Genomic DNA, 52,986 nt, shown 5'->3' with positions numbered 1-52,986 from the left:
GGGGCGCCCCGTGCCGCGATGAGTTCCCGCCGGGTCGCGAGTCTGTTCTGGTGACCGTCGTAGGACGTCGTACGACGCTGCCCCGGCACGAGACACCACGGAGGACACCATGACCACCACGCCGGACGACCCGACCACTGCGCTGCCCGGCCGCCCGCCCGTCGTTGACCTCGCCACCTGGCAGAACGCCCGTGCCGGGCTTTTGGTCCGCGAGAAGGCCCACACCCGCGAGGGCGACGCGCTCGCCGCGGCCCGCCGCCGGCTACCGATGGTGGAGTTCGACGGGGCGGTCGAGGTCGTCGGACCCGACGGCCCGGTCCCGTTCCTGGACCTGTTCCAGGGCCGCGACGAGCTCGCGGTGTACAAGCACATGTGGTACGACGGCGCGCCGCACCAGGGGCAGTGCGAGGGCTGCACCACCACGGCCTGGCACCTGAAGGACGCCGTCTACCTCAACGCCCGCGGCGTCTCGTTCGCCATCCTGACCACGGGCCGTTGGGACGAGGTGGCCTCCTACGTCGAGTTCATGGGCTACACCCAGCCGTGGTATTCGGTGCGCGACGTGGACGCGCCGGTCGGCGGCAGCATGGGTTACCTCACCTGCTTCCTGCGCGACGGCGACCGCGTGTTCCTCACCTACTCCACGACCGGCCGTGGCAACGAGCCGATCAACGGGTCCCCTGGCCTGCTCGACATGACGCCCTACGGCCGCGGCGAGGCATGGGAGGACAACCCCGAGGGCTGGCCCGAGGGGCGAAACTCGTGCTGGTTCTGGCGCTCGGACGCGGACGGGAACGCCACCTGGGGCCCGACCAGCCGCCCCGTGCCACAGTGGACCCGCCCCGGCGCAACCCCGGTGGAGACCCTCGGCCGGCACGGCCACCACCGCTGACGGGCCTTCAACGACACCCGAGTCGTAGCCGGTCAGTAGGTTGGGATCCACGAGTGACCGCACAGTCCAAATTGTCTGCGGCCAATCGTTCTGGGGAGGTGGCCAGTGAATGAGAACATGAGCGACTTCCGCGCCCTGGACCCGTTCTTTCGGATCATCGAGCAGGGCCTTGCGGGATTCGTTGATGGTGATCACTTCTTCGACCTGCTGGCCGAGGACGTGGTCTTCGACTTCATCATCACGGTTCCGAACTACCCGCGCCACATCGTCGGCCGCGCCAACCTCATCGAACTCTACCGAGGCTACGGCTCCACGTTCTTCCTCGACCGCTGCTACGACCTGCGTGTCCACCATTCGCCGTCAACGTCGTCGGTGGTGCTCGAATACTCCTCGGAGGGAAAGGTTGTGGCCACGGGGCAGCCCTACGCAAACCGATACATCTCCGTGGTCGCCATCACGGACCGCAAAGTGAGCGCGTGGCGCGACTACCTCGACCCACTGCGCGTCTTCGCCGCCCTCGAGGGACGCGTCTTCGAACCGGACCCTAGAGCCCGGTCAGCCTTCAGGCCGGCAGACCAATCGCCGTGACCAGTATCAGCACCAGCGCCGCGGCGCCGACGAGATGCACCGGAAGGCGCGCAGTGATTCGGGTTGGGAGTGGCCGGTGCCCGAGCGTGCGTTGGCGTTGCAGAGCGATCACAGACATGCATAACGCGACGGCACCGGCTAGGCCGGGCAGCACCAGCCCGGACAGGCCCTTGTCGCCGTGAAAGTCCTTGAGCATCAACAGAACGCCGTTCGCCAAGAAGGCGAAAGACGTCCGATTCCAGGCCAGCACGGTGCGTTCCGCCTGCAGCCCGTTACCCCGCGGATCGCCCGAAGCCACTTCGCGGGTCAACCGGTGACCGCCTTGCTGATCAGCAACCCAAGAGTGAGCAAGCCGAGTGCCGTGAGACCGACGGCGAGGTAGGCGGGGGTGGGGTGACGGGGTAAGGGGTTGCCGATGCGGATGGCCCGATCCACCTGCCGCCACCGCAGCAGGCCCATGCCGGCGGTGACGCTTGCCAGCACCGCAAGCAGCACGGCCAGTGCATGCCGCGCGCCGGGGATTGACAACTCCGGGACGAGCTGAACGACTGCAACCGCTGCGGCAAGCAGCCCGAGCGCGGTGCGCTGCCACGCCAGAAACGTGCGCTCGTTCGCGAGGGTGAACCGGTAGTCGGGCTCGCACTCGACAACGGTGTCGGTTTCACCACGGCGTTTGACCCCTTGTCCGACGCGCCGATTGTCATCGCGGCGCCGGCGCATCATTCGGCCGATCGGTGTTGCCATTGAGCCTGAGCCCGGCCCCTTTGCACGAATAGGGAAGGGACCGGCGCGGCCGACCAGACACCCGGCGTACGCTCGCCCCGGCTGGCTACGGTCGACCGCATCCGCCGGGGCACGGCCATCCCGTTACGCCGACCCAGCCGATCAAGCCGATCCTCGCTAGCTGCGCGCACCGGCTGGGGTAACCACAAACCGGGCATTGTGTTGGCCCGGCACGAAGTCCACCGGAGCGCCGGTGGGGATGAGTGCTTCCTCTTCGACGCTGTCCTCGAATTGGCGGATCAGGCGCCGCGCATGCTGCATAACCCACCACCGAACATGGGTCTGGTTAACGGGTTCGCGCTCCTTCGGGTCCTCCAACAGGTTGATGATGCGGGCGAACCCGAGGGGCATCTCCGGATCGTGGAAGTGCTGTTGTCGTTTGAAGCTCACCTTGAATTGTGACCACTTGACGGCGTGCAGCTCCTCGTTGAGCCAGACCATGCAGCCCTCGCGCGCCGACGTGTCGCCGCCGGTGAAGAAGTCGTGCTGATCGATTCCGTCGATGATCCGGTCGGTTGGGGCGGCACAGCCGGCCCACCCCAGCAGCGTCGGAAACATGTCGGTCACGTGCACCATTTCGTTGCTCTCCCGAGCGGGTACCCTTCCCGGCCACCGGATCAGACACGGTGTCCGGATCCCGCCCTCGGCAGAGCTGAAGTACGAACCGTCGAAAAAGCCGGCGGTGCCGCGGCCGATCAGGTGGTCTTCGGGACCGTTGTCGCCGGCGAACACGACGATCGTGTTATCGGCCACGCCTAGCTGGTCGAGGCAGTCGAGGATGCTGCCGAAATCGTGGTCGAGCATCAACAGGCAGTCGCCCCACTCGCCGTTGGTGCTTTGCCCCCGGAACTCCTCGCGCGGAACCATGGGGAAATGCATCAGTGAATGATTGTGATAGAGATAGAACGGCTTTCCGGCCTCTACGCTGCGCTTCATGAACGCGCGGGCCCGCCGGTCGTACTCGGCGTCCATCTGCCCCTTGAGCGCGACGGTGAGCTGTTGGTCTGTGGCCCGCACTCCGTGCTCACGGGTGCCTTCATACATGTAGGAGTAGCCGTCGCGTTCTCCGTCATACCACGGGTCGTCGGGCCAAAGGCATTCGTCATATGTGCGCGCTGGGCCGTACCATTCGTCGAAACCGTGGTCGGTGGGCCAGCGACCGTCTTCGGCCCCAATGTGCCATTTGCCGAAACACGCTGTGGCATAGCCGGCCTCAGACAAGATATCGCCGATTGTGCGCTCCCATGCGACAAGACCGCCATCATTTCCGCCGAGCGCAATGGTGTGATTACCAGAGCGGATGGGGTAGCGGCCGGTCATCAGAGCCGACCGTGTCGGCGTGCACTGTGGCTCGACGACGTAGTGAGACAGTTTCAGGCCCTCGTCGGCAAACTGGTCGATCCGCTTGGTGTCGGCGCCGCGCAAGATTCCGCCGCCGAAACAACCAAGCTCACCCAGGCCGAGATTATCGACATGAAAATAGACGATATTTGGGCGGTCAGCCACGATGTACCTCGCAATCACTTTCGGTTTGATCTGTTCGGATGGTTGGCTGCATGCCTTGTCGGTAAAGCAGGCCTCGGTCAGCCGTCATCGCACTCCTGCCGGGGTCGCGGCATCGTCGTCACCAAACAGCACCGATCACCGCGGTAGCGAACCGATTCCAGGTCGAATGGAGTCCCGTCCTCCAGGTAGGTCAGGCGGTGCAGCAGCAGCAACGGCGCTCCCACGCGGATCTGAAGCAGCCTGGCGGTTTGGGGATCGGCGGCTACCGCCTCGGTGGTCACCTCTGCCCACCCCAGCCGGACGCCCAGCTCGCGTTCGATCAGCGAGAAGACGTCCGCGCTGTGCAGATCCGCGTCCAGCAGCACGGGGATCGCCTCTGGGCGAAGCGAACTGGTATCCAGAGACAGCGGAAGACCGCCCACCGAACGCAACCGCTCCACGAACGCGATCGGGCTGTCTTCCGGCACCGCCAGCTTGCGGGCCACAAACGGCGCTGCGACGGACTCGCTAACCGACAGCACCCGGTTGTCGACCGGCAGGTGGTAGCCCGCCATCGACTCCGCCAACCCCTCCAGCCGGTCGAGATGCTGGCGCAGCTTGGCTCCGGTTACAAATGTGCCGACGCCTTGCACCCGCGTGATCAGGCCTTCGGCTCGCAGCAGATCCAGCGCCTCCCGAATCGCGTTGCGACTGACGCCCAGCTCGGCAGCCAATGTCGTCTCTGGCGGTAGCGGCGGCCTGGCGGCGGCCAGGCCGCCGAACGCGCCCTCCATGATCTGGCTTCGCAAAATGTCGCGTACCCGGCGCGCGGCATCGGCGCGACTGCCCACGTACTCCTGGAAGTGCAGGCGCGGGAAGGTGGGCGGGCGAACCCGAGGCCGACTGGGCATGCGCCCACTGTGCCAGCTCCGCGCACGGACGGCCGTAAGCATCGTGTTACGCCACCACGGCAGCCACCAATTCGCAGGCCACGGCATATATTCCGGCGTTGCAGCGCTAGTTACGCCACACCGTTAAGAGCTCCCGGTGACTCGCCACCGCCGAAATCGTCGCGAACGGCTGTGGCATTTCTGCTGCCTGAAGCGCTGTCAGTGCAGTTGAGGCCGCTGCCCCGGAAGTCGTGGGTGGCGTAACAACGGTGTCACCGCCATTAGCACAGCTGTAATGCGCCGTGACGACCATCGGTGTCGTGGCGAAACGTTACAGCGCCGGGCGCGGCCGGTTCGGGGTTCCGCGTGGGCGGCGGCGCGGCTGCCGAGCGGAATCCGCGATGACCGAAAGGGGTCGGCTGATGCGCTGGACTGCAGCCGGCGTCGTTGCGGCCCTGGCCGTGACCGTGTTGGGAGCATGCTCGTCGGGTGGTGCGACGGTCGTCGTGAACATGGGCTACCAGTCGAAAACGATCAATACCGTCACGGCCGGCACCCTGCTGCGGGATCGCGGGACGTTCGAGGCGAAGCTCGCCGAGCTCGGCAAACGCACCGGCGTCCGATATCAGGTGAATTGGAACGACTTTGCGTCGGGACCACCGCTGACGGCCCAGATGATCGCGGGCAAGATCGACATCGGATCGATGGGCGACTACCCGTTGCTGGTCAATGGATCGAAGTCCGCAGGGTTTGATGACGTGCGGTCGCGGCTGGTGGCCGTGACCGGATACAACTTGCGCGGTTCACTGAATCAGGTTGTGGTGCCGATGGATTCGTCGGCCCAGACGCTGCGAGACCTGGCGGGCAAGACGGTGTCTGTCAGCGTCGGGTCGGCCGGACACGGCATGCTCGTGGATGGCTTGCGCGGCGTGGGCATGAACCCCGGCGACGTGCGGATCCTGAACCAAGAGCCGTCGGTGGGCGCCTCGGCGATCGAGGGCCGACAGGTCGACGCGTTGGCCCAGTTCGTTCCGTGGCCGCAGGTGCTGGCTTTCAACGGCAAGGCGCGGTTGCTCTTCGACGGCGGCCAAACCGGGGTGCCGACGTTTCACGGTGTGATAGTCCGCCAACGCTACGCCGAACAGCATCCCGACATCATGTCGACGTTCCTGGACGCGATGCGCGACACCACCGACTACCTCAACGCGCACCCGTTCGACGCAGCGCAGCGGGTCGCCTCGATCACTTCAATCAAGCCGGAGGTCGTTTACCTCTACAACGGCCCCAACGGGCTGGTGACCTTCGACATGACCATCAAGCCGCAACTGGTCGACGCACTCAAAAGCGACCTTCCGTTCCTGAAGGATCTCAATGCCGTCGGCGACCTCGATCTCAACAAATTCGTCGACGACCACTACGTGCGTCAGACGTTCGGCAGCGATTACGACCGGCTGGTTGCCAGCACCGCTAACACGGATCTGATCCGCGGCGCCGACCCGGGCTGCGGCGGCGCAGCCGTCGACCCGGCGCAATCGTCTGAGGTCTGGTTCGAGGGCGACCCCGGCACCGTTGTTGCTAAGAGTCCCACCTGCTTGCTGCGGCTAATCAAGACCAACGCAAAGACCGTGCGAGCGGCCTATGTGCCAGACGCCGGGCACGGCACGCGGATATTTGCGACCACGGCCACCTGGGTGATCGATCCCGCGTTGGGCTCAGACACCTCGTCGCTTCCGTTCGCGGTAGCCGCCGACGCCCAGCAGTACATCTCGACTCACCCGGGCAGCCGCCTCATCGACTATCCCACCGCCCTGTCGTCAGTCTAAGGAGAAGATGTTGCTCACTACGGACCTGCCCGGCCGCGCGATCATGCAGCCGAGCATCAATACTGTTGAACCAGTGCGTACAACTGAGGCGCGGGCCGCATGGCGGCAGCCTTGGTGGGGCGCGACCGCATGGCGCGCCGGCACAATCGCACTGGCCTCGCTGTCGTTGCTGGGGCTGGGGCTGTTGGCCTGGTACCTGCTGACGGTCAACCACGTGGTGCTCTGGCTGCGCTTCGACAAGGTGCCGACGCCGGGCCAGGTGTGGGCCACCTTGATCGGGCAGCTGACCAGCCGGACCTTCTACTTCGACCTGGGCGCCAGCATGCGCCGCATCCTGCTCGGGTTCGGACTCGCCGCGGTGCTGGGCACCGCGGTCGGGATCGCAGTGGGCCGCTCCACCAGGGTCTCAATGCTGGTGCGCCCGGTCATCGAGGTGTTCCGCCCCATCCCCGCGATCGCGCTGGTGCCCCTCGCCATCCTGCTTTTCCCCACCGGCGAGCAAGGCATCGTGTTCATCACCTTCTTCGCGGCCTTTTTTCCGGTGGCGGTCAGCACAATCCACGCCATGCACGCGCTGCCAACAGTCTGGGAGGAGGCGGCCCGCACCATGGGTGCCGGGCGACGTTCGATCCTGATTCACGTGGTGCTGCCCGGAGCGATGCCGGGCATCTTCGCCGGGCTTTCCGTGGCGATGGGCGTGGCCTGGATCTGCGTGATCAGCGCCGAGATGATCTCCGGTCAATTCGGGATCGGCTACTACACGTGGCAGTCATACGGTTTGCTGGACTACCCCGGCGTGATAGTGGGCATGTTCTCCATCGGAGTGCTCGGCCTCGGCACCGCGTGGCTGGTCGAGCGGGTCGGTCGCCGGATCAATCGGTGGCTGCCGAGGAGCGAACGATGACCACCGGCGCTCGAGTCAGACTGTCAGACCTGCAGCTCGGTTATCGCGGAGTGCCGACCGCGCGGATCGACCTGGAGGTGCAACCGGGCGAGATCGTCGTGCTGCTGGGCCCCTCCGGCTGCGGCAAATCCACGATTTTACGAGCACTGGCGGGCCTGCTCGCACCGACGGGTGGCACCGCCTTGATCGACGGTGAACCGCTGTCGACGTCAAAAGCCAAGTGCGGGATGGTGTTTCAGGAGGACGCCCTGTTGCCGTGGCGATCGGCGTGGCGCAACGTCGAGTATGCGCTGCGGTTGCGCGGTGTCGCCCGGGCGCAGCGCCGCAAGATCGCGCAGGACTGGCTCGAACAGGTTGGCCTGGCCGGGTTCGGCGACCATTTGCCGACCGCGCTTTCCGGCGGTATGAGGCAACGGGTGCAGTTGGCTCGGACGCTGGCCTGTGAGCCGCAGGTGATGCTCATGGACGAGCCCTTCGGAGCTCTCGACGCGCAGACCCGCGCCGAAATGTTGGCGCTGCTGGTCAGCGTTTGGCGCAGACATCAAACAACGATCTTATTCGTCACGCACGATGTGGACGAGGCCGTGCGGATAGCCGACCGGATAGTTCTGCTCAGCCGCCGTCCCGCGACCGTGTCGCAGATCTTCCGCGTCGCAGAACCCAGATGTACCGGCCCGCGGTTCGAACGGCAGCTCACAGACCTCCGTGGCGAGATCCTGGCAAAGCTCACCGAGAAGGGCGAGGTCGCAGACGTTGTGCTGGCCTAAGGTTCGTGAGCCAACCAATAGCCCGAAATTGTTTGGCTAACTACGGTCCGTTAACCGGCACAATGGGCTTGGGCGTCTCTGCGGTGCTGGGTGTGGCCGCCTTCGTCGGAGGGGCCTGTCCGATCGGCATCACGATCGGCGTTGCCTCGGAGTTGTCGCCGCCGGCGCTGCTATTGCCACCGCTTCCGCCGACGCCAACATTCATGGCGTCTTTCGGCGGCCAGTCCACATCTGTCGGTGGCCAGTTTGTCTTCTTGCCGGACGATCCGCCGCTCGCACCGCTGCCGTAATCACCGCCGATACTCGTCACGTCGTTGGTGTTTGTGTTGCTGTTGCTGTTGTCGGCGCTCGCGGTGCCGGCCGGGACACCCGCGACCACGGCCGCGACCACTGCGGCTACCGCCACGCGCCGGGGGCTGGTCATATGTTGAGAATATCTCCGTAGGCGTTGACGCTGTCATTGCCGTTGTCAGTGGTGATTTGCGCGTAGGCGAAGAATCGCACCGACACTGGACCGCCGCACCCGTCGACCTTCACATGGGCGTCATGAACGGTGACTTCGCCGGTGCGGCCCTTCAGCGACATTTTGCCCAACCCCAGCGTGTTGATGTTGCCGGGCAGCAGATTTATCGAAGCGTTCGGGCTGATGTCTGCGTACGGCGACGGGCCGAGCGCGCCGAGCCCGACGGCACCGGAACCGACGTTGAAGCCGATGCCCAGGGTGCCACTGATCCCAACATTGCCGCCTTGGCTCAAGTCGAGCTGACAGCCCAGCTGCACGCCTAACAACAAATTGCCGGAGTTGACCGGGTTTTTCCCGTTGCCATCGATTTTGGCCACCGCCTTCCCGCTCACGAACGCTTCCCTGGTCAATCCCGTGGCGGCCATGTTGGGGACGGAGTTGATGGCCATGTGCGTCAGCGCGGCGCTCAACTTCCACCCATCGTCGGTGTCCGCGGACTGCGTCACATCTGCGACAGGGACGGGATCTGCCGCGGCCACGCCGCAGCAGAACAAGAGCGGAGTAACGACGATGACCATGGTCCGAACGATTCTGCCCACAACACCGCCTCACAGGTGTCCAGTTAGTCGCGGTGATGATAGTGGGCGCCCCTGGGGATTGGCTGGCAGACAAGTTGTTGCTGACAGCGATCTGGTAGCCGGTTGCCAACGTCGCCGCACTCGGCTCGCGTGGTCGACCGCGCCCGATAAGTCACGGCGTGTGGACTCGCTGCGCGATCCATGGCAATGCGTCGGAAAACGCGCGGGCCCCGAACTGCCAGGTGTGATAGCCGGTGTACACGCGCAGGGTGCACGCGATGTTCACCGCCACCGCGGCCGCGCAGAGTTCCGGCAGCGCCCCCTTTTCTCGGAATTGATCCTCGTCACCGTGCCCGCCGAAGCCGACCGGTGCAACCCCGTCAGTTTGGTCGGTATCCCCGGTCAGGACCAGGGTCCATCCGCTCAGACCGGTGTCGGGGCGGCGGGGGAGAGGCGCCGGTCAAGGCGACGGGTTTGGAACTGGTGTCCGCGCTTGTCACAGGTGGTTTCGGCAGCGCTCAGGTTTAGGCGTCCGGCGGCTCGGCCTTCCGGAACAGCGCATCCGCAGAGACGATCGTCGATTTTCCAGCCATGCCAGCCATGTTGCCGCTGACCCCGAACCGTTCACGTTCGACGACGGTGGTAGTGGTGATCCGAATCGAACCGTCGGCGAGGGCCGTGACCGTCGCCTGCATAGGCAGCGGCACCGTTTTGCCTCGGACGGTGAGATCGGCTCGCACATTCACCGCGTCGTGTTGCCCGGGATACACCCCGGTGACCACCACGGTGATGTCCGGATAGTTGTGAGCGTCGAAGAAGTCGCCCGACCGGAGGTGTCTGTCTCGCATGCCAAGCCCTGTGTTCAGTGACGCGGCCTTGATGTTGATGCGCCCCGACACCGACCCGGTGACGGTGATCTCGCCCTCGCCGCTGAACTCGGTGAAGCGACCGTTGACCTTAGCCAGGCCATAGAGGGCGGTGTTCTGGAACGTGAATTCCGAACGGTCGGGCACCAGTTTCCACATGCCGACGTTCCCGTGCTGGCCCAAAAGCTCCGTAACTGCGGGCATTTCCCTCCTCACGCCCGGGGTCGCATCCGCGCGCGCTTCAATCAGCGAGCAGATTGACCAGCTGGCTGAAGACCTTCGGCAACGCCGCGGCAGCCGGGACGATACGTGAGCGCACCGGCGCAAACGCGCTCGCCTGCAGCACCGCCGCGGTCAGCAAACGATAGCGGCGCGACATCTGGCGCCACTGGTGATCGTAATCGCCTGGCGTGCCAGCGACGATACAGTCCACCAGCAGCTCGGCGGCACCGAACGCGATGCCCAGCCCTTCGCCCGTCAGCGCGTCGACGTAACCAGCTGCGTCACCCACCAACAGCACTCGTCCGGCAGTTCGGCTCCGAACCTTTTGGCGCAATGGGCCAGCCGCTCTGTCCGGGCCATGCGGATGACCGTGCACACGATTCTTGAGGGCGGGGAACTCGTCGAGGTGGCTGTCGAACCCACCCTGCCGCGAGGTGAGGATCGCGATACCCACGCAGTCGTCCCCAACCGGCGTCACGTACGCCTCGGCCCCTCGGGCCCAGTGCACCTCGACGTAGTCAGTCCACGGCGAGATCTGCACGTGCCGACGGATACCCCACCTGCGCGGGCCGGCGGATTGCCGCGCCAGGCCAACAGACCGACGGATCGGTGAGTGCAGCCCGTCGGCCGCGGCGAGATACCTGGCCCGTAATTCCCCGAGGCGAACCGACCTCGAATCCTGGGTGATCTCGCCGATGGGCGTCTGAATGAACCGTATGCCGGTCGCTGTGGCTGCTTCGAAAAGTGCTGCATGCAGCCGTGTCCGGCGCATGCCGCACCCGGCCCCCGATCGGAATGGTGCATCGACGTGTCGGTCGGCGTCCAGGTAGCTGATGCCGCGGAAAGACTTGCCCTGCGGCTCAATTCCGAGACGCTGCAATTGTCGGACAGTGCGTGGCATCAATCCTTCACCACACGCCTTGTCGATCGGTCCGCGGCGCTTCTCAACAACGACCACCTCAAGCCCTGCCCCTGCTCCGTGCAGTGCGGTAACGAGCCCCGCCGGGCCGCCGCCTGCAACAAGTAGGTCGATCACGACAGACTCGCCAGGGCAGCGTTCTCGACCTTGATCCGTGTCCGCAGCACCACCGCGTTCAGCGCCGTGAATACCAGGGCGGTAACCCAAGCGGTGTGAACCATCGGCAGCGCCACGCCCTCAACGACTACCGCGACGTAGTTCGGATGCGACACGAACCGGTACGGCCCGTCGGCGACGCGTGTTGCTCCCGGAACGACGACCACTCGGGTGTTCCATTGTCGGCCCAGGGTCGCGATGCACCACCAGCGCATGCCTTGCGCGGCCACCACTATCGCCAACATCGACCAGCCCAGCGCGGGAAGGAACGGGCGGTGTAGCCCGATCGTTTCACCCAGACATCCGGCCAGCAAGCCACCGTGGAGGACGACCATCGCCGGGTAGTGCCGCGCACCGAACTCGACGGCACCGTGGACTCGGCTCCATGTGAGGTTGCGTTTCGCGACAACCAATTCGGCCACTCGCTCCAGAGCGACCGCCACGATCAGGAGCGCATACCAGAACATGACGTCTGTGGTAATCAGTGCCAGCGCATCAGCACGAGCTCTGAACAGAACCCGGGCCCCATCGCCATCATCACCCCTGGGCTTCCACTCGGCGGCCTCTTGGCGATGGTGTCACGCAATACGTGCAATACGGATGCCGACGAGAGGTTGCCGACCTCGCTGAGCGAGCGCCAGGTCAACTCAAGCGCGTCGTCGGGCAGGTCGAGGCTTTCCACGATCGCCTCGATGATCTTGGGACCGCCCGGATGGCTGACCCAGGCACCGACGTCAGCGATGGTGAGATCGTGCGCTGTGAGGAAATCGGTGACGTCGTCTTTCAGATACCGCTCGATTACCGCCGGTAGGTCCGCAGACAGCACGAGCTGTAGTCCGGATGCGCCGATGTCCCAGCCCATCGTGCGAAGGGAATCGGGATAGAGATGGCTGCGCGAATCGAGGATGTCGGGCCCAGCGGCACCGATTTGTTCGGCACGACGCTCGCCGACCGCCACGACCGCTGCTGCCCCGTCGGCGAACAATGCGCTGCCTACGAGGCTGGCCATGTTGGGCTCGGCCCCGGGGTAGGTGAGCGAGCACAGTTCCACCGCTACCAGCGCCGCGACGCCGTCGGCCGCACCGCGCAGGTAATCGTGCAGACGAGCGATCCCCGCGGCCCCCGCGACACAGCCGAGGCCGAAGATGGGCAGCCGGCGCACGTCGTGCCGCAGGCCCAAGCGTCCCGCGATGCGTGCATCCAGCGATGGCACCGCGATGCCTGTGACCGTGGTGGAGATGATGAGGTCGACGTCGCGGGGTTCTAGCCCGGCCTCGTCGAGCGCGCCTGACAACGCCGCGCATCCGAGGTCCACGGCACGTTCGATGAAGAGCGCATTCGCCTCGCCGAAGTCGGTCAGCGCACGGTACTTCTCGAGTGGCAATACCAGGTGACGATTGTCGACCTTGGCGCTCGCATGCAGCTTTCGGAGTATCTCCTCGAAACCCTCGAAACCAGGAAACCCGACGAAGGTGTCGGTGATCTCACTCTGGCTGTAGCGGTGCACTGGCAGTTCGCCACGTACCCCTGCGATAGCACTGACCGGGGCCACGTTGAGGACACGAGAACCTAAGCCGGGCGGTTCAACATTCTTCAAACTTCAACTACCCAGGTCGCCTTGCCGTCGACGGCCATCCGCTGTCCGTCACCGCGGCGGGGATGTCGGTCCGTCCGCCACCGATTCGGTCCGCTCCGAACGTGGCTCCGCATGACCGTCGGCGATTCCCAGACGTCGGTGCAGCCAAAGCAGCGGCTTCGGAGCCCACCAGTTCCACTTCCCCATCACATGCATGAATGCCGGGACCAAGACCAGGCGCACCAGCGTGGCGTCGGCGAGCACGGCCAACGTCAGCCCGAGACCAAACATCCGCATGAATGACACATGGGCGGCCGTCAACGCCGCGAAGGAGATCGACATAATCAGCGCGGCCGCCGTGACCACCCGTCCGGTGCGCCCCACGCCCCGCGCGACGCTCTCGTCGTTGTCCGCGGCGCTCTGCAGCGACGCGAGCCAGAACTCTCGGATCCGGGAGACCAGAAAGACCTCGTAGTCCATGGACAAGCCGAAGGCTATGCAGAACAACAGCACCGGTACGTTGGCAACCAGTGTCCCAGTGGGCGTCGTACCGAGGGCTCCCAGATGACCGTCCTGAAAGATCCACACCATCGCGCCGAACGCTGCAGACAGCGAAAGAACGTTGAGCACCAAAGCTTTCAAGGGAAGTACCACGCTGCCGGTCAGCAGGAAGAGCAGCCCGAGCATGATCACACCGATGAGCCCAAGCACCAGGGGCAGCCGGGTTGTGATGGCGTCAACGCTGTCACGGTTGATTTGGGCCGCACCGGCCATTTGGACCGGCCTGTTGCCAGGGGTGGGGACGGCATGCAGACGGTCGAGCTGAGTGTTTGAACGCTCCGAGAACAGTGGCGCCGTGCTGTCGGCGGTGAGCAAGGTGCTGCCCTGAGCCTGTCCCGTCGCTGCTGACGGCGGTCCTATGCGAGTTCCGGCGACGAACGTGCCCGTAGGCGCGGACACCGCCGAAACGTCGGGCACCCGAGAGAGGTTGGCCGCGTATCGTTCTATCTCGTCAATCGCTGAACCGTTGGTGTCGGTGATGACGATCCGCACCGCGGTCTCGGAGTTATTGACGAAGTCGGTGCGCAACTGGTCGCCCACCTGGTGCGCCGACGCGGATTTCGGCAGCACGCGATCGTCGGGCATACCCCAGTGCACACCAAGGAACGGCGCACCAAGGACGAGCAGCAGCGCAACACCCGCCAATCCGATGGGAATCGCGCGACGCGTGACGAACTTCGTTGACCGGTACCAAAACTCCTGCTCGACAGAACCGCGCACCGGCTCGGGTCGGCCGAGCACACGGCGCGCAAGCCGGCGCACGTCCAGGGCATCCAAGCGGTCGCCCAGCAGCACGATCGCCGCCGGAGCCACCACGACCGCGGCCACGGCGGCGAACGCAACGGTAGCGACACCCGCGTAAGCGAACGACCGCAAGAAGTACATCGGGAACAGGACCAATACCGCCATCGACAACGCGACCGTTGTTGCGGAGAACAACACGGTCCGCCCGGCCGTCACCATGGTTTGAACAAGCGCGTCGTCTCGGCTCGCCCCGTCGGCCAACTCGTCTCGGAAGCGGCTGACAATGAGCAGCGTGTAGTCGATCGCCAGCGCCATGCCCAGCGCGGTGCTCAAGTTGAGCGCGAAGATCGATACGTCGGTGATGAAGGTGAGCACGCGCAGGATTGCCAGCGAGCCCAAAATCGCCATCACGCCAACGGTTATCGGCAACGCCGCCGCAAATAACCCACCGAAAACCCACACCAATACGATGAAGCTGAGGGGCACGGCTATCGCCTCCATCAGCAACAGGTCATGCTGCGATTGCTCGGTCACCTCCAAATTCACCATCGCGGCTCCGCCAGAACGGACGGTAATTCCGTCGCGGTCGTGAGCCACCTGGTCGGACAATGTTTTCGCGTACGTCTGTGCCTTGCTCTCGCCGCCGGTTATGCCGGCGACGATCAGCCCCGACCTCCCATCCCGGCTGACTAGTTCGGCGGCGGCCGGTGGCGGTGCGGTCCATGCCGAGGTGACGCTCCCGACGTGCGGTGACCGGCGCAATTGATCGACGATGTCGGTGCCGGTCGCACGGGCGGCCGAGCTGTCGAATCCGTCCCGCGCGAAGACGACGATGAGCAGCTGGACGTTGCCTTGGCCGAACTTGTCGGCCAGCAATTGCGTCGCCTTGGCTGATTCCGAATTAGGGTCCTGCAATCCGCTCGCGGACAGGTTCTTGGCGACCGGGACGCCGAAGATGGCCACAGCCACCATTGCCAGCGCTGCGACGGCGATGATCCGCCGCGGTGCAGCGAGAGCCAGCCGGGCGATCCATCGCAGCACGTCGCGTCCTTCCGGCTCAGTGCTTGTACAACATTCGAAGAACCTTCCGACGACAAATCACAGGGTGGCGCGCTCCTTGCCGCCATCCCCCGAGGAGTGTTTGCGCGGCCAGGGGAGCCAATAGGGAACGGTCCGCGCGTAGGCGTCAAACGCTGACCCGTAAATACTTCGGTAGCGCGCTTCCTTGAACAGCGGCGCAATAAAACAGTATGAGGTGAAGGCGGTAGCGACGATGAGTTGATCCGGAGTCCACGTTGGGACCGTCCACAGCGTCAATGCGAACGCGACATAGATCGGCTGGCGTGACAGTCGAAAGAGGCCGCGCTCGGGCATCTTCGGATAGGTCGGAACTTTGTTCCGCAACAGCGCGACCCACCCCAGGCTTCCCGTTTGCAACGCAAGGCTTGCGTCGAACATCGCCTTCCCAAGCAACAGCCAAGACGTTGTGTACAGCGCGGTCATAGCAGCAAACGCTGCACCATGTGCCCGCCACCAGACCTCGCCGCTGGGAGACCACAATGCAAAGAGCGCGAGGACTTGCAGCGACGCGACGATGACGTAGGTCGTCGTCGAGAGCGTGGTCCCGGTGCCACCCGGTGCGAGACGAGCGAGCAGGGCTCTTCCTCTTTTGGTGAGCAAGAGCGAATGCACGATCGGAAACTGGGCGAGCAAGACGGCATTGGCGATCCAGCTCCACGGGGCCGCCAGGGTGCCCAGCGATCTGCTCATGCCGAAAAACATTGCGACCATCATTGCCCCCACCCCGAGCGCAAAGCACGCATGGCAGATGATGCCGTAGCAGAGCGCAATCACCGGTCGCGGCACAGGGGAGAGAGTCGGACGGGACTGGCCGCGCCGCGCTACTTTTTGCTGAACGCCTCTGTTGTCTAGCCTCAAACCGCACCGACCCCACACGACAATTTGCCGCACGCTACTTGTGGCGGTGTCACGCGCGCACCGCCACAAGTGTCACACTGCCGTGTCTCGACGACAATCTAACGAGACCGGCGCGCTCGACGTTCAATACGGCAGGCGACGTAGCTTTGACACATGGAGCTCAGGCAACGCCTGCCGATGCTGCTGAGGTGGTCGGTCTGGCGAATGGCGATCGGCGTTCGCAATATCACCAAGACCGGCCAGCTGGGCGACGGACGGGAAGCCGCGGCCGCCGACTACGTGGTGACCCATGCCCGGCGCCGTGACGTCGACGACGTGGTGGCAACGATGGACAAATTCGCCTACGAGAAGTCGTTTCTGGTCAACGTTGGCGACGAAAAGGGCGAGTTGCTCGACGCGTCCGTCCGAAGGGCCAATCCGCGGGTGGCACTGGAGTTGGGCACCTACTGTGGCTACGGCGCGCTTCGGATTGCTCGAGCGGCCCCGTTGGCGAAAGTGGTCTCGGTGGAGTTGTCCGCTGCCAACGCCGACATCGCTCGGCGCATCTGGTCCCACGCGGGCGTCGATGACCGCGTCAGCTGCGTCGTAGGGACGGTCGGTGACCGCGGCCGCACACTGGACGTGCTCGGCACCGAGCACGGTTTTGCCGCCGGTGTTCTGGACTTTTTGTTTATCGACCACGACAAGCACGCCTACCTGCCGGATCTCCGCAGCATCGTGGAACGGGGGTGGCTGCATCCGGGCTCGATCGTCGTCGCCGACAACGTCAGGTTTCCCGGCTCGCCGAAGTACCGCGCGTTCATGCGAGAACAGCAGGGTAAGCGTTGGAAGACAACGGAGCACAAGACCCACGTCGAATACCAGCCGCTGGTGCCAGACCTTGTACTCGAATCCGAGTACATGGGATAGCGCAGAGGCCCCGCATCGGCACGCCGATCGATGGGGGTAAGGCCAACCGAAGTCGCCGCGGGCCGAAACGTGCTCGCACCGGCACAGACTCCATTGCCTGCGCACCCGCGCTCGGGGAGCGATGATGACAATGGCGTGGAGATCGAGAAGTTCCCGGGCGGGCGCGCGGTGAGGCTGCGCGAACTGGACACGAACCCGCACCCAGTGCTGGCACGGCTGCGGGCGACCGAGCCGGTGTCATGGCTTCCCGTGCTGGGCGGGTGGCTGGTCACCCGCTACGACCTCGCGGTGCGGGTGATGCGCGACGCCGTCACCTTCACCGTGGACGATCCCCGGTTCTCCACCTCCCGGGTGGTGGGCCCGAGCATGCTCTCGCTCGACGGCGCGGACCACGCCCACCATCGCGAACCGTTCGCGCACCCGTTCCGCCCAACCCGAGTGCGGCAACAGTTCACCGGCTTCATCGAGACAGAGACGGATCGGTTGATCTCCGCGATCCAACCGGCCGGCAGGGCCGAGCTACGGCGCGAGTTCGCCGGACCGCTCGCGGTCGCGGTGGTCACCAACGCGCTCGGGCTGCGTGACATCAACACCGACACAGTGTTGTCCTGGTATGCGGCGATCGTGACAGCGGTGTCCGAGGTGACCGCGGGGCGGCCGGTCACCACCGCCGGCGCAGACGCGTTCGGCCAGCTGCGGTCCGCTGTGCTGCGCACCATCGGCCGTACCGACGAACCATCGCCGCTGTCGGAAGCGGCGCGGGCGCCGGAAGGGCTGAGCCAAGATGAGGTTGTATCCAACGCCGCGGTGCTGATGTTCGGCGGTATCGACACCACCGAGGGCATGATCGTCAATGCGGTCCGGCACCTGCACGCCGTCCCCGAGGCGCTCGCGCTTGTCCGCTGTGACGCGGACCTGTTGTCGAACGCCATCGAGGAGTCGATCCGGTTGGAGCCGGCCGCGGCGGTTGTCGACCGATACGCCACCCGCGATGTCGAGCTTGGGGGTGCGCGGATTCAGTGCGGCGACTTGGTCAGCGTGTCGATCGCCGGCGCCAACCGGGATCCGGCCGTGTTCACCGACCCCGATCGGTTCAACGTCCACCGCGCCAACGCCAGGGTTAACCTCGCCTTCGCGCTTGGGCCGCACTTCTGCATCGGTGCCCACCTCGCCAGGACCGAGACGACGATAGCTCTCGGTCGACTCCTTGACCGACTGCCCGGGCTGCGGCTCGACCCCGACCACCCGAACGCGCCTCAAGGCCTCGTGTTCCGCAAACCGCCGAGTCTGCACGTGCGTTGGACTGCCTAGCCTGGTTTCGAAATCTAAAGCCGCTGTGCAGCCCGGCGATTCGCACCATGCACAACTGGTAACCCCTCTGTTCCAAGGACATCCGCCTAGCGGAAAACGGCAACCGGGACAGACGCAGGGATGCGGTCTTGACTATGCGAGATAGGATGTTGACGCGTGGCAGTCGGTAGACGAGATAACACCTGCACTGTCGCAAAGGGCATGGCATCGGCCGGATTTCAAGCCGGGGGCTGACCAAGTCCATACCCGCAAGCAGCTTCGGATCGCTGACGCGGTTCCGAGCAAACGTCGCTGAAACGAGAAGTTGCATAAGGGGGCCGCATGAGGAATGTAAGGGCAATCGCGACAGCAGTTACCATCGCCGGCACCCTGGGCTTCGCCGCCCTCGGGCTCGGGCCGAGCGTCGCCAACGCCGCGCCACCGTTGCCGGACACGCCGGGGATACCGTGGCAACAAGACGGCCACGGCCACGGGCATTGGCACGGAGACGACTGGGGCGGAGACGGCGGAGGTTGGGGCGGAGACTGGGGTGGCGGGCCCGGCTGGGGCTGGGGCGGCGTGCCCGGGCCATTCGGCTGCATCGGCGGTCCCGTCGGTCCGGCTTGGGCGGTCGGCTGCGTCTAGCCGGCCAGGGGTCGTGAGCTCAGGCGTGTAGCGGGCTACGCGTCTGAGCCCCGCGCGTGGTCGGCCGGCGGCTGACCTCCGCAGGCGCCAGCACGGTGCGTTTGGACCACCACGCGGTGGTGGCAAAGCGTCTCCGCTGGGAGCGTCCGGCTTCGGTCGCCGAATTTCCGGCTAGCCGGAGTCTTTGACTACCAGCTAGCGGGAAACGCGCACCGAGTGCAGCCATCGGCCGTGGTCGGCGGCCGGTTGTCGCGCGCTGAACGCACCACGCTTGTCTTGCCCGGTCTGTCTCACATTGCAGGTGCACACGTGCGGTGATACGCCGGTTGTGTGTCGGGGCGCGGCCGTATCCACACCGATGGCGGTCGATCCCAGCGTATTGTCGGGCGGCTGCTGGCGCTGTCGGTCCGCTCGACGGCTCCGCCGCTCTGGCTGGGCGGCGTGCTCGCCACGGCCATAATCGGCGCCGAGACCGTCGTGGTCGTTCTGCTCAAACAAGTCACCTCGATGGACGAGTACGGCGTGATCTACCTGGTGGGCGTGCTACTGGTCGCCACGGTGTGCGGGTTCGCGTTGGCGGCCATCACCGCGATTGTCAGCGCGTCCACATACGGATATTTCCGTCACTGGCCCACCGGGAGTTTCGACATCACCGACGGGCAGAACTGGGCTGTGATTGTTGTGTTCCTCGTTGCGGCGTTACTGGTCAACGCGGTGGCCAACTTCGCACGATCACGCGCCGTCGAGGCGGATCAACGCCGTCGGGAAGCCGACGTGGCCGCCGAGTTGGCCCGGACAATGCTGCGCGCCGGCGACTTGCGTTCCGCAATGGATGGCGCCGCCCAACGGTTGGTCGAGGCGCTCGAGCTCCCGTGGGCGGCAATCGTGCCCGACGCGGTCCCATCAGACGATCATCGTCGCGCGATCCTGCTAACCGATGGCGCCGCCGTGCTGGGGACGCTGCTCGTTCCCCCGCGGCTCCCCAAGCCCATGCAGCGGCGCCTGGAAGAACGGGTGGTGCCCGCTCTGCAAACACTGCTCGCTGGTGAACGGGTACTCGCGGCGACGAACCGCGCGCTGGATGAGAGTCGCGACCAGCTGGAGCGGTTCAACGAACTGTCATCTGACCTGCTGGGTATCGGCTATCTATGCCAGCGAGATGCGAGTTCTCCCAACCGAAATGATCACCGCGCCTATTGGCAACGGATCAACGGAGCTTTCGAGCGGACGTTCGGTTATCCGAGCCAGGAGTTGCTCTCGCGGCCGTTTGTCGAGTTCGTCCATCCAGACGATGTGGATCTGGTGCGGGGCGTACTCGACGAGCTCGAGCATCGTAATGGTCCAATGCAGTTCGAGCACCGTTGTATCAGCCGTGACGGCTCAGTGGTATGGGTCGAGTGGAACGTCGTCCCGAATCGCGGCCTGCTGTACGTGGCCGGTCGGGACGTGACTGAGCGCAGGCGTGCGCAGGATCGGCTACATGAGGCGCACAAGCAGGTCGAATTGAGTCGTGACGCGCTCGGTGTGCTCGCGAGCCAGCAGTCGGCGTTGCGGCGCGTCGCGACCTTGGTAGCGCGGGGGGCGGCTCCGTCGGAGGTCTTCTCGGCAGTCGCGACGGAATTAGCGCGATGCCTCGCTGTTCCGTACGCGGCGTTGTGGCGCTACGAGGCGGACGGCAGCGCGTTGCGGCTGGCGGCCGAGGAGCCGGGGCTCACGAAAACGCCCGACTCTCAACGCTTTATCCTTGACGGCAACAATGTTTGCAAATCGATATTGAGCACCGGCCGCCCCGCCCGGATGGACGATTACCAGGATGCAGCCGGCGCCGTCGCTGCGCACATGCGTGCAACGGGTGTCCGTTCCGCGGTGGGGGCTCCGATCGTGGTGGATGGCCATGTGTGGGGCGCGGTCGCCGTCGGCTCGCTAGAACCCGAGCCTATGCCGCGCGACACCGAGGCGCGCGTCTCGGACTTCGCCGACCTGGTCGCCACTGCCCTGGCCAACGCCCAGGGCCGCGCGGATTTGGCCGCATCTCGCGCCCGCATCGTGACGGCCGCTGACGACGCGCGGCGCCGTCTTGAGCGCGATCTGCACGACGGTGCCCAACAGAGGCTCGTGTCGGTGGGACTGAAACTGCGCGTAATACAGGATTCTGTGCCATCGGAGCTGGGCGCGCTGCAGCACCAGATTTCCAGTGTCATCGGCGACGTGGACGCCGTTACCGCCGATCTGCGCGAGATCTCACGGGGTATTCATCCGGCGATTTTGTCGCAGGGCGGTCTTGGCCCGGCGCTGAAGATGCTCGCGCGGCGCTCAACGGTGCCGGTCAGCCTCGACGTGCGAGTCGGCCGACGGCTGCCCGACCATGCAGAGGTCGCCGCGTATTACGTTGTGGCAGAGGCACTCACCAACGTAGCAAAGCATGCCAGGGCGTCCGAGGTGAAGGTTGCCGCGACAGTGGACGATGCAAGCCTCGACATCGAGATATGCGACGACGGCGTCGGGGGAGCAACTCCTGGTAAAGGCTCTGGTCTGATCGGCTTGGTGGACCGCGTCGAGGCGCTGGGAGGGCACCTGCAGATGCGGAGTCGGACCGGTGAAGGCACCACAATTCTGGTCGCGATTCCCTGTTCCGGAACCTGACTGCCGGTACCGTTGATGCGCTTCGGCGAGCGACAGGTTTAACAAGCCTCTCGGTGTTTCTGATGCGGCGCAACGCCTTTCGCATGCACGTGGATAGTCGGTGTTACGTGTAGCTGGGCACGCTTACGGTCGGCGACCTCTCGTGTCTCCCGTGGACTCAAAAGTGCTGCATCGCTTTCTTCATGATGGCGGCAGCATCTCTTCGCCATACAGCGCGGTGAAGAGCGGAAGTGTCCGGGTAGCCATCTCCGCGGGTGCGTGCGGGCAGCCACGCTGAAGCCAGTCGATGGCCACGCCGACAAAGCCGGCGGCGGCGAATGCCGCCGTCACGTCCTGGGGAATGTCCGAGGCGGCCAACGTCACGTGATCACAGGAATCAGCCTGATGGGTGCCGAGGTAGATGGCAGCAGTGGTCAACCGGCGGATGTGGTCGATGATGCGCGCGCTGCCCTGTGGTCCCAGCACGCTGCGGTAGAGGTTGGCGTGCTCGGCGAAGTGGGCGAAGAAATCTTGCAATGCCTCGATCGGGCCGGGCTGCGGCCCGCTGAACCGCTGGCCTGGCGAGGGCAAGGAGGCGACCATGTCGTCGATCATCGCGGTGCACGCCGCTTCGGCCAGCTCGTGCACGTCCCGGTAGTGGTCATAGAACGTTGAGCGGCTGACTTCGGCGCGCTCCGCGACGTCGGCGACGCTGATCCGCGGCAGGTCCTGGTGGTCGACGAGTTCGATGAGGGCGCGTTGCAGGGCCGCGTGAGTTCGTCGCACGCGGCGATCACCCGACGGCGCCTTGCTGACGTTACTTGTGACCACGGTCTCACCTTCCCGACGTGTGTTCGTTGCCCGACAGTTGCATCGAATCCTACATCTGTTTAGTTACCTACATGTGAAGGATAACTTCGATGCTGGCCGTAAGGCCGGTGGGGCGCGGCGCGCACACGGGCGCGGCCGCGGGATTCGGAAGGAATGCCAATGAGGAGATGTCTTGGCGCATTGGCGATCGCCGGCGCGATCTTCGGGTGCGGGATCGGGCTCGCAGGACCGGCGAGCGCGGATCCGGTCTGCGGCGGTGCGGTCGTTTTGGGCAACGGCGGGGGTCGCTGTGACTCCCCAGCAGGACCCGATGGGGCTTCACCCGCTGCGACACCGTCTACGTTCTCGGCTTTGGCGGCACGAATTGCTACCCGGTATATCCGCCGGCGCCCTAACGGGGATGCGCGCCTCCCGGGGCGCGTCCTTGGATCCGTTAGTTCGTTTGTCCACTGGATAAGAGAAGGAAGAAACGCAAAATGAGAAAACTAGCCATTGCCCTTTCTGCAGGCATCGGGTTGGCCGCGGCAACTGTCGGGTTAGCTGCGCCCGCCATGGCATCGACATCCGCGCTCACTTCGGCACCCGCCGTCGTTAGCTCGCTCGGCGCCACCACCTACAAGCCCATCCCTAACCGGGTGGACACCCACGTGCTCACGGTGAACACCACTGTGCTGCCCCAATGCTCGGTACACGTGAACTACAACGGGGCAGACGTCAACGTCAATTGGTGCTGATCGACGACCGAGCGCGGCGCTCGGCGACGGCCGGCCCGTCGCCGTCCATCGATCGACACCCCGGCACGGGTGACCAGCTTGCTGGGCCGGGTCATGATCGCTGGGCTTCGTGCGCGTGGTCGAGGCGCATGCGCAGCAGCGCCGCGTTGCGGATCAGGCCGTTGGGCGGCGCGGTCGTTCCTCCAACGAAGTGACGAAAACCTTGCCGCCATCAGGCGAACGAGCGAATACGCAGATCGCGATCCGCCTGTTCGCCGCCGGCGTGCCAACCGGTCAGTCGTTGATGTCCGGCACGGCGATCAAGGCACGCTCTGCGTGCTCAGCCATCCAGTTCACCAGTCGAAATAGCACACTGTGCACGGTGGTTCTCCAATCCAGCCAGTTTCGTTGATGATTCCCGCACCGCAGCCAGCGCGACGGCAGTTAAAACGTTGACCGCAAACTCAACGATCCCGCTCCGACCTCAGAAAGTCGTCGTGGCTACCCCGCCAACGGCATTGCGGGTAGCTGCAGTTTGTGTGTACCTGCCAGCGGTAGGAGCCGCACCACCCGCGCTGGGCAGCATGGGTGGTCGCGCTCAAGTCCGGCGCGGCCGCCGACGCTGTCCGCGGGTCAGCACCAATACACGTCGACATCGGATGGGCGCGGCGCACTGACGGTGGCGACGCTTTGGCCGGTGGCGGCGGCCAGCGTGCCCACGTCGCGGTCGCAGTGCGCTAGCTCCCAGAGCAGGTGCAGCCGTACCGTGGCCGACAACGGGGCGAATGTGGCTGCGGCGTCCTGCAGCTACGGCCTGGCCGCGCAGCTGGTCAAGCGACGATACCTGCGACATCACCAAAGCTGGCTTCAACCCGAAACCCCGGGTCGGGACAACATCAAACATTGTGGCGGTGGCCCAGTCCACGGCGCAGTGGCTGAGGAGGTAAGGGCACGTGAGCAAGACAGAGACGACGCCCGCGGGCGCCGGCGCCGGACGCCCGGTGATTCATCTGTCGCAGTTGTTGCGCGCGCCGGTGCTGACTCGATCCGGCGATGTGGTGGGCCGCGTCGAAGACGTGATCGTGCGGCTACGCGGCGCCGACGAGTATCCGTTGGTGACCGGCATCGTTGCCGGAGTGGGTGGTCGACGTGTCTTTGTCGGCAGCGGAGCCATCCAGGAATTCGCCCCCGACCGGGTGGTTTTGACGCAGAACAAGATCGATTTGCGCGCCTTCGAACGCCGCGAGGGCGAGGTGCTGCTGCGCGCCGATGTGTTGGGGCACCGAGTGATCGACGTGGCCGCCGTTGAACTGGTACGCGCCTACGACGTGGAACTCGAAGACACCGGCGCGGGTTGGGTGCTGGCACGGCTGGACACCCGCCGGCCCCCGCGGCTCTTCGGATTGATCAGGCGATCGGGCGGGCCGGCGGCGCGAGACTGGAAGGCCTTCGAACCGTTGATCGGCCACGCGCGCTCGCGGGCGGTGCGGCGCCTGTCGGGCCGGGTGGGTGCATTCAAACCCGCCCAGATCGCCGATCTGCTCGAAGACGCTGACAAGGCCGAGGGCGGCGAAATCCTCGACGAGGTACACAGCGACCCCGAGCTCGAGGCCGACGTGTTCGAAGAACTCGACCCCGACAAGGCGAGTCGGCTCCTCAACGACATGCCCGACGCAAAGGTCGCCGCGCTGCTCGCCCGGATGCGCGCCGACGACGCCGCCGACGCGATCACCGACCTGCGTCAATCGCGCCGGCGACGGGTGCTGGAGTTGATGCCTGCCCCGCAGCGCACCAAGGTGATCACACTGATGGGGTTCAATCCCGACAGCGCCGGCGGGCTAATGAACGTCGACTTCGTTTCGTGCGCACCCACGGCCACCGCGCGCGAAGCGCTGGCAGTGATCGCCGGCGCCACCTCGGTGCAGCCTGAAGCATTGCTGAAAGTGCACGTTCTCGATGACGACAAGCGACTGGCCGGGGTGGTGTCGGTGATCGCGCTGCTTCAGGCAGACCCCGCTGAAACCGTTGTGTCGCTGATGGATTCCGACCCGGTGCGGGTAACCGCGGACGCCGACCTCACCGACATCGCGCTGCTGATGGCCGACTACAACCTGTATGCCATCCCCGTGGTTGATGACGATGATCGGGTGCTCGGAGTAGTCACCGTCGACGACGTGCTGGAGGCCATCATCCCGGAGGATTGGCGCCGCCGCGAACCAGCCCCACGCCCGATCCGCCAGCGCATCGAACCCGACGATGAGGCCAAAGGCGAAGCGCGGTGACCACGGGCCGCGACAACCCCGACCGCGCCGACGCGCCGGCCACTCGGGGCCGCCACGCCGTGCCGGCCACGCAGCGCACCGCAGTGCTCGACACCGCACACCTGGGTGACATCGAGGGTGCGTTCGGCCGCATCAGCATCAGCGAGAGCGAGCGGGCCCGCACGCTCAAGACCCGGTTCTTGACCCTGTTGGTCATCGTCGGGCCCGGCATCATCGTGATGGTCGGCGACAACGACGCGGGCGGGGTGGCCACCTACGCACAAGCCGGCCAGAACTACGGCTATTCGCTGCTGTGGGTGCTGCTACTGCTGATCCCGGTGCTGATCGTGAACCAGGAGATGGTGGTCCGGTTGGGCGCGGTCACCGGGGTCGGCCATGCCCGCCTGATCAACGAACGCTTCGGCCGCGGCTGGGGCTGGTTCTCCGTCGGCGACCTGTTCCTACTGAACTTCCTGACCATTACCACCGAGTTCATCGGCATCACCCTGGCCGCCGACTACATCGGCATCTCGAAATACATTGTGGTGCCGGTTTCGGCGGTGGCGTTGATCCTTATCACCGCCAGCGGCAGCTTCCGCCGCTGGGAGCGAGCCATGTTCGTGTTCATCGCCATCACCCTGCTGCAGATCCCGATGCTGGTGCTGGCCCACCCCCAGTGGGGTCAGGTGGCGAAATCGTTTGTAGTGCCAACGATCTCGGGAGGGGTGACCTCCGATGCGGTGCTGCTGATCATCGCAATCGTGGGCACCACGGTGGCGCCGTGGCAGTTGTTCTTCCAGCAATCCAACGTCGTCGACAAGCGCATCACCCCCCGCTTCATCGGATACGAACGCGCAGACACGGTGCTGGGCGCGTTCGTCGTGGTCGCCGGTGCGGCCGCAATCGTTATCACCGGGGATTGGGCGGCCCGCTCCACCGACACATTCGGCGGTTTCACCGACGCCGGCGGCGTGGCGCACCTGCTGGCCCGACACAGCACCGTGCTCGGCTCGCTGTTTGCGATCGTGCTGCTCGACGCCTCCATCATTGGCGCGGCCGCGGTCACCCTGGCCACCAGCTATGCCTTCGGCGACGTATTCGGCCTCAAACATTCGCTGCACCGCGGCTTTTCCGACGCCAAACAGTTCTACCTGTCCTACGCCGCAATGGTGGCGTTGGCCGCGGCGATCGTGCTCATCCCCGGCGCACCGTTGGGGTTGATCACGACCGCCGTGCAGGCCCTGGCCGGGCTGCTGCTGCCCAGCGCCAGCGTGTTTCTCCTGCTGCTGTGCAACGACCGGGAAGTATTGGGGCCCTGGGTGAATCGACCCTGGCTCAACTGGGTCGCTGGCCTGATCGTCGGCACGCTGCTGCTGCTATCGGGCATCCTGATGGCCACCACGTTGTTCCGCGACCTCAACGTCGTCGCGGTCGCCGGCTACCTCGCCGGGGCTCTCGTCGTGCTTGCCGCGGGCACAGGTCTGCTGTTGCTGTGGCGGGGCCGGCGCCGTGCCACACCGACAACACCACAACCCCCGGCACGTCCCATTGATCGCACGGCGTGGCGGATGCCGCCGTTGACCTTGCTGCAGCCGGTCACCTGGTCACCGGGCACCCGGCTCGGGATGATCGCGCTGCGCGGCTATCTGATCTGTGGCGCGCTGCTGCTGGTGGTCAAGGCCGTCCAGGTCAGCCGCGGATAGCTGTACCGACCGCGACCGCGGGAAGCGGCCGCTCAGGCGCCGTTCAGCAGTCCGCGCTCGATGACGTCCACAGTTGGCTAAGCGAGAATTCGATGCCTGCCACATGCCGGCGTGCGACCACAGCGCGAACCGCTGGCTAATACTTCGTCATTCGTCGATGAACTGGCCTAGCTGGGAGGACACTGTCAGACCGTGGGGGCTACACCGTGGCTCCGCACACCCACTAGTTCGGCGAGGTGCTAGGAGGACAAATGAAGTACGTCATGGCGTGGACGAGCCGGCTCGGCGGCTCCGGCAAGGAAAACGAAGAGGGCGTGCGGCGCGCCTTGGCACTGTTTTCAAAGTGGCAGCCACCCGCGGGCACGACCTTCCACCAATTTGTCGGCCGGCTGGACGGCGAAGGCGGATTTGCCGTAGTGGAGACCGACAATCCGGCCGAGCTGCTTGACGGCACAAGCAAGTTCGCGCCCTTCAATGCGTTCCAGATTCATCCTGTCGTCGATATGAACGACTGGACGCAGGCGGCCCAGGTCGGCGTGGAGTACCGGGAATCGATCAGCTGAGCCCCGCCACACCGAGGGGTCGCTCCGGGCGAGCGGCCCCTTCGTCGTCGGGGGGTCGATGCTAGCCCGCGTGAAGCCCGACGACGCATTCACCGGCATGATCGACGGGATGAGAATCGATACCCAATTCACCCGACGATCGCTGGCGCCGTGAGCGTCGCGCGCAACGTACTTACGGCGGCGGTCGCGCTGATGCTGGCGGGCTGTCCCAGCGCAACGGCCGATCCCGGATCGGACGCTAACGGTGCACCGGTGCCGGTGCTGCGTCCGACCGTGCTCGGCGAGACACCGCACGACCCCGGGGCGTACACCGAGGGCATCGAGCTCGACGGTTCGGCGCTGTACGAGGGCACCGGCGAGGTCGGGCATTCCGAGCTGCGTGAACTGGACCCGGCGACGGGCACGGTGCGTCGCGCGGTGCGGTTGCCGGGCCTGTTCGGCGAGGGGATTACCGTGGTGGGAGACCGGATCTTGCAGCTGACCTGGCGCGACGGTGTGGTGATCGAGTGGGACAAGGCCACCTTCACCCGCGTGCGCGAAGTTCCGCTGAGCGGCGAGAGCTGGGGTTTGTGCCGGGACGGGAATCGGCTTGTGCGCAGCGACGGCTCCGACCGGTTGCGGTTTCTCGACGTGACCGATCTCGCCGAAACGGGCTCGGTGGGCGTCACCCGCAACGGCCAGCCGCTCGGTGGGCTGAATGAGCTCGAATGCGTCGACGGGCAGGTGTGGGCCAACGTTTGGCCGAGCGACCAGATCGTCCGCATTGATCCGGCGGCGGGCAACGTCACCGCCGTGGTGGATGCGAGCCGCCTGCTCGACAGCACCCGCCGGCCGGTCGCCGACGTGCTCAATGGCATCGCGTATGCGGGCGGCGGGCAGTTCCTGCTGACCGGTAAACATTGGCCCACAACGTTCCGCGTCCGTTTTGATCCCACGTAGTTACCCGGACCGCTGCGAAGTTTTGCCGGACTCGAGTACATCCTCGAGACGGGCATGGGTTACTGGCCCTCTCGCGTCGTCTTGACCGCGATCGAGTTTGGCGTGTTCACCGAGCTCGCCCGCGGGCGACTCACGCTCAACGAATCGATGACGGCTTCGAGCGTAGGCCCGGGTCAGCCCGCCGGCGACTCATCGGTGTCGTCACTGGTGTCATCGCCGATGGCGTCGAGCACACTGACCGCTATGCCATAGGGCAGGAATCGCACCTTGCGCGCCGGGTCGGTGTTGTTCTTGTTCGCGCGCAGCGCGTCCAGTTCGGTTGGATACACCTGTTCGATGTGGGCGCCGCCGTCGGCGTCCACCGTGAATATCGCCCATACCCCGTCGCCGGCCTCGCCCGCTGTTTCCGGCTCGGTCCGGCCTCGCGAGTAGCGGGCGAACTCGTCGAAGAGCGCGCCCCATCCCGCCCGCTCGGTGGGCAGAGTGAGGAACCTGCCGAATTGCTCGACCGCGTCCCGCAGCCCCTCGCCGGCCTCCCGGACCACTCGCTCGAAGTCCTCCGGATCGAAACCAAACGGCCCGTTGTTGCTCATCGCGCTCCTCCTGACACAACACCCGCAGCTGCGCGGTACTAGCCAGTGTGCGCCGTGGCGGGCAACGTGCGCCACACATCGGTGACCCAACGGCTGATCCGGGCATTATCCGCCGCGGCAGCCGCGCGACGCGACAGGTCGCCTGTGATATCAGTTGACGTGGCGGTGGATCATGCCGCCTGACCCGACGCCGGGGTCGGCCCGGCGTTAATCTAGAGATTGCGTAGTCCTGTTTCGCAGTTGATTGGAACGAAATCGGAGCGTTTGGCAATGACTCTCACGCAGCGGGTACCCCGCGATCTTCGCGGGCGACTGAAGATGATCTCGGCGGTCGCCGGGATCGCCGTGGTATGCGTCATGGGCACGCTCACCGTGGCGATGAGCGCCTCCGACGCAGGTTCAGGCGGCGTCACGACCATAAATGCCGATACCACCACGCAAGGCCCCCCGGGGACTTCTCCGCAGATCGCCTCTGCCGCCCCCACGGCGAAGGCAACCGCCTACGTGGGTGGGGACTGGGCCGGAATGGGTAAATTCAAGGGCGGTGACTGGCCCGGGCCCTAAGCCGACGGCCCATCCACCGGCGTTAGCATCTTCACAGCAAATCCACTCACGGCCGTCATCGCTGATGGACGGCTGGAAATGACTTGGGAAAAGCCTGAGTGGCAAAGCACCCGTAGGCGGCGGTGCAAGCTGACGGGTAGGCGACGATTCCCGCTGGCCGGAAGTGTCTTTGGGCGCCAGCGTTGAAGACATCGCGGCGTCGCGGCGCGATTCTAGTGAGCACTGAATCGGCCATCTAGCGAGGTCTCGAATGACTTTCATGCTTGCGACATCGGTAGCAGTGCTCACGGCGTGGACCGTCGGGTGGGGTCAGCGTCGCTGCGAGGTTTGGGCATATGCGCGTGACAAGGACCTGTGATGAACGCCAAACAAGCGTGGGCGCTCTTGGCGGCCGGCGTACTCACGTACGAGGTTTCCTGTAGGGACGGTCAGCTGCTCAGCGAGGGAGTGGACGAGTGGCTGATGGCCAAGCCAGTTCTCACCCGCGCCGTGATAGCCGCGCTTGCGCTTCACCTGGGTAATGTGCTGCCGGCGCGGTACGACATCGTTTCGCTGGGATTTCTGGGACTGCGCAGGTGCTCAAGGATTTGGCAACAGTCCCAGGGCCGCTATCCGGCTGCGGAGATCGCCGGCCAAGTCGCCTGTACTTCAGCTTGATTGACACACCCAGCGGCGGCGATGTCGGCGATGTCACTGCTGAGCCTGATCGGTGCCGAGCGTGACATGCGCTGTCCGGTCGGCACCGGACGTGTCGTGGTAGGCGAGCGTGACCGCGTCCCCCGGCGCCCTTGACACCACGGAAGCGGCCAGCCCGTTGACGTCATTGATCGCCTGACCATCCACCCCGGTGATCAGCACACCGTTGGACAGGCCGGCTGCCGCCGCCGGGCCGCCCCTGGTCACCCCGGTGACCTTCGCGCCGCGGGTGCTCTGATCGCTGCTCACCTGAATGCCCAGGGAGGCATGGGCAGCCTTACCGGTGCCGATCAGCTCGTCGGCGATGCGCTTCACCTCATCGACGGGAATCGCAAATCCCAGTCCTATCGAGCCGCTTTGGGCGTTGAACGTGGCGCCGTTGGTGGTCGCGATCGCCGAGTTCATGCCGATCAGCTCGCCACGCGTATTCACCAGGGCGCCACCCGAGTTGCCAGGGTTGAGTGCGGCGTCGGTTTGAATCGCGTCGAGCACCGCGTTTGGGTCGGCATCAGTCGAGGCGGCGGCCACCGGACGGTGCAGTGCGCTGATGATGCCAACTGTGACGCTGCTCTCCAGACCTAGCGGCGATCCGACCGCCACTGCTTCCTCGCCTACGTGAAGATTGGCCGACGAGCCGACGGTGATGGGGGTGAGCCCCGAGATGCCCTGCGCCCGAACCACCGCGATGTCGCTGATGGAATCGGTACCCACGACGGTGAACGACGCCGTGCGACCGTCACTGAGGGTCACGAAACTGTTTGCCACGCCACCGGAGCCACCATGAAGCGCTGCGACCACGTGGCCGCTGGTCACAATCAGCCCATCAGATGACACGACGATGCCGGAACCCTCGTCTGACCCGTCGCCGTCCTGGTTTTCCAGCGTCACCACGCTGGACACCACCTTCGCGGCGACCTCCTCGAGCGACCCGGGAGGCTTCGCCGTCGGCTGCGCGCCACGGGTGGCCAACGAGTGGCTGCTGTTCACCGAGTCCGGCCGGTGCACGGACAGGACCGCGCCCGCACCGACCGCTGCCGAAAACGCCGCGACCGCGAGCATGGCCGTGAACGGCGCTGCGCCGTAGATCATCTCGGGACGGCTGGCGACGGCCGTGGCCGCGCTTTGTGGGTGCGGACGGCGACCATGTCCCCAGACTCGCGATTCCGGCGCAGGTTGTCCTCACCGCTGACACCCATTGGCACTTCCGGCCACCCGCAGTGCCGGCATACCTGCCAGCGGTAAGGGTGTGGACTTGCCCGCTTTACCGACGGGTGTCTTCAACCCGAAGTAGGCGAGCAGAGCAGGTGATAGTCACCGTCCTGGTGCCACAGCATGAGCGTCGGCTCGGCGCTGCTCACCTTCGACCCGAAACGGCTGGATCGGGGCCGCGCGACCCGGGCGGCGGTTGAGCTGATGTTCGACGGCCTCAAAGCGAGATAACACCTTCAACCGCCGCGGCGCCTGTGTCAGGATGCGGTAATGGCGGGTATGGGGGACGTCGTCGAGTGGGCGCGGAGGCAGGTCACTGCCCGCGTTCCGAAGGCCGACCTCGACCAGCGAGACCCGGACTACATCCGCGACCAACTGCCCGGCACCTGGCTGCTTGCGTCGCTGTACTTCCGGGCCGACGTTCGCGGCCTCGACCGCATCCCCGCCGCAGGACCGGTTCTGCTGGTGGGCAACCACAGTGGCGGCAACGTGCCACCGGACACGTTCGTGTTCACCCTCGCGTTCTGCTCGTACTTCGGTGTCGAGCGGCCGTTCTACCAGCTCGCCCACAATCTCGTGGTCTCCGCGCCCGGCCTCGGCTGGCTGCGCAAGTTCGGCACCGTCGCGGCGAGTCACGAAAATGCGCGTCTGGCATTGCAATCCGGTGCCGCGTTGCTGGTGTATCCCGGCGGCGATTACGAGGTGTTCCGTCCGTCGTGGCAGCGCCACAATGTCGACTTCGGCGGCCGCAAGGGGTACGTGAAGCTCGCTCGCGAGGCCAGGGTGCCGATCGTCCCGGTGGCGAGCGTCGGTGGCCAGGAAACGGCGTTGTTCCTCGACCGCGGCCAGTGGCTGGCCAAGCTGCTCATGGCCGACAAACTGCTGCGGCTCAAGAGCGTGCCGATTTCCTTGGCGCTGCCATGGGGGTTGAACATCAGTGACCTCATGGGCCACATCCCGCTGCCCGCCAAGATCGTCGTCGAGGTCCAGGAGCCGATCGAGGTCGACGGCGACGACCAGGCGGTACATGAGAAGGTGGTGGCCAGCCTGCAAGCCGGCGTGGATCGGCTCGCCGCCGAACGTCGATTGCCGGTGATCGGCTGATGCGCGTCGAACGCCGCTGCGTCATCAATGCGGACCGCGACGCCGTCTGGAAGACGGTCAGCGACCCGGACCGCTACCCGTCATTCATGCCGAATCTCGCGCGCTGGGAAACCATCACGGAAGGTCCGGCCGCAATCGGATCCCGCTACATGGCGCACTGGAAAATCGGCTCGGTGCCGGTGGGTGGCATCGTCGAGGTCGTCGAATTCGACGAGCCGCGCGATCTCGCCTGGATTGGCATCACCGGCATCACGCTGCGGGGCCGGTTCCGGCTTCGGGATGACGGACACGGCCGCACCCGGGTCGTCTTCCGCATGTCCTACCAGGCGCCCGGCGGCGTACTCGGGCTGATCGCCGATCGAGTCGCGGCCCGCCAAGTCGGCCGCACCCTCGCCGAAAGCCTGAGAAATCTCAAGAAGCTAATCGAGTCCTAGCTCGGCACCGACGCGGGCGAGCTCGACGCGCGTACGTGCCCGCAGTCCGTCGATGGCGCTGCTTCCCACACCCAGCACCCTGATGCCGGCATCGGCGATGTTCAGCGGCAGCGCCGACGGCTGCGACGGCGATCGCCCCGCCCTCATGTTCACCAGCGACTCCACCAGCCGAAACGGCAGATCCGCGGCGTCATCGGCCACGCCGGTCTCGGCGATGATCGTCCTGCTCATCCCCAAATAGTGCAGCCGCAGCCGTTCCCGGTCGGCCCAGAACGACACCAGACGTGCGCCGCGCAACTCGGGCAGCAGATACAGCGCACCCAGGTTCCACCGGCTGTGAAGAAGCTGTGCGCCGTCGAAGGCCGACAGCGCATGCAGATGTTGCGTTGCCGACAAAGCCGGTGTCGCACTCCGCAGGCTCGGGATGAAGCACAGCGTCGGCGTGACGGTCTGGTGAAGCAACGCCGAAAGTATCTCGTCCTTCGTCTTGAAATAGTGATACAACGATGCCTGGCGCACCCCGACCGCGTCGGCAATCGTTCTCGTCGACGTGCCGGCGTACCCGCGGGTGGTGAAGAGTTCGCCTGCGGCGTCGAGGATCTCGTCACGCGCAGACGTGCCTGGGCGCCGTCGCGTGGTCAGCCGGGGCCGACCCGCCCGAATTACCGGCATTGCCACATGGTGGCGCGCAGACGGCGCAACAAGCGATAGGCATCAGGTTTCTGTCACATGACAGAAACACGCGATACGCATCGGTTACGCCGGACGCCGGTTTGGTTACGTCCAAGACACCCACCGTCGGGTACGCACGGGAAAACTGTCAAATGACAGGCTGATTGCTCGCCGACGAGCGCACGGTTTCGAATTTGGCCCGGGAGCTACTGGATGGGCAGTGCGGTATCCGAGAAGAGCGGACTGCGCGCACCATCGGGCCTGCCGCAGCAGCCACCCGTCGCGACGGTCGATGACCTGCACGTGACATTTCGCCGGAATGGCCGCGACGTGCGCGCTTTGCGTGGCGTCTCGCTCAGCATCGCACCCGGCGAAATTGTCGGCCTCGTCGGCGAATCGGGTTCTGGAAAAAGCGTTCTCGGATTCAGCGTGTTGGGTCTTCTGCCGAAGGAGGCCGCGCTGTGCGGTGCGGTTCGGGTCGGTGACTCCGACATGGTGCACGGCGACCCGAAAACGCTGCGCAAGGTCCGCCGCCTCGACCTCGGCGCGGTCTTTCAGGATCCGATGACGTCGCTGAACCCGACCATGCGCATCGGCAGGCAGGTCGCCGAGGCGGCGGGCAGCGCCGACGAGGCGGAGCGGCTACTTGGCGCGGTCGGCATTCCGGAGCCGAAGCGACGCATGCGCGCATATCCGCACGAGCTGTCCGGAGGCCTCCGGCAGCGCGTGATGATCGCGATGGCGATCGCAGGCGACCCCGAACTGATCGTCGCCGACGAACCGACCACCGCCCTTGATGTCACCGTCCAGGCCCAAGTGCTGCGCCTGCTGCTGCGGTTGCGCGACGAAATCGGCTGCAGCATCATGCTGATCACCCATGACCTCGGCGTCGCGGCGCAGATCGCCGACCGCATCGCGGTTCTCTACGCCGGCCGCATCGCCGAAATCGGCCCGACCGCAGCGGTGTTGGGCCGGCCCGCCCATCCCTACACGCATGGACTGCTGCGATCCCGCCTGACGCTTGACACCTCGCGACATCACGAGCTCGCGGCGCTCGCCGGCAGCGTGCCCAGCCCCGTCGCACCGCTGCCCGGCTGCGCGTTCGCGCCACGATGCGCGCTGTCCACGACAGCGTGTTCGCAGACGCCGGCCCAGCCGGTCGAGGTTGCCGCGGACAGGGTCAGCGCATGCATCCTGCCGCTCCCACAGGTGACGGCCGGATTCGGCGCGCTTGTCACCGCCACGGCCGAAACACTTGCCGCAACCGCCGACCCCGACGAGAGCGAACCGCCCGCCGTGTCGCTGCGCGACGTATCGAAAACGTTCCCGATGGGGCGCGGCAAGCTCCATGCGCTGCGCGGCGTGTCGTTGACCGTCGCCGACGGTGAATCGGTCGCGCTGGTCGGTGAGAGCGGTTCGGGCAAGTCGACACTGCTTCGCATCATCGCCGAGCTGGAAAAGCCGACGTTGGGAACGGTGCGGCTGTCCGGCCGGCACCGACCGCAGATGGTGTTCCAGGACTGCGGCGCATCGCTGACCCCGTGGCTGTCGGTCGGCGAGTTGATTTCTGAGCGACTGCGCCGAAACAAGATGTCCCGCAAACAAAAACAGGACGCCGTGGCGGCGGTGCTGCAGCGCGTCGGTCTGCCGCTCGACGTGGCCAAATCCCGTGCCGGCCAACTGTCCGGAGGACAACGTCAGCGCGTCTCCTTGGCCAGGGCCACCGTGGTACCGCCCGCTGTGCTGCTGTGTGACGAGCCGACCAGCGCGTTGGATGTGTCGCTGGCGGCGTCGGTGCTCAACTTGATCGGCGAGCTGCGCCGAACACTGCAGATGTCGGTTGTTTTCGTGACCCATGACCTATCGGTGGCGCGGGTGGTCGCCGACCGTATCGCGGTGATGTACCTGGGTCGCATCGTCGAAATTGGTCCGGCCGACGACGTAATCACCCGCCCGGCACATCCGTACACCCAGGCCCTCGTCGACGCCATTCCCTATCTCGGCCGCGAACCCCACGTGCTCTCAGGCGAACCGGCCAGCCCACTGTCGCCGCCGGCCGGTTGCGCCTTCCACCCCCGCTGCCCGATCGCCACCGACACGTGCGCCGACGATCAGCTGGACGTGCGCCTCGAGGGCAGGCCGGCCAGCCCGCACCGGGTCGCCTGCATCGAGCGGAGGGCAAGCTGATATGGCGCTCGCTATCCCCGCGGGAACGCCGGCCCGCGGCCGCGGCCGACGTGTCCTGTCCCTGCCGCAAACGCGTTCCGTCGTGCTGAATTGGTCCGGTGTCTCATTGTTGTTCGCCGTCACGCTCATCGCGATCGCCGTTCCCCTCATCGCGCCGCACGATCCACTCGCTCCGGTGGGGATGCCGCTGCAGGCTCCCGGCAAGGACGGATTCTTGCTCGGCACGGATAGCATCGGGCGCGACATCTTCAGCCGCGTGCTCTACGGCGTGCGCGCGAGTTGGGTTGCGGCGCTTATCGTTGTCGCGGTCGGACTGTCGATCGGCGGCCTGGTCGGGCTCATTGCCGGAGCCACCGGAAGTTGGGTCGACAGCCTGCTCATGCGGATCACCGACGCGTTTCTTTCGCTGCCCGCACCGGTGCTGGCCATAGCGGTAGTGGCTGCGCTCGGCCCCGGGTTCATCCACACGCTCATCGCGGTGTCGATCGTGTGGTGGCCGTTCTATGCCAGGTTAGTGCGCGCGGACGTGAATCGACTCGCCGCCCGGCCGCACATCGAGGCGGCAAAGCTGGCCGGCGCCGGCCGATTTCGGCTCGCGTCCCGCCATTTGCTGCCCGGGGCTATGCCCAACGCGCTCGTGGCGGCGAGCCTGGACATCGGCACATTGATCCTGACATTGGCCGCGCTGTCGTTCCTTGGGCTCGGCCAGTCCGCGCCGGCTCCGGAGCTCGGTGCCGACTCGGCGCGGAACCTCAGCTACTTCCTGCAGCAGTGGTGGGTCCCAGTGATGCCGGGCCTTGGCGTGCTCGTGCTCGCGTTGGTCGCAAACATCGCGGGCGACAGCCTGCGCAACCTGATGAAGACGAGCTAGGGAATGCCGTGAAGACGTTCGTGCTGTCCCGGCTGGGTGCCATGGTGGCGATCCTGATCGCGTTGACCGCGGTTCTTTTTGTGCTGCAGCGCATCTCGCCGCTGGACCCGGTACACGCGCAGCTTGGCGCGCAGGCATCACAGGACGCGATCGCCGCCCGCCGCCACGAGCTCGGTCTCGACCAGCCGCTGATCAACCAGTTCTGGCACTATCTGACCGCCGCCGCCCGTGGCGATCTGGGCACCTCCTACCGCACTCGTCGGCCGGTGGGTACCGACCTCGGCGCCTTCTTCCCGGCAACACTCGAGCTGGCGTTGTTCGGGATTGCAATCGCGTTGGTCCTGGCGGCGTTGTTGGCTTTCGGCACCGCGCTGAAGTGGCGCGGCTCCGGGGTGCTGCGGGCAATCTTGTTCACCGGAGCGTCGGCGCCGATGTTCCTACTCGGAATACTCGGCCTGATCCTTTTCTACCAGCGGCTCGGCTGGGTACCTGCCAACGGCCGCATCAGTGTGCCCAATCCGCCGTCCGGGCCGACCGGGCTCCTGACCGTCGACGGTCTGCTGGCCGGGCGATTCGACGTCGTCGGTGACGCGCTGCACCATCTGATCCTTCCAGCGATCGTGATCGCGGTCGGCCCGGCCGTCGCAATCGGGCGGGTGCTGCGGTCATGCCTGCTGACCGACGTGCAAAGCGATTACGCCCGAACAGCAAGGGCCAAAGGCCTTTCCGAAGGCGCAGTCGTGGGCCGACACGTGTTACGCAATGTCGTCGGGTCCGCGTTGTCGATGACGGGGCTGCAGATCGGCCTGATGTTTTCCGGCGTGCTGGTCATCGAGCAGGTTTTCGGCTGGCCCGGAATCGGCCAGTACATCGCACAAAGCGTCCCTGTTGCTGACTTTCCGGCAATCGCCGGTGTGACGCTGATGCTCGGCGTGCTCTATGTCGTGATCAACACCGCGGTCGACCTGTTGCAGGCGGCCGCCGATCCGCGAATCGCCGCCTAGGAGGTCCGGTGCCAACGCAACCGCTGCTGGTGGGCACTCCGGTGCTCGTCGTGGTCGACATGCAGGAGAGCGGTGACATGTCCAGCGCCGCGACCGGCATCGCGATGATGCCCGGTCACGCCGAGCGTGTGAGGCGAGCCGAGCAGCTGCTTGCCGCGGCCCGCGCGGCGGGCGTGCCCGTCGTCTTCTTCCAGGAAGTGCACCGGCCCAGCGGCATCGACTTCGGGCGCGAGCTTGACGGCGCCGAGGGCGTGCACTGCGTCGAGGGCCGGCCGGGAACAGACCTCGAGCCGTCGCTGCGGCCGCGAACGGGCGAGTTCCACATCGTAAAGCGGCGCTATTCCGGTTTCATCGGTACGGATTTCGAGATCGTGCTGCGCGGTCTCGGCGCGTCGACGCTGATCCTGATCGGCGGGCTGACCGATGTGTGCGTGCACTACACATTCGCCGACGCGCACCAGCGCGACTATTACGTGCGCGTGGTCTCCGACTGTGTCGGCGGCTCGTCGCAATACCGGCATGACGCCGCGCTCGACGCGATGGAATACCTGCAGACCGGCGCAGTACGAACGACCGCGGAAATCCTGGCCGCGTTCGACCGCTTGCGCGCCGCCACGCCATCTTCGGATCCCGTCCTCGAAGGAGTCGCACCATGAAGGTCCATGCCCTTGCCGCCGTCGGCGTGGCCGCGGTGTTGGCGTTGGCCGCCTGCGGTGGATCCGGAGGCGGCGGGGCACCCAACGCGGCGCCGACCGACAAGGTGCTGCACCTGTCGTTCCTGCAGGATCCGGGCCAGCCGCCGGATCCCGACATCTTCTATGCCGGACAAGGTCTGCTGTTGACCACCAACCTCTATGAGGGCCTGCTGCAATTCAAGGCCGGCACAAATACTCCGCAGATCGAGCCGCTGCTTGCCACCGAATGGACCGAATCGCCCGACCACAAGGTGTTCGCCTTCAAGCTGCGCGAAGGCGTCAAGTTCCATGACGGGGCGCCCTTCACATCGGCAGCGGTCAAGGCGTCGTTCGACCGGCGGCTCGCCGTCAATCAAGGCCCTGCGTACATGGTCAAGGACGTCGAATCCGTCACCACCCAAGGCGATTACGGCGTGACGATCACATTGAAGGCACCGAACTCGGCATTCCTCGACTACCTCGCATGTCCGTACGGTCCCCGCATGCTCAGCCCAACCGGCCTGGCGAAGAACGCCGGCTCCGACAACGCGCAGAGCTACCTGACCACGCACGACCTCGGCACCGGTCCGTTCATGCTGACCGACGCGCAAGTCGGATCCCACTACGCACTGGCCGCATTCGGTGACTACTGGGGCGCGAAGCCGTACTTCGAGAAGGTGGAAATACCCGTAATCACCGACACGTCGGCGCAACAACTACAGTTCAACAACGGGCAACTCGCCGCGATCCTGCACGACCTGCCATCTTCGGCAGTGGGTTCGTATCTGAACAACAGCAGGTACGCGCACTATTCACTGCCGACAATGATGGCGAACTACCTCTACATCAACCCGCACAAGGGCATGATGACCGACCAGGCGAACCGGTCCGCGGTGCTGCAGGCCATCGATGTCAACGCGTTGGTAAAGCAGACATATTTCGGGCGCGGCAAGGATGCCGACCAGGTGTATCCGCCGAACATGATCGGCGCCGAGTACGCGAAACAGTCCATCACACACGATCCTGCAGCGCTGACGAAGGTCGCGGCCGGCCTGCCCGCCGACCGCAAGGTGCTCACTATCGGCTTCGACACCAGCAACCCGGACAACCAGCTGATCAGCAACTTGATCCAGACGCAGCTCGCCGCCGCCGGGATCAACGCGAAGGTGCAGGGTTACCCAACGTCTGAGATCTACGGCTGGATCGGCGGTGACGGCTCGTCTGCGCCGGAGATCCTGACGCTGCTCGCGTGGCCGGACGCACCGTCGCCCTACACCTGGGGCCACATTTCGTGGGACCCCGACGGCGGCCTGAACTACTTGACCTGCTCGTCACCGCGTATCACTGCGTCGCTTGGCCAAGGTTTGGAAAGCGGAGCGCCGCAGACCTTCTCGGACGCGGCGGCCGAGGCCACTTCCACGGGCTGCTGGATGAACATCGCCGACGTGGACGACTTCATGGTCGCGCAGCCGTGGCTGAAAGGCGTCGAGCAGGCCCATGTGGTGACCAACCCGAATGCGCTGCGGCTCGCCACACTGTCGGTGGGTTGACGTGGGCAAAGTTGACCGCATCGTGCTGTTGACCCTCGGCTGGGAGGACTTGCCTAAGTCCATATCCGTCTACGGCGCGCCCGATCACCTGCGGATGCGCGAGCCGGTGCCGGGTGTGCTGCTGCACACCGACGGCGGTTGGGTGCTGCTCGACACCGGTTTCAACACCGCACTGATCCGCGATCCGGCGTTGTACCGCCGGTTCTATCCCACCGTGGAGTACGTGCCGGTGCTACCGGGGACCGGCGAGCCGATCGAGGAGTCGTTGCACGACATCGGCATTGACATCGACGACATCCACGCCGTCGCGGTGAGCCATCTGCACCACGACCACGCGGGCGGGCTGAAGCTGTTCGCGGGAAAGGTTCCGGTGCACGCCCAACGACGTGAGGTCGAATACGGCCTGTCCAACCATCCTGAGCCGGAACGCCATGCGATCGCGCGGATCGACTTCGACGACCCGCGCATCGAATGGCACCTGGCCGACGGGGAAGCCGAGATTGCACCCGGCGTCACCGCGGTACCGACGTACGGTCACACGCCGGGTCATCAGAGCTTCGTCGTCGAACTCGACGACAGCGTCGGCGGCGGGGGATTCGTGTTCGCCTTCGACGCGGCCGACCTCACCGAGAACATCGAGCATGAGCTGGCGATCGGCGGATACATCGGCGTGCCGCCGGAGGAGACCGTCGAACCGATCCGGCGGCTCAAGAAGCTCGCGGCCTCGAAGGGGTACGAGCTGGTTCCCGGCCATGATCCCGTGGTCTGGCCGGAGCTGACCCTCCGTTTCAACGAACGGTTCGGCGCGTGGACCTCGTGAGCCGTACCCGGCGCGCCCTAGTCGACACCCAGCTCAGTGCGGTCGCGGCCGGGTCCGCCAAATCGGGTTCGCGTTGGGAGGCGTCGGCGTGAACCCGGTGTCGATGGCCGACTGCGCCGGCCTGTGGCGGCGGACGTTGCTGGTCGGCGCCGACGGCTCACGCGACACCAGCACACAGGTGCGGTGGTTGCAGGGCATCACCGCGTTCGTCGACTCCCGCGGATTCGGGGGCTGGTTGAGCCAACGCGCGGATGTATTCGAATGGAATCACTTCGTCAGCCTTCAACCGCCCGGCCCGCACCCCGACGCCGGCCGGCTGCGTTGGGACGGCGGCACGCTGGTCGAGGCCGGCGTGTACGCCGACTACGTCGAGCATTGGCAGCGACACACCGCCAAAGTCGACCCATGCTGGGCGTTGACCCTGTCGTCGGACAGCGGCGATGGGCTGCTGTTGAGGGTGGGTGACCTGTTCGGCTGGCTGGAACGGGGGGAGCGCGTGCAGGTCGTGTTGGGCGCCGTCGACGGTGCCGATTGGCTGCCCGGCGCCGGCGCCGTAATCCGGCCACGGCGTGCTGGGGACGAATTGATCGTCGAAGAGGACGGCTCCGGGACCCAACGACGCTGGCGCGTCAAGGATAGCGAAGGATGCGTGAGGTTATGAGCGGCGCAACGTCTTTCACCTCGGTACCGGTCATCGACATCAGTGGGCTGGTGTCTGCCGAGCCGGCAGCGCGCTCTCGGGTGGCCACCGAGCTCGGCGCGGCCGCGCGAGAAGTCGGCTTCTTCTACATCAGCGGCGCGGGAGTACCGGATGTGCTGTTCGACCGGATGGTGACGAAGACCAAGGAGTTCTTCGCGCTGCCCACCGAGGAGAAGATGCGTTTCTACATCGGATTGTCGAAATGTCACCGCGGATATGTGCCCATTGGCGAGGAAGGGGTCAGCGACGAAAGACCCGACCTCAAGGAGGCATTCGACACCGCGTTGGACCTTCCGGCCGACGATCCGGACTATCGTGCGGGCAATCCGATGCTTGGGCCCAATGTCTGGCCCCCGGTCGCCGGGTTCGCCGACGCGGTGACCGCTTACTACCGTGCGGTGCTCCAGGTCGGCCAGCGACTGCTGGTGGCATTCGCGGTCGCGCTGGGCGAGGAGCCGGACACGTTCTCCCGCCATGCCACCAAGACGCCCAGCCAGCTAAGGCTGATCCACTATCCGTACAACCCCGATGCCGAAGACCACCACGGCGTCGGCGCGCACAGCGACTACGAGTGCTTCACGTTGCTCAAACCCACCGCGCCGGGGCTGGAGGTGCTCAACGGCGCCGGGCAGTGGATCGACGCGCCGCCGATCCCCGATACGTTCGTCGTCAACATCGGCGACATGCTCGAGTTGTGGACCAACGGCGAATTCATCGCGACAACGCACCGGGTGCGCCACGTCAAAGAGGAGCGGTACTCGTTTCCGCTGTTTTTCAACGTCGACTACCACACCGTGGTGAAGCCATTGCCGCGCTTCGTATCCCGCAACGACCGGCCACGACCGGCACTGCTGGCCGGCGAGCACCTGTTCGCGCAGACCGCGCAGACGTTCGCCTATCTGCGTGGCCGGCTCAAGCGCGGCGAGCTGACGCTGCCGGAACGCTCGATGCCGGTCGGGTCTTTCGGTCAGCAAGCCTTGCAGGCCCGCCGCTGAGCTACCTGATACGACGGGCGGGGCGGGTCTCGATCGCGTTGATGGTCAACGCGCGCAGTTGGATTCGCCAGCCGGCGGACGTGCGCGCGTACTCGTCGTTGTAGCGCACGTGCCACACCAAATCGGTGATCTGCTCGCCATGCTGGCTCCAGTGATGCGCGACGCACGCGATGCGGCCGACGGCGGCGTCGGAGGTGTCGCCGAGCGAATAGACCTCGCCGACGATCGCGTGCTCGGTGCGGGGCATCGCCGCTACCGAGTCCAGCGCGGCGCGGATCGCCGCCGGGCCGCGATGACGGCGGACCGGGTCGAGAATTTGCGGGGGATCGGGCAGCCTCAGTTCCGCGGTGTCGGTGAACAATTCGACGACGTCGTCGAACCGGCCGTCGTCAATGCCGGCCGCGTACGCGTGCACCAAGTCGGCAAGGGCGATCCGGTCGGCCGTGTCGAGGCTCATGACGTCAGCGACAATCGCTGCGCGCAGGCCGAGACGAGGTCCTTGGCCCGTTCAATGTCGGCGATCGGTGGCATCGCCAACACGATGCGGTCGGCGCCCATCTCCGTCAGCTTCGCGGCGCGATCGGCGTCGATCTTTGTGACGAGGTGCCCGAGCGTGAGCTCCAGCGCCGCGGGATCGCGGCCGGCCTTCTGTGCTTCGTCGCGCATCAGCGAGACCAGTGCCGACAGGACGGATGTCGTCACCCCGAGCGGCTGGAACCCGTCACCGAAGCGGCCGGCACGCCTTGCCGCGGCCGGGCTGTGTCCGCCGACGTGGATCGCGAACCGTGGGCCCGACACGGGTTTCGGATAGCACATCGCATCGTCGAATTCGAAGAACTCGCCGTGAAAGGCGGTGCCGCGCGGACAGTCGTCCCACAGTGCCCGCATCACCTGCAGTTGTTCGTCGGCTCGCCGGCCGCGGCTGTCGAACGCGGCGCCGCAGGCCTCGACCTCCTCCCGCATCCAGCCCATGCCGACGCAAAGCCGCAGCCGACCGCCCGACATCACGTCCACGGTCGCGACCCGCTTGGCCAACACGACCGGATGGTGATTCGGCAGCACGAGTGCACCGGTCGCCAGTTCGAGCGTGGTGGTGTGTCCGGCCAGGAACACCAGCAGGTCAAGCGGATCCGGAACGGGGCAGTCCGCCGGCAGTTCCACCCGTCCCGACTTGTCGTACGGATAGACGCTGGCATATCGCGCCATGAGCACCGTGTGCTCGACCGCCACGATCGATTCGAAGCCGCAGGCCTCCAGATGCTGAGCGAACGCCACCATCCAACTGGGATCGGCCGCGATCCCGGCGGCAACCGGCGGGATTACCCCGAATTTCGTTGCGTACGGAGCGCTTTGGCCGTCAGTCACTCACTGCCTTTCCCAGGCGTGGCTCACCGCTCACGCCCGCCGACGCTACTCCGCATGACCTCCGCCAGCCGCGCCGCCTGTGCGTCGCGGAAAACATCCTCCAGCAGCAGCGGCCGGCCATCCGACCCGGTCAGCGGAATCCGCCAGTTCGGATACTCGTCGGTAGTGCCGGGCTGGTTCTGAGTGCGCCGATCACCGACCGCGTCGGCCAGCGACAGGGCCAACAGCTTCGACGGGGTGCGGCCGAGATAGCGGTGCAGCGCGACCACGATGTCCAACTCGTCGGCGTCTTCGCCGAGCACGCCTACCCGGCGCAGTTCGGCCAGCCACGCCGCCTGCTCGGCGCGGTCACCGGCCAGCTCCTCGTCGACCGAGCGGGTCAGCAGCCCGAGCGATTCGCGCAGCCGCACATGTTCTCCGGCGAGATAGCCGGCCGTCGGCGGCAGGTCGTGCGTCGTCACCGACGCCAAGCAGTACTCACGCCATCGCTCGGCTTCCAGCGGGCCGCCGTGCCCGTCGCGGTCGAGCTCGAACCACAGGACCGACGTCCCGAACAGCCCGCGTTCGCGCAGGTAGTCGCGGGCCCACGGCTCGACGGTGCCCAGATCCTCGCCGACGACCACCGCTTCGGCGCGATGCGCCTCGAGCGCGACAACGCCGATCATCGCCTCGTGGTCGTAGTACACGTAGGTGCCGTCGGTGGGCGGCGCACCGTTCGGAATCCACCACAGCCGGAACAACCCGATGATGTGGTCGATCCGCACGCCGCCTGCGTGCCGGAGCACCGCGTTGATCAGGGCGCGGAAGGGTTGATACGCCTGATCGACGAGGTGATCGGGGCGCCAGGGCGGTTGGGACCAGTCCTGGCCCTGCTGGTTGAACGCGTCAGGCGGGGCGCCGGCGGTCACGCCGAGCGCCAGCACGTCCTGCAGCGCCCACGCGTCCGCACCGTTCGGGTGCACACCGACGGCGAGGTCGTGCACGATGCCCATTGCCATCCCGGCCCGAGTCGCCTGCGACTGCGCCGCGGCCAGTTGGTCGTCGAGCTGCCACTGCAGCCACCGGTGGAAGTCGATCTCTTCGCCGTGCTCGGCCGCGAACCCAGCGACACCATCGCCGTCGGGGTGCTGCATTGATTCCGGCCAGCCATGCCAGTCGGTTCCGAACACCTCGGCCAGCGCGCACCAGGTGGCGAAGTCGTCGAGCGCCTTGCCCTCGCGTTCCCGATACGCCGCATAAGCAATTTCGCGGCCGGCCGAGCGCTTCACCCGGTACACGACCTCCAGTGCGGCACGCTTGGCGGCCCACGCGGCGTCACGGTCAACCGCGTCAATCCGCTTCGCCCCGGCCGCAACGTCGGCCTGCAGCTTGCGAATTCGGCCACGCCCGCGCAGATATGCGAATTCCGGGATCGCCTCGACCCGCAGGTACAGCGGGTTGACGAAGCGCCGCGAGGTGGGCAGGTACGGCGATGGTTCCATCGGCGCGGTGGGCGCAGCCGCGTGCAGCGGGTTGACCTGCACGAAGCCGGCATCGTGTTGCGACGCCGCCCACACCGCCATGTCGGCCAGATCGGTCAGGTCGCCGACGCCCCAGGATCGCTTGGACCGCACGCTGTAGAGCTGCGTGGCCAGGCCCCACACCCGGCGGGCCCCGATCCGTTCCGGCAACGTCAACGAGGCCGGCGACACGATCAGCGTTGTGCTGGTGTCGAAGTTGCCGACGCTCAGGTGCAGCCGGTGGTAGCCCAGCGGCAGGTCTGGGGGCACCTCGAAGGTCGCCTCGCCGATCAGGCGACCGTCCAGATCGTAGGGGGCAGTGAAGTTGTCGAGTTGGCGCAGCCCGGTGCGAACGGTGCCGTCCTCCAAGCGAATCCACAGTCCCACCGGGTCGCCGTGGGTGACGTGCACCCAGAACGGCGTCGGGTTCCCTGCTCGCGCGACGATCGTCGGCGGCAACGAACGCGCCCAGTGCGCGCGGTTCTGGTCGCGCAGCCCCGCAACACGCTCGTCCTCGGTCGCCGCGGGCACGCCGAACGCGGAAAGCACCGCGACCAGCGTGTGTTCGGGCACGACGACATGTCGGCCGTTGGCGTCCTCGTACTCGGTGGCGACACCGAACCGGTGCGCAAGGTCGACCAGAGACGACGGCGGCGACGTCATGACACGATCACATTGCGGGCCGGCAGATAGTCCCAGGTGTGGCGGCGGACCACTGGGCGGGTGCCCGGCGGCAAGAGGCCGAGCAGCTCCGTCGGTGCGGGCGCGGACATGGTCCTTAGCGTGCCAGCCGCCGGTTGGTAGTGTCCGGCGAAGTGTCGTTGGTGGTCGCGGATCGTCGCGCGCGCGTCGCCGTCGCTGCGCTGTTCCTGACCAACGGCGCGCTCTTCGCGAACCTGCTGCCGCGGTATCCCGAGATCAAGGCCGATCTCGGGATGTCCAATTCGGTATACGGCGTGTCGATCGCGGCGTTTTCCGGTGGGGCGCTGATCGCCGGGCCCGCCGCGGCGACGCTGATCCGCCGGTTCTGGTCGTCGCGCGTTGCGGTGGCCGGCACCATCGTCATCGCGGTGTTCGCGCTGCTGGCCGGGCTGGCACCGTCGGCGCTGACGTTCGCGTCGGCGTTGTTGCTCGCCGGCGCGGCCGACGCGGTCACCGATGTCGCGCAGAACGCGCACGGGCTGCGGGTGCAGCGCCGCTACGGGCGCTCCATCATCAACTCGTTGCACGCCGTCTGGTCGGCCGGCGCGATCCTCGGCGGGCTGATGGGCGCGGCCGCGATCGCGCTGCACGTGTCCCGCGGTGTGCATTTGAGCACTTCGGCCCTGATCTTCTGCGCGACCTGCCTCATCGCCTATCGCTACTTGCTGTCCGGGCCCGACGAACACCACAACCCAACGGCTGCCGGCACCGGAAACAGCGCTGCCACAGTCGGATTCGCCACCTATGCGGTGCTGGCATGCCTGGTTGTCATCGCGATCGCGGGGGCCGTGATCGAGGACGCCGGAAGCTCCTGGGCCACGCTGTTCCTGCTGGGCCTCGGCGCACCCGGTGCGATTGCGGCGTTCGGCTACATCTCACTGGTGGGCTTTCAGTTCCTGGGCCGGCTCCTCGGCGACCGCCTCGTCGACCGGTTCGGCCAAAGCGCCGTCGTGCGCACCGGCGGGCTGATCGTCGCTGTGGGCATGGGTTCTGCGGCCGCATTCCCCGGCATTGCGACCGCGATCGCCGGGTTCGGCGCCGCCGGCCTGGGTTCGGCCACGCTCATCCCCGCGGCGATGCAGGGCGCCGACGAGCTGCCCGGGCTGCGGCACGGCACCGGCCTGACCGCCGTGACTTGGCTGCTGCGCGTCGGGTTCGTCGCATCACCGCCGCTCGTCGGCGTCATCGCCGACGCGACGTCGCTGCGGGTGGGCCTGCTGGTTGTGCCCGCCGCCGGGGTCGTGGTCGCCGCGTTGGCGGGCGCCCTGGCGCTGGTGCAATCTCCCCGAGAGTGAATTCACTGCGAAAATCCGCCGCCCCACAAACCCGATCCGGTCCTCGGCGGACTCATCCGCCCCGAGAAGGCACACGACCTCTGGCGCACAAGTGAAAGACTGGCGCTGCGCACGGCATAGCGAGAGGAGCAGGCGAGCATGACCGTCATCACCGTCGATGCGGGTCCCAATCGGGTCAGCCGCTCGGTCGAGGTCAATGCCCCGGCCACCGAGCTCTTCGAGATCGTCGCCGACCCCCGTCGACACCATGAACTCGATGGTTCGGGCACCGTCGGCGACAACATCGATGCGCCGGAGAAACTGACCCCGGGCGCACGGTTCTCGACGAAGATGAGGATGTTCGGGTTGCCCTACCGCATCACCAGCACGGTGACTGCGATGACACCGAATGAACTCCTCGAATGGCGACATCCCTTCGGACACCGCTGGCGGTGGGAGTTCGCCGCCGTCTCGCCAACGATGACCCGGGTCACCGAGACGTTCGACTACCACGCCGCCGGCGCGCTCAAGAATGCGCTGAAGTATTACCAGCTGACCGGTTACGCCAAGCGTAACGCCGCGGGCATCGAGGCGACGCTGGCGCAGCTGCGCGACCGCTACCAGCGCTGACCCGCCACCGCAGCCGCACGCCCCGAGGGCCGGCTCCCCGAGCGTGACGTCAGCACCCGATTTTGCGCCCAGCGACGTACTGGCGTCACGCTCGACTCAACCCCCCGTGCCGAATGCCCAGCCAGCAGCTGGGCGTCGAGCTGCACATGAGGCCCGGTAGTGAACGCCGTCGGGTCGCGTGCCGTGCAGATAAGCATGGATGTGCTTGATCCGCTCGATCAGCGCGGTCGCGGCCTCGGTGTTACCGAACGCGGTGCCGAGAACGTCAGCCGGGATGGCCCGCGCCCGCTGGAGCGGCTCCTCGCGGTAACGCGACACCGCGCACGACAAGCCCGGGTCGCCCGGCGGTCCGCCATCGAGCTGCGGATCGCCCGGCGGTCCGCCATCGAGCTGCGGATCATCGTCCCGCCCCGCGGGCTTCTCGAAATCCTCGACGAGACGCCGCCGCAACGAGTTCATGACCCGCTCCTCGCGGTATGGCTGAGACAGTTCAAGCGTCATCTGTACGATTTGCTCCACCTGTGTGTCGGCGGCCACGTTCGGCGCCCGGGTTGGCTACTCGTCGGTAACGTGAATACAACGCAAAGGAGTGTGAATGCGAGGCCAATGACAGTCGACAACCCCGTGGTCCAGACGTCGTACGGGCCCGTTCGCGGCAGCGACGACGGCCGCGTCAAGGCGTGGAAGGGCGTCCGCTACGCCGCACCGCCGGTCGGCGAGCTGCGCTGGCGTGCGCCGCGGCCGCCCGAGCCGTGGACCGATGTCGCCGACGCAACCCGGTTCGGCACGGCGTGCCCGCAGCCGACGGATCCCGGCGTCCCGCTGGACCTCGGCGCGCCGGAGGGTGAAGACTGTCTGACGCTCAACATCTGGGCGTCGTCGGACACCGAGCCCGGCGAGGGCAAACCGGTGATGGTGTGGGTGCACGGCGGCGCCTACATTTTCGGCTCGGCCAGCCAGCCGCTCTACGACGGCGGCGTGCTCGCGGCCGGCGGCGACGTCGTCGTCGTGTCGCTGAACTACCGCCTCGGCGCGCTGGGCTTTCTCGACCTGTCCTCGTTCAATAGCACCGCACAGCGCTTCGACTCCAATATCGGACTGCGCGACGTGCTCGCCGGATTGCGCTGGGTGCGCCGCAACATCGCCGCGTTCGGCGGGGACCCGAATCGGGTCACGCTGTTCGGCGAATCGGCCGGCGGCGGCATCGTCACCACGCTGCTCACCACGCCGGCGGCCGAGGGGCTGTTCTCGGCCGCGATCGCGCAAAGCTCGCCCGCGACGTCGGTCTACGACAGCACGCGTGCCCGGCGGGTCGCCGAGATGATTCTGGACAAGCTGAATGTGGAGCCGTCGCAGATCGGTCGGCTGCGCGACGTCCCGGCCCAGGCGATCGTCGCCGCCTCCAAGGACGTGTTCGACGAGGTTCCGCTGCGAACGCCCGGCACGCTGGCATTCGCGCCGATCGTCGACGGCGACCTGGTGCCCGACTATCCGGTCAAGATGGCTCGCGAGGGCCGGTCGCATCCGGTGCCGCTGATCATCGGCACCAACAAGGAAGAGGCCGCACTGTTCCGGTGGATGAAGTCGCCGCTGATGCCGATCACGCCGACGGCGATCAGGGCCATGTTCGCCGAGATCGCGGCCGAGCAGCCAAGCCTGCAACTACCCACCGAGGCGCAAATCGGGTCGGCCTACGCGGGTTTGCGGGTCAAGGCCCGCGGCATGGGCGTCGCGCGCGACGTGGCATTCCGGATGCCATCGGTGTGGCTGGCCGAAGGCCACAGCGCCGTCGCGGAGGTGTATCTGTACCGCTTCGACTGGAGCACGCCAATGCTGAAGGTGTTGCGGATCGGCGCCACGCACGCCACCGAACTGCCTTATGTGTGGGGCAATCTCATCGCCGGGCCCAAGGACATCACGTTCCGCCTCGGCGGGTTGAAGACCGGCAGGGCGGTGTCGGCGCGGATGCGCGCCCGCTGGCTGAACTTCGCCACACAGGGCAAGCCGATCGGATTGCCGGGCGAACCGGATTGGACGCCGTATCGCCAGACCGGCCGCGCCTGCCTTCTCATCGACAGGCGCGACGCCGTCGTCCATGACGTCGACTTGCACATCCGCGCCGCGTGGGGCAGTGAGGTCTTGAACTTCCGGTAATACGCTGCTCGGGTGGCCGAAGACACACCCGTGCAGCCGCAGCGCAGCCAACGCGTCGATCGATCCGGCATCGCCTTGGTGTTTGTTCTGGTGGTCTTGTTTTCCTACAGCGAGGAAATCATCGCCGGAATCGTGACCGTCGCGGGCAAACCGGAGGTCAGCTGGTGGCGCTGGTTGGTCGTGCTCTTTGACATCGTGATCATCGCCGCCACGGGACTGCTGAAACGGCGCATCGCGGCCGCCGACGGCGACGGCAACCGCCTGTGGGGTTGGTGGGCCGCTGGGGCGTGCCTGGCCCTGGCCGTCGATCTGGTGCTGCTGGCCGTCGGCGATGTCATCACGGTGTGGGGAGACCTCGTCGCGTCGACTCTGTTCGTGGTGGCCATGGGCATGTTGCTGATCTCGGCACTGAACGGCGACCCGGAGACGGTACTCAGCCCCGCCCGCCGCAGGGCCCGGCCGCCGGACTGGATACGAGCACGGTCCGTCGTGCCGCTGATCGTCGGGACCTACGTCGGCTATGTCGCGGCCGCGATCTGGTCCGATGTGCTCGACACCGACGTGATGCGCACGCTCGACACCGCGAAGGCAGCCGAGATCTTCTCATTGCCGTTGGCCGAGCAATTGCCGGTGCTTGCGCAACTGTGCTCTGGTGCAGTCAATCCCCACCTCTTCGCGCAGATGTCCACGGTCATACCGCTGCTGCTGGTTGCGTTGGGAATCGAATCCGGCTACTTCCGCAGCTCATTTCGCGAACCGGCTCAGCGGGCCGCGACCATCACCACCGTGTCTTTGCTCTGTATTGGCCTGGTCTTGGCGCTGTCAGCGGTGGTGAAGTCGGGCAACGGCTGCGGGAACATCCTCACCGGTTGGCACGAGTATCTGGCGTTCGTCGTATCCGTCCAGGCGAGCGCGATCGGCCTGGTCACCTTGGTGTGGCTGCTGGTCGTGAATTCGCGGCCCGACGACGAGTAACCGCCGCGGGCTAAGCTGGCCGGGGAGGTTTCACCGTGCACGATCTCCGGGCGTTCCTGGATGTGCTGCCACCGCAGATGCGCGACCCGGTGCTGTTCGCGGTGCCGCTCTTCTTGTTGCTGTTGATCCTTGAGTGGACGGCCGCCCGCAAGCTCGAACACCTCGAGGGTGCCGACCGAGCGCCATCGGGCGCGTTCCACACCCGCGACTCGTGGGCCAGCGTCTCGATGGGCCTGGTATCGGTGTTCACCACTGCGGCATGGAAGTTCATTGCGCTGCTTGGCTATGCGGCGCTCTACGCCTACGTCGCGCCATGGCATTTGCCGTCGACCCGCTGGCACACGTGGGTGATCGCGATCGTCGGCGTCGATCTGCTGTACTACACGTATCACCGGATCGCCCACCGGGTCCGGCTGATCTGGGCCACCCATCAGGCACACCACTCCAGTGAGTACTTCAACTTCGCGACCGCGCTGCGGCAGAAGTGGAACAACAGCGGCGAGATCGTGGTCTGGGTGCCGTTGCCGCTGCTGGGCGTACCGCCCTGGATGGTGTTCGCGAGCTTCTCCATCAACCTGATCTACCAATTCTGGGTGCACACCGAGCGCATCGACAAGCTCTGGCGGCCAATCGAACTCGTCTTCAACACACCGTCGCACCATCGGGTGCACCACGGGATGGACCCCGAGTATCTGGACAAGAACTACGCCGGCATTTTCATCGTGTGGGATCGGCTGTTCGGCACCTTCCAGCCGGAGATCTACCGCCCGCACTACGGGCTGACCAAGCCAGTGCACACGTTCAACATCTGGACGCTGCAGACCCGCGAGTACGTGGCGATCGCCCGTGACGTGCGCGCGGCGAAGCGGTGGCGTGACAAGCTCGGCTACCTCCTCGGCCCGCCCGGCTGGGCACCGGTGGGCGCCGGGCCTGGACGTGTTGCCCGGATATCACCGGAACTGCGGGCCTGATCCGAGGCTCACCACCGTAGTGACGCCAGGCGCAGCAGGCGTCGACAGCGGCGTCGACAGCGGCGCCGATGGAGCCTCCTGCCGTTAACCTCGGCGTTGCGAAGACGTTCCGATTACGGCGAGCCGAACCGGCCATTCGCACAACGTTTCTCACTAGGCTCAGATGTGCGTCGCGTGAAGCGATGTCTGGTCGGGGACGCGACCTGAAAGCCGCTGACGGAAAGGACGACGATGTGACTGACACGCTCAGTGAAGGACAACGACTCGAGCCAGGGGGATCGCTCACCTCACCCAACGGGGCATACACCCTGACACTGCAGGACGACGGAAACCTGGTGCTCTCCGCCCGCGCGGAGGCCGTGTGGTCCACCGGCACCAACGGCCAGAACGTGGTGCGCGCCGAGGTGCAGACCGATGGCAACTTCGTGCTCTACACGCCCGATAAGCCGGTGTGGCACACCGACACCAAGGGCAAGAAGGACGTCAAGCTGGTGCTGCAGGATGATCGGAATCTGGTGCTGTACGCGGCAAATGGGCCGGCGTGGTCGTCAAAGACCAACACCGACGAGCCGCCGCCACCGCCACCGGAGGCCGCGGCGCCCACCCAGGCCGCGGCGCCCGCCGAGCCCGCAGCAACCGAGCCCGCTCCGGAGGTGGCACCGGCCGCGGCCGAAGAGCCTGCGCCGGCGCCCGCGCCAGAACCCGCTCCCGC

At 66.2% G+C, this 52,986-nt stretch carries 54 protein-coding genes and 1 pseudogene; 34 read left to right on the top strand and 21 right to left on the bottom strand.

Annotated elements, in window-relative coordinates:
• The first annotated feature begins 109 nt into the window (after positions 1–109).
• Together VE759_RS20570 and VE759_RS20565 are read left to right on the top strand one after the other, a co-directional pair.
• On the top strand, positions 110–892 hold the full coding sequence (locus tag VE759_RS20570; RefSeq protein ID WP_324935857.1) for a DUF899 family protein: 783 nt from the start codon (positions 110–112) through the stop codon (positions 890–892).
• A 105-nt stretch (positions 893–997) separates the two neighbouring features.
• Complete coding sequence (locus VE759_RS20565) at positions 998–1,480, top strand: nuclear transport factor 2 family protein (RefSeq protein ID WP_324935856.1); 483 nt, start codon at positions 998–1,000, stop codon at positions 1,478–1,480.
• On the opposite strand, the gene VE759_RS20560 is transcribed toward VE759_RS20565, so the two are convergent.
• From VE759_RS20560 to VE759_RS20545, 4 genes are all read right to left on the bottom strand, one after another.
• Complete coding sequence (locus VE759_RS20560; protein ID WP_324935855.1) at positions 1,455–1,790, bottom strand: DUF202 domain-containing protein; 336 nt, start codon at positions 1,788–1,790, stop codon at positions 1,455–1,457. The two genes, VE759_RS20565 and VE759_RS20560, sit on opposite strands and share 26 nt — an antisense overlap.
• Positions 1,787–2,200: a YidH family protein gene (locus tag VE759_RS20555; protein ID WP_414687969.1), complete on the bottom strand. Its 414-nt coding sequence runs from the start codon at positions 2,198–2,200 to the stop codon at positions 1,787–1,789. Before VE759_RS20555 ends, VE759_RS20560 begins: the two co-directional genes overlap by 4 nt.
• Positions 2,201–2,380: 180 nt before the next feature.
• Positions 2,381–3,769: an arylsulfatase gene (locus VE759_RS20550; RefSeq protein WP_324935851.1), complete on the bottom strand. Its 1,389-nt coding sequence runs from the start codon at positions 3,767–3,769 to the stop codon at positions 2,381–2,383.
• 77 nt (positions 3,770–3,846) lie between these two features.
• Positions 3,847–4,659, bottom strand: coding sequence for a GntR family transcriptional regulator (locus tag VE759_RS20545; RefSeq protein WP_324935850.1), 813 nt, complete (start codon positions 4,657–4,659; stop codon positions 3,847–3,849).
• A 380-nt stretch (positions 4,660–5,039) separates the two neighbouring features.
• Here VE759_RS20545 and VE759_RS20540 point away from each other — a divergent pair, with 380 nt between their 5' ends.
• From VE759_RS20540 to VE759_RS20530, 3 genes are all read left to right on the top strand, one after another.
• On the top strand, positions 5,040–6,461 hold the full coding sequence (locus tag VE759_RS20540) for an ABC transporter substrate-binding protein (protein WP_324935849.1): 1,422 nt from the start codon (positions 5,040–5,042) through the stop codon (positions 6,459–6,461).
• Between the two features lie 73 nt (positions 6,462–6,534).
• Entirely contained in the window at positions 6,535–7,365 is an 831-nt protein-coding gene (locus VE759_RS20535; RefSeq protein ID WP_324935848.1) for an ABC transporter permease, read from the top strand.
• Entirely contained in the window at positions 7,362–8,132 is a 771-nt protein-coding gene (locus VE759_RS20530; RefSeq protein ID WP_324935847.1) for an ABC transporter ATP-binding protein, read from the top strand. Before VE759_RS20535 ends, VE759_RS20530 begins: the two co-directional genes overlap by 4 nt.
• Before the next feature lie 40 nt (positions 8,133–8,172).
• Here the strand turns inward: VE759_RS20530 and VE759_RS20525 are convergent, their stop codons facing one another.
• The 8 genes from VE759_RS20525 to VE759_RS20490 form a co-directional block, all read right to left on the bottom strand.
• Entirely contained in the window at positions 8,173–8,556 is a 384-nt protein-coding gene (locus tag VE759_RS20525; RefSeq protein WP_324935846.1) for a hypothetical protein, read from the bottom strand.
• Entirely contained in the window at positions 8,553–9,173 is a 621-nt protein-coding gene (locus tag VE759_RS20520) for an MspA family porin (RefSeq protein ID WP_324935845.1), read from the bottom strand. Before VE759_RS20520 ends, VE759_RS20525 begins: the two co-directional genes overlap by 4 nt.
• Before the next feature lie 524 nt (positions 9,174–9,697).
• On the bottom strand, positions 9,698–10,243 hold the full coding sequence (locus VE759_RS20515; protein ID WP_324935844.1) for a YceI family protein: 546 nt from the start codon (positions 10,241–10,243) through the stop codon (positions 9,698–9,700).
• Positions 10,244–10,280: 37 nt separating this feature from the next.
• On the bottom strand, positions 10,281–11,297 hold the full coding sequence (locus VE759_RS20510; RefSeq protein ID WP_324935843.1) for an NAD(P)/FAD-dependent oxidoreductase: 1,017 nt from the start codon (positions 11,295–11,297) through the stop codon (positions 10,281–10,283).
• The gene (locus tag VE759_RS20505; RefSeq protein WP_324935842.1) at positions 11,294–11,803 is read right to left on the bottom strand and encodes an isoprenylcysteine carboxyl methyltransferase family protein; all 510 of its coding nucleotides are present in this window, start codon (positions 11,801–11,803) and stop codon (positions 11,294–11,296) included. The genes VE759_RS20510 and VE759_RS20505 overlap by 4 nt, the downstream gene beginning before the upstream one ends.
• 14 nt (positions 11,804–11,817) lie before the next feature.
• Positions 11,818–12,888, bottom strand: a complete 1,071-nt coding sequence (locus VE759_RS20500; protein WP_324935840.1) for a type III polyketide synthase — start codon at positions 12,886–12,888, stop codon at positions 11,818–11,820.
• Positions 12,889–12,981: 93 nt separating this feature from the next.
• Positions 12,982–15,258 (bottom strand): MMPL family transporter, encoded by a 2,277-nt coding sequence (locus VE759_RS20495; protein ID WP_324935838.1) that lies wholly within the window; start codon positions 15,256–15,258, stop codon positions 12,982–12,984.
• Positions 15,259–15,315: 57 nt separating this feature from the next.
• A complete protein-coding gene (locus VE759_RS20490; protein ID WP_324935836.1) occupies positions 15,316–16,083 on the bottom strand; it encodes an isoprenylcysteine carboxylmethyltransferase family protein in 768 nt (255 codons plus the stop codon).
• A 225-nt stretch (positions 16,084–16,308) separates the two neighbouring features.
• Here VE759_RS20490 and VE759_RS20485 point away from each other — a divergent pair, with 225 nt between their 5' ends.
• The 4 genes from VE759_RS20485 (at position 16,309) to VE759_RS20470 (ending at position 21,642) form a co-directional block, all read left to right on the top strand.
• Positions 16,309–17,064, top strand: coding sequence for an O-methyltransferase (locus VE759_RS20485; protein ID WP_324935834.1), 756 nt, complete (start codon positions 16,309–16,311; stop codon positions 17,062–17,064).
• A gap of 135 nt (positions 17,065–17,199) precedes the next feature.
• Positions 17,200–18,375 carry a cytochrome P450 gene (locus tag VE759_RS20480; RefSeq protein ID WP_324935833.1) on the top strand — a complete coding sequence of 392 codons (1,176 nt, stop codon included), beginning with the start codon at positions 17,200–17,202 and terminating at the stop codon, positions 18,373–18,375.
• Between the two features lie 321 nt (positions 18,376–18,696).
• The gene (locus VE759_RS20475; RefSeq protein ID WP_324935831.1) at positions 18,697–18,999 is read left to right on the top strand and encodes a hypothetical protein; all 303 of its coding nucleotides are present in this window, start codon (positions 18,697–18,699) and stop codon (positions 18,997–18,999) included.
• Between the two features lie 330 nt (positions 19,000–19,329).
• The gene (locus VE759_RS20470; RefSeq protein ID WP_324935829.1) at positions 19,330–21,642 is read left to right on the top strand and encodes a GAF domain-containing protein; all 2,313 of its coding nucleotides are present in this window, start codon (positions 19,330–19,332) and stop codon (positions 21,640–21,642) included.
• 180 nt (positions 21,643–21,822) lie between these two features.
• Here VE759_RS20470 and VE759_RS20465 read toward each other — a convergent pair whose 3' ends face one another.
• The gene (locus VE759_RS20465) at positions 21,823–22,452 is read right to left on the bottom strand and encodes a TetR/AcrR family transcriptional regulator (RefSeq protein WP_324935827.1); all 630 of its coding nucleotides are present in this window, start codon (positions 22,450–22,452) and stop codon (positions 21,823–21,825) included.
• Between the two features lie 159 nt (positions 22,453–22,611).
• Here VE759_RS20465 and VE759_RS20460 point away from each other — a divergent pair.
• The 3 genes and pseudogenes from VE759_RS20460 to VE759_RS20450 all read left to right on the top strand — a co-directional run bounded on the left by VE759_RS20460 (position 22,612) and on the right by VE759_RS20450 (position 23,577).
• Positions 22,612–22,847, top strand: a pseudogene (locus VE759_RS20460) (CDGP domain-containing protein).
• Between the two features lie 156 nt (positions 22,848–23,003).
• On the top strand, positions 23,004–23,186 hold the full coding sequence (locus VE759_RS20455) for a hypothetical protein (RefSeq protein ID WP_324935825.1): 183 nt from the start codon (positions 23,004–23,006) through the stop codon (positions 23,184–23,186).
• Positions 23,187–23,295: 109 nt separating this feature from the next.
• Positions 23,296–23,577 carry a hypothetical protein gene (locus VE759_RS20450; RefSeq protein ID WP_324935823.1) on the top strand — a complete coding sequence of 94 codons (282 nt, stop codon included), beginning with the start codon at positions 23,296–23,298 and terminating at the stop codon, positions 23,575–23,577.
• A gap of 221 nt (positions 23,578–23,798) precedes the next feature.
• On the opposite strand, the gene VE759_RS20445 is transcribed toward VE759_RS20450, so the two are convergent.
• The gene (locus tag VE759_RS20445) at positions 23,799–23,942 is read right to left on the bottom strand and encodes a hypothetical protein (protein ID WP_324935821.1); all 144 of its coding nucleotides are present in this window, start codon (positions 23,940–23,942) and stop codon (positions 23,799–23,801) included.
• Positions 23,943–24,169: 227 nt separating this feature from the next.
• Between VE759_RS20445 and VE759_RS20440 the strand changes: the two genes are divergently transcribed.
• From VE759_RS20440 to VE759_RS20425, 4 genes are all read left to right on the top strand, one after another.
• Positions 24,170–25,447 (top strand): magnesium transporter MgtE N-terminal domain-containing protein, encoded by a 1,278-nt coding sequence (locus tag VE759_RS20440; protein WP_324935872.1) that lies wholly within the window; start codon positions 24,170–24,172, stop codon positions 25,445–25,447.
• Positions 25,444–27,129 carry an Nramp family divalent metal transporter gene (locus VE759_RS20435; RefSeq protein ID WP_414687967.1) on the top strand — a complete coding sequence of 562 codons (1,686 nt, stop codon included), beginning with the start codon at positions 25,444–25,446 and terminating at the stop codon, positions 27,127–27,129. Before VE759_RS20440 ends, VE759_RS20435 begins: the two co-directional genes overlap by 4 nt.
• A 251-nt stretch (positions 27,130–27,380) precedes the next feature.
• A complete protein-coding gene (locus tag VE759_RS20430) occupies positions 27,381–27,692 on the top strand; it encodes a DUF3303 domain-containing protein (protein ID WP_324935820.1) in 312 nt (103 codons plus the stop codon).
• A gap of 192 nt (positions 27,693–27,884) precedes the next feature.
• On the top strand, positions 27,885–28,631 hold the full coding sequence (locus tag VE759_RS20425; RefSeq protein ID WP_324935868.1) for a glutaminyl-peptide cyclotransferase: 747 nt from the start codon (positions 27,885–27,887) through the stop codon (positions 28,629–28,631).
• A gap of 173 nt (positions 28,632–28,804) precedes the next feature.
• Here VE759_RS20425 and VE759_RS20420 read toward each other — a convergent pair whose 3' ends face one another.
• Positions 28,805–29,224 carry a hypothetical protein gene (locus VE759_RS20420; RefSeq protein ID WP_324935818.1) on the bottom strand — a complete coding sequence of 140 codons (420 nt, stop codon included), beginning with the start codon at positions 29,222–29,224 and terminating at the stop codon, positions 28,805–28,807.
• 270 nt (positions 29,225–29,494) lie between these two features.
• Between VE759_RS20420 and VE759_RS20415 the strand changes: the two genes are divergently transcribed.
• On the top strand, positions 29,495–29,788 hold the full coding sequence (locus VE759_RS20415; RefSeq protein ID WP_324935817.1) for a hypothetical protein: 294 nt from the start codon (positions 29,495–29,497) through the stop codon (positions 29,786–29,788).
• Between the two features lie 357 nt (positions 29,789–30,145).
• Positions 30,146–30,445 carry a DUF7427 family protein gene (locus tag VE759_RS20410; protein WP_324935816.1) on the top strand — a complete coding sequence of 100 codons (300 nt, stop codon included), beginning with the start codon at positions 30,146–30,148 and terminating at the stop codon, positions 30,443–30,445.
• Positions 30,446–30,478: 33 nt separating this feature from the next.
• On the opposite strand, the gene VE759_RS20405 is transcribed toward VE759_RS20410, so the two are convergent.
• A complete protein-coding gene (locus VE759_RS20405; RefSeq protein ID WP_324935814.1) occupies positions 30,479–31,573 on the bottom strand; it encodes a S1C family serine protease in 1,095 nt (364 codons plus the stop codon).
• Positions 31,574–31,963: 390 nt separating this feature from the next.
• On the opposite strand from VE759_RS20405, the gene VE759_RS20400 reads away from it, so the two are divergent.
• Both VE759_RS20400 and VE759_RS20395 read left to right on the top strand, forming a co-directional pair.
• The gene (locus tag VE759_RS20400) at positions 31,964–32,797 is read left to right on the top strand and encodes a lysophospholipid acyltransferase family protein (RefSeq protein ID WP_324935812.1); all 834 of its coding nucleotides are present in this window, start codon (positions 31,964–31,966) and stop codon (positions 32,795–32,797) included.
• Entirely contained in the window at positions 32,797–33,231 is a 435-nt protein-coding gene (locus VE759_RS20395; protein ID WP_324935810.1) for an SRPBCC family protein, read from the top strand. Before VE759_RS20400 ends, VE759_RS20395 begins: the two co-directional genes overlap by 1 nt.
• Here VE759_RS20395 and VE759_RS20390 read toward each other — a convergent pair.
• Positions 33,217–33,903 (bottom strand): helix-turn-helix domain-containing protein, encoded by a 687-nt coding sequence (locus tag VE759_RS20390; protein ID WP_324935808.1) that lies wholly within the window; start codon positions 33,901–33,903, stop codon positions 33,217–33,219. The two genes, VE759_RS20395 and VE759_RS20390, sit on opposite strands and share 15 nt — an antisense overlap.
• A 213-nt stretch (positions 33,904–34,116) precedes the next feature.
• Between VE759_RS20390 and VE759_RS20385 the strand changes: the two genes are divergently transcribed.
• The 8 genes from VE759_RS20385 to VE759_RS20350 all read left to right on the top strand — a co-directional run bounded on the left by VE759_RS20385 (position 34,117) and on the right by VE759_RS20350 (position 42,704).
• Entirely contained in the window at positions 34,117–36,090 is a 1,974-nt protein-coding gene (locus VE759_RS20385) for an ABC transporter ATP-binding protein (protein ID WP_324935806.1), read from the top strand.
• A gap of 1 nt (position 36,091) precedes the next feature.
• Positions 36,092–36,961: an ABC transporter permease gene (locus tag VE759_RS20380; protein WP_324935804.1), complete on the top strand. Its 870-nt coding sequence runs from the start codon at positions 36,092–36,094 to the stop codon at positions 36,959–36,961.
• Positions 36,962–36,969: 8 nt separating this feature from the next.
• Positions 36,970–37,965 (top strand): ABC transporter permease, encoded by a 996-nt coding sequence (locus tag VE759_RS20375; protein WP_324935801.1) that lies wholly within the window; start codon positions 36,970–36,972, stop codon positions 37,963–37,965.
• Between the two features lie 8 nt (positions 37,966–37,973).
• Positions 37,974–38,621 (top strand): cysteine hydrolase, encoded by a 648-nt coding sequence (locus VE759_RS20370; protein ID WP_324935798.1) that lies wholly within the window; start codon positions 37,974–37,976, stop codon positions 38,619–38,621.
• Positions 38,618–40,189: an ABC transporter substrate-binding protein gene (locus tag VE759_RS20365; RefSeq protein ID WP_324935796.1), complete on the top strand. Its 1,572-nt coding sequence runs from the start codon at positions 38,618–38,620 to the stop codon at positions 40,187–40,189. The genes VE759_RS20370 and VE759_RS20365 overlap by 4 nt, the downstream gene beginning before the upstream one ends.
• Before the next feature lies 1 nt (position 40,190).
• A complete protein-coding gene (locus VE759_RS20360; protein WP_324935794.1) occupies positions 40,191–41,009 on the top strand; it encodes an N-acyl homoserine lactonase family protein in 819 nt (272 codons plus the stop codon).
• Positions 41,010–41,097: 88 nt separating this feature from the next.
• Entirely contained in the window at positions 41,098–41,670 is a 573-nt protein-coding gene (locus tag VE759_RS20355; protein ID WP_324935792.1) for a hypothetical protein, read from the top strand.
• Positions 41,667–42,704, top strand: coding sequence for an isopenicillin N synthase family dioxygenase (locus VE759_RS20350; RefSeq protein ID WP_324935866.1), 1,038 nt, complete (start codon positions 41,667–41,669; stop codon positions 42,702–42,704). Before VE759_RS20355 ends, VE759_RS20350 begins: the two co-directional genes overlap by 4 nt.
• Before the next feature lies 1 nt (position 42,705).
• On the opposite strand, the gene VE759_RS20345 is transcribed toward VE759_RS20350, so the two are convergent.
• The 3 genes from VE759_RS20345 to malQ all read right to left on the bottom strand — a co-directional run bounded on the left by VE759_RS20345 (position 42,706) and on the right by malQ (position 46,231).
• Complete coding sequence (locus VE759_RS20345) at positions 42,706–43,161, bottom strand: nuclear transport factor 2 family protein (RefSeq protein WP_324935790.1); 456 nt, start codon at positions 43,159–43,161, stop codon at positions 42,706–42,708.
• Entirely contained in the window at positions 43,158–44,024 is an 867-nt protein-coding gene (locus tag VE759_RS20340) for an LLM class F420-dependent oxidoreductase (RefSeq protein WP_414687968.1), read from the bottom strand. Before VE759_RS20340 ends, VE759_RS20345 begins: the two co-directional genes overlap by 4 nt.
• 68 nt (positions 44,025–44,092) lie before the next feature.
• Positions 44,093–46,231 carry a 4-alpha-glucanotransferase gene (malQ, locus tag VE759_RS20335; RefSeq protein ID WP_324935788.1) on the bottom strand — a complete coding sequence of 713 codons (2,139 nt, stop codon included), beginning with the start codon at positions 46,229–46,231 and terminating at the stop codon, positions 44,093–44,095.
• Between the two features lie 161 nt (positions 46,232–46,392).
• On the opposite strand from malQ, the gene VE759_RS20330 reads away from it, so the two are divergent.
• Together VE759_RS20330 and VE759_RS20325 are read left to right on the top strand one after the other, a co-directional pair.
• A complete protein-coding gene (locus tag VE759_RS20330) occupies positions 46,393–47,565 on the top strand; it encodes an MFS transporter (RefSeq protein WP_324935861.1) in 1,173 nt (390 codons plus the stop codon).
• A 138-nt stretch (positions 47,566–47,703) separates the two neighbouring features.
• Entirely contained in the window at positions 47,704–48,174 is a 471-nt protein-coding gene (locus tag VE759_RS20325; RefSeq protein ID WP_324935786.1) for an SRPBCC family protein, read from the top strand.
• A gap of 96 nt (positions 48,175–48,270) precedes the next feature.
• On the opposite strand, the gene VE759_RS20320 is transcribed toward VE759_RS20325, so the two are convergent.
• The gene (locus VE759_RS20320; RefSeq protein WP_324935784.1) at positions 48,271–48,675 is read right to left on the bottom strand and encodes an oxygenase MpaB family protein; all 405 of its coding nucleotides are present in this window, start codon (positions 48,673–48,675) and stop codon (positions 48,271–48,273) included.
• Positions 48,676–48,780: 105 nt separating this feature from the next.
• Here VE759_RS20320 and VE759_RS20315 point away from each other — a divergent pair, with 105 nt between their 5' ends.
• The 4 genes from VE759_RS20315 to VE759_RS20300 form a co-directional block, all read left to right on the top strand.
• Entirely contained in the window at positions 48,781–50,328 is a 1,548-nt protein-coding gene (locus VE759_RS20315; RefSeq protein ID WP_324935782.1) for a carboxylesterase/lipase family protein, read from the top strand.
• Between the two features lie 12 nt (positions 50,329–50,340).
• Positions 50,341–51,303, top strand: coding sequence for a hypothetical protein (locus tag VE759_RS20310; RefSeq protein WP_324935780.1), 963 nt, complete (start codon positions 50,341–50,343; stop codon positions 51,301–51,303).
• Between the two features lie 77 nt (positions 51,304–51,380).
• On the top strand, positions 51,381–52,274 hold the full coding sequence (locus tag VE759_RS20305) for a sterol desaturase family protein (RefSeq protein ID WP_324935860.1): 894 nt from the start codon (positions 51,381–51,383) through the stop codon (positions 52,272–52,274).
• A 233-nt stretch (positions 52,275–52,507) separates the two neighbouring features.
• A partial coding sequence (locus VE759_RS20300; RefSeq protein WP_324935778.1) for a lectin occupies positions 52,508–52,986 on the top strand: 479 nt, incomplete at its 3' end.

It is taken from the genome of Mycobacterium sp. (assembly GCF_035640695.1).
In the GTDB taxonomy this organism is placed as follows: Bacteria; Actinomycetota; Actinomycetes; order Mycobacteriales; family Mycobacteriaceae; genus Mycobacterium.
The sequence above is the reverse complement of the archived record's forward strand: the minus strand, read 5'-3'. Positions and strand labels throughout refer to the sequence as shown.

What these genes read in the sequence shown, in the direction of transcription:
- VE759_RS20415 (WP_324935817.1), top strand. Translation starts at nt 29,495, where the DNA reads ATGACTCTCACGCAGCGGGTACCCCGCGATCTTCGCGGGCGACTGAAG.
- VE759_RS20555 (WP_414687969.1), bottom strand. Translation starts at nt 2,200, where the DNA reads ATGCGCCGGCGCCGCGATGACAATCGGCGCGTCGGACAAGGGGTCAAA.
- VE759_RS20350 (WP_324935866.1), top strand. Translation starts at nt 41,667, where the DNA reads ATGAGCGGCGCAACGTCTTTCACCTCGGTACCGGTCATCGACATCAGT.
- VE759_RS20525 (WP_324935846.1), bottom strand. Translation starts at nt 8,556, where the DNA reads ATGACCAGCCCCCGGCGCGTGGCGGTAGCCGCAGTGGTCGCGGCCGTG.
- malQ (WP_324935788.1), bottom strand. Translation starts at nt 46,231, where the DNA reads ATGACGTCGCCGCCGTCGTCTCTGGTCGACCTTGCGCACCGGTTCGGT.
- VE759_RS20305 (WP_324935860.1), top strand. Translation starts at nt 51,381, where the DNA reads ATGCGCGACCCGGTGCTGTTCGCGGTGCCGCTCTTCTTGTTGCTGTTG.
- VE759_RS20380 (WP_324935804.1), top strand. Translation starts at nt 36,092, where the DNA reads ATGGCGCTCGCTATCCCCGCGGGAACGCCGGCCCGCGGCCGCGGCCGA.
- VE759_RS20420 (WP_324935818.1), bottom strand. Translation starts at nt 29,224, where the DNA reads ATGAGCAACAACGGGCCGTTTGGTTTCGATCCGGAGGACTTCGAGCGA.
- VE759_RS20320 (WP_324935784.1), bottom strand. Translation starts at nt 48,675, where the DNA reads ATGACGCTTGAACTGTCTCAGCCATACCGCGAGGAGCGGGTCATGAAC.
- VE759_RS20345 (WP_324935790.1), bottom strand. Translation starts at nt 43,161, where the DNA reads ATGAGCCTCGACACGGCCGACCGGATCGCCCTTGCCGACTTGGTGCAC.
- VE759_RS20365 (WP_324935796.1), top strand. Translation starts at nt 38,618, where the DNA reads ATGAAGGTCCATGCCCTTGCCGCCGTCGGCGTGGCCGCGGTGTTGGCG.
- VE759_RS20395 (WP_324935810.1), top strand. Translation starts at nt 32,797, where the DNA reads ATGCGCGTCGAACGCCGCTGCGTCATCAATGCGGACCGCGACGCCGTC.
- VE759_RS20540 (WP_324935849.1), top strand. Translation starts at nt 5,040, where the DNA reads ATGACCGAAAGGGGTCGGCTGATGCGCTGGACTGCAGCCGGCGTCGTT.
- VE759_RS20570 (WP_324935857.1), top strand. Translation starts at nt 110, where the DNA reads ATGACCACCACGCCGGACGACCCGACCACTGCGCTGCCCGGCCGCCCG.
- VE759_RS20315 (WP_324935782.1), top strand. Translation starts at nt 48,781, where the DNA reads ATGACAGTCGACAACCCCGTGGTCCAGACGTCGTACGGGCCCGTTCGC.
- VE759_RS20520 (WP_324935845.1), bottom strand. Translation starts at nt 9,173, where the DNA reads ATGGTCATCGTCGTTACTCCGCTCTTGTTCTGCTGCGGCGTGGCCGCG.
- VE759_RS20390 (WP_324935808.1), bottom strand. Translation starts at nt 33,903, where the DNA reads ATGCCGGTAATTCGGGCGGGTCGGCCCCGGCTGACCACGCGACGGCGC.
- VE759_RS20545 (WP_324935850.1), bottom strand. Translation starts at nt 4,659, where the DNA reads ATGCCCAGTCGGCCTCGGGTTCGCCCGCCCACCTTCCCGCGCCTGCAC.
- VE759_RS20430 (WP_324935820.1), top strand. Translation starts at nt 27,381, where the DNA reads ATGAAGTACGTCATGGCGTGGACGAGCCGGCTCGGCGGCTCCGGCAAG.
- VE759_RS20385 (WP_324935806.1), top strand. Translation starts at nt 34,117, where the DNA reads ATGGGCAGTGCGGTATCCGAGAAGAGCGGACTGCGCGCACCATCGGGC.
- VE759_RS20455 (WP_324935825.1), top strand. Translation starts at nt 23,004, where the DNA reads ATGGCATCGACATCCGCGCTCACTTCGGCACCCGCCGTCGTTAGCTCG.
- VE759_RS20325 (WP_324935786.1), top strand. Translation starts at nt 47,704, where the DNA reads ATGACCGTCATCACCGTCGATGCGGGTCCCAATCGGGTCAGCCGCTCG.
- VE759_RS20485 (WP_324935834.1), top strand. Translation starts at nt 16,309, where the DNA reads ATGGAGCTCAGGCAACGCCTGCCGATGCTGCTGAGGTGGTCGGTCTGG.
- VE759_RS20530 (WP_324935847.1), top strand. Translation starts at nt 7,362, where the DNA reads ATGACCACCGGCGCTCGAGTCAGACTGTCAGACCTGCAGCTCGGTTAT.
- VE759_RS20515 (WP_324935844.1), bottom strand. Translation starts at nt 10,243, where the DNA reads ATGCCCGCAGTTACGGAGCTTTTGGGCCAGCACGGGAACGTCGGCATG.
- VE759_RS20475 (WP_324935831.1), top strand. Translation starts at nt 18,697, where the DNA reads ATGAGGAATGTAAGGGCAATCGCGACAGCAGTTACCATCGCCGGCACC.
- VE759_RS20410 (WP_324935816.1), top strand. Translation starts at nt 30,146, where the DNA reads ATGAACGCCAAACAAGCGTGGGCGCTCTTGGCGGCCGGCGTACTCACG.
- VE759_RS20405 (WP_324935814.1), bottom strand. Translation starts at nt 31,573, where the DNA reads ATGATCTACGGCGCAGCGCCGTTCACGGCCATGCTCGCGGTCGCGGCG.
- VE759_RS20400 (WP_324935812.1), top strand. Translation starts at nt 31,964, where the DNA reads ATGGCGGGTATGGGGGACGTCGTCGAGTGGGCGCGGAGGCAGGTCACT.
- VE759_RS20425 (WP_324935868.1), top strand. Translation starts at nt 27,885, where the DNA reads ATGCTGGCGGGCTGTCCCAGCGCAACGGCCGATCCCGGATCGGACGCT.
- VE759_RS20505 (WP_324935842.1), bottom strand. Translation starts at nt 11,803, where the DNA reads ATGTTCTGGTATGCGCTCCTGATCGTGGCGGTCGCTCTGGAGCGAGTG.